General features: G+C 70.1%; 50 protein-coding genes (1 of these 50 only partly in view). 25 read left to right on the plus strand and 25 right to left on the minus strand.

Annotated elements, in window-relative coordinates; genetic code table 11:
• A partial coding sequence (locus ACFO0C_RS45085) for a MarR family transcriptional regulator (protein WP_378073032.1) occupies positions 1-411 on the minus strand: 411 nt, incomplete at its 3' end.
• Between the two features lie 306 nt (positions 412-717).
• Here ACFO0C_RS45085 and ACFO0C_RS45090 point away from each other — a divergent pair.
• From ACFO0C_RS45090 to ACFO0C_RS45100, 3 genes are read left to right on the plus strand one after another with little or no spacing between them, the layout of a single operon-like run.
• Positions 718-2391: a sugar ABC transporter substrate-binding protein gene (locus ACFO0C_RS45090; RefSeq protein ID WP_378073033.1), complete on the plus strand. Its 1674-nt coding sequence runs from the start codon at positions 718-720 to the stop codon at positions 2389-2391.
• Positions 2388-3392: an ABC transporter permease gene (locus ACFO0C_RS45095; protein WP_378073034.1), complete on the plus strand. Its 1005-nt coding sequence runs from the start codon at positions 2388-2390 to the stop codon at positions 3390-3392. The genes ACFO0C_RS45090 and ACFO0C_RS45095 overlap by 4 nt, the downstream gene beginning before the upstream one ends.
• Complete coding sequence (locus ACFO0C_RS45100; RefSeq protein ID WP_378073035.1) at positions 3389-4324, plus strand: carbohydrate ABC transporter permease; 936 nt, start codon at positions 3389-3391, stop codon at positions 4322-4324. The genes ACFO0C_RS45095 and ACFO0C_RS45100 overlap by 4 nt, the downstream gene beginning before the upstream one ends.
• On the opposite strand, the gene ACFO0C_RS45105 is transcribed toward ACFO0C_RS45100, so the two are convergent.
• The gene (locus ACFO0C_RS45105; protein WP_378073036.1) at positions 4321-6474 is read right to left on the minus strand and encodes a glycosyl hydrolase family 95 catalytic domain-containing protein; all 2154 of its coding nucleotides are present in this window, start codon (positions 6472-6474) and stop codon (positions 4321-4323) included. The two genes, ACFO0C_RS45100 and ACFO0C_RS45105, sit on opposite strands and share 4 nt — an antisense overlap.
• 48 nt (positions 6475-6522) lie before the next feature.
• On the opposite strand from ACFO0C_RS45105, the gene ACFO0C_RS45110 reads away from it, so the two are divergent.
• Complete coding sequence (locus ACFO0C_RS45110) at positions 6523-8499, plus strand: beta-galactosidase (RefSeq protein WP_378073037.1); 1977 nt, start codon at positions 6523-6525, stop codon at positions 8497-8499.
• On the opposite strand, the gene ftrA is transcribed toward ACFO0C_RS45110, so the two are convergent.
• Positions 8461-9411: a transcriptional regulator FtrA gene (ftrA, locus tag ACFO0C_RS45115; protein WP_378073038.1), complete on the minus strand. Its 951-nt coding sequence runs from the start codon at positions 9409-9411 to the stop codon at positions 8461-8463. The two genes, ACFO0C_RS45110 and ftrA, sit on opposite strands and share 39 nt — an antisense overlap.
• A gap of 71 nt (positions 9412-9482) precedes the next feature.
• On the opposite strand from ftrA, the gene ACFO0C_RS45120 reads away from it, so the two are divergent.
• Complete coding sequence (locus ACFO0C_RS45120; RefSeq protein ID WP_378073039.1) at positions 9483-9905, plus strand: rhodanese-like domain-containing protein; 423 nt, start codon at positions 9483-9485, stop codon at positions 9903-9905.
• Here the strand turns inward: ACFO0C_RS45120 and ACFO0C_RS45125 are convergent.
• A complete protein-coding gene (locus ACFO0C_RS45125; protein WP_378073040.1) occupies positions 9902-11140 on the minus strand; it encodes a D-arabinono-1,4-lactone oxidase in 1239 nt (412 codons plus the stop codon). The two genes, ACFO0C_RS45120 and ACFO0C_RS45125, sit on opposite strands and share 4 nt — an antisense overlap.
• Before the next feature lie 97 nt (positions 11141-11237).
• Between ACFO0C_RS45125 and ACFO0C_RS45130 the strand changes: the two genes are divergently transcribed.
• From ACFO0C_RS45130 to ACFO0C_RS45140, 3 genes are all read left to right on the plus strand, one after another.
• Positions 11238-12107 carry a response regulator gene (locus tag ACFO0C_RS45130; RefSeq protein ID WP_378073041.1) on the plus strand — a complete coding sequence of 290 codons (870 nt, stop codon included), beginning with the start codon at positions 11238-11240 and terminating at the stop codon, positions 12105-12107.
• A gap of 265 nt (positions 12108-12372) precedes the next feature.
• Complete coding sequence (locus ACFO0C_RS45135) at positions 12373-13287, plus strand: MHYT domain-containing protein (protein ID WP_378073042.1); 915 nt, start codon at positions 12373-12375, stop codon at positions 13285-13287.
• A gap of 153 nt (positions 13288-13440) precedes the next feature.
• The gene (locus ACFO0C_RS45140) at positions 13441-14430 is read left to right on the plus strand and encodes a 3-oxoacyl-ACP synthase III family protein (RefSeq protein ID WP_378073043.1); all 990 of its coding nucleotides are present in this window, start codon (positions 13441-13443) and stop codon (positions 14428-14430) included.
• Between the two features lie 54 nt (positions 14431-14484).
• Here the strand turns inward: ACFO0C_RS45140 and ACFO0C_RS45145 are convergent, their stop codons facing one another.
• Positions 14485-14790: a PRC-barrel domain-containing protein gene (locus ACFO0C_RS45145; protein WP_378073044.1), complete on the minus strand. Its 306-nt coding sequence runs from the start codon at positions 14788-14790 to the stop codon at positions 14485-14487.
• A gap of 250 nt (positions 14791-15040) precedes the next feature.
• Here ACFO0C_RS45145 and ACFO0C_RS45150 point away from each other — a divergent pair, with 250 nt between their 5' ends.
• Positions 15041-15979 (plus strand): hypothetical protein, encoded by a 939-nt coding sequence (locus ACFO0C_RS45150; protein ID WP_378073045.1) that lies wholly within the window; start codon positions 15041-15043, stop codon positions 15977-15979.
• Positions 15980-16086: 107 nt separating this feature from the next.
• On the opposite strand, the gene ACFO0C_RS45155 is transcribed toward ACFO0C_RS45150, so the two are convergent.
• Both ACFO0C_RS45155 and ACFO0C_RS45160 read right to left on the minus strand, forming a co-directional pair.
• The gene (locus ACFO0C_RS45155) at positions 16087-18663 is read right to left on the minus strand and encodes a lipopolysaccharide biosynthesis protein (RefSeq protein ID WP_378073047.1); all 2577 of its coding nucleotides are present in this window, start codon (positions 18661-18663) and stop codon (positions 16087-16089) included.
• Positions 18664-18807: 144 nt separating this feature from the next.
• Positions 18808-19899: a magnesium and cobalt transport protein CorA gene (locus tag ACFO0C_RS45160; protein WP_378073048.1), complete on the minus strand. Its 1092-nt coding sequence runs from the start codon at positions 19897-19899 to the stop codon at positions 18808-18810.
• 226 nt (positions 19900-20125) lie between these two features.
• Between ACFO0C_RS45160 and ACFO0C_RS45165 the strand changes: the two genes are divergently transcribed.
• Positions 20126-21079 carry a helix-turn-helix transcriptional regulator gene (locus tag ACFO0C_RS45165; RefSeq protein WP_378073049.1) on the plus strand — a complete coding sequence of 318 codons (954 nt, stop codon included), beginning with the start codon at positions 20126-20128 and terminating at the stop codon, positions 21077-21079.
• 79 nt (positions 21080-21158) lie between these two features.
• Here ACFO0C_RS45165 and ACFO0C_RS45170 read toward each other — a convergent pair whose 3' ends face one another.
• The 4 genes from ACFO0C_RS45170 to ACFO0C_RS45185 form a co-directional block, all read right to left on the minus strand.
• Complete coding sequence (locus tag ACFO0C_RS45170) at positions 21159-22175, minus strand: hypothetical protein (protein ID WP_378073050.1); 1017 nt, start codon at positions 22173-22175, stop codon at positions 21159-21161.
• The gene (locus tag ACFO0C_RS45175) at positions 22175-22741 is read right to left on the minus strand and encodes an RNA polymerase sigma factor (RefSeq protein ID WP_378073051.1); all 567 of its coding nucleotides are present in this window, start codon (positions 22739-22741) and stop codon (positions 22175-22177) included. The genes ACFO0C_RS45170 and ACFO0C_RS45175 overlap by 1 nt, the downstream gene beginning before the upstream one ends.
• A gap of 66 nt (positions 22742-22807) precedes the next feature.
• Positions 22808-23314, minus strand: coding sequence for a GNAT family N-acetyltransferase (locus ACFO0C_RS45180; protein WP_378073052.1), 507 nt, complete (start codon positions 23312-23314; stop codon positions 22808-22810).
• Complete coding sequence (locus tag ACFO0C_RS45185; protein ID WP_378073053.1) at positions 23289-23852, minus strand: GNAT family N-acetyltransferase; 564 nt, start codon at positions 23850-23852, stop codon at positions 23289-23291. Before ACFO0C_RS45185 ends, ACFO0C_RS45180 begins: the two co-directional genes overlap by 26 nt.
• A gap of 25 nt (positions 23853-23877) precedes the next feature.
• Between ACFO0C_RS45185 and ACFO0C_RS45190 the strand changes: the two genes are divergently transcribed.
• Positions 23878-25284: a beta-N-acetylhexosaminidase gene (locus ACFO0C_RS45190; RefSeq protein ID WP_378073054.1), complete on the plus strand. Its 1407-nt coding sequence runs from the start codon at positions 23878-23880 to the stop codon at positions 25282-25284.
• On the opposite strand, the gene ACFO0C_RS45195 is transcribed toward ACFO0C_RS45190, so the two are convergent.
• On the minus strand, positions 25247-26524 hold the full coding sequence (locus ACFO0C_RS45195; protein ID WP_378073056.1) for a cytochrome P450: 1278 nt from the start codon (positions 26522-26524) through the stop codon (positions 25247-25249). The two genes, ACFO0C_RS45190 and ACFO0C_RS45195, sit on opposite strands and share 38 nt — an antisense overlap.
• A 90-nt stretch (positions 26525-26614) precedes the next feature.
• Between ACFO0C_RS45195 and ACFO0C_RS45200 the strand changes: the two genes are divergently transcribed.
• Positions 26615-28741: a M48 family metalloprotease gene (locus ACFO0C_RS45200; protein ID WP_378073057.1), complete on the plus strand. Its 2127-nt coding sequence runs from the start codon at positions 26615-26617 to the stop codon at positions 28739-28741.
• Between the two features lie 303 nt (positions 28742-29044).
• On the opposite strand, the gene ACFO0C_RS45205 is transcribed toward ACFO0C_RS45200, so the two are convergent.
• The 3 genes from ACFO0C_RS45205 to ACFO0C_RS45215 all read right to left on the minus strand — a co-directional run bounded on the left by ACFO0C_RS45205 (position 29045) and on the right by ACFO0C_RS45215 (position 30903).
• Positions 29045-29341, minus strand: coding sequence for a hypothetical protein (locus ACFO0C_RS45205; protein WP_378073058.1), 297 nt, complete (start codon positions 29339-29341; stop codon positions 29045-29047).
• Positions 29342-29427: 86 nt separating this feature from the next.
• Positions 29428-30306 carry a hypothetical protein gene (locus tag ACFO0C_RS45210; RefSeq protein ID WP_378073059.1) on the minus strand — a complete coding sequence of 293 codons (879 nt, stop codon included), beginning with the start codon at positions 30304-30306 and terminating at the stop codon, positions 29428-29430.
• 12 nt (positions 30307-30318) lie between these two features.
• A complete protein-coding gene (locus ACFO0C_RS45215) occupies positions 30319-30903 on the minus strand; it encodes a hypothetical protein (RefSeq protein WP_378073060.1) in 585 nt (194 codons plus the stop codon).
• A gap of 340 nt (positions 30904-31243) precedes the next feature.
• Here ACFO0C_RS45215 and ACFO0C_RS45220 point away from each other — a divergent pair, with 340 nt between their 5' ends.
• The 4 genes from ACFO0C_RS45220 to ACFO0C_RS45235 all read left to right on the plus strand — a co-directional run bounded on the left by ACFO0C_RS45220 (position 31244) and on the right by ACFO0C_RS45235 (position 35361).
• Complete coding sequence (locus tag ACFO0C_RS45220; RefSeq protein WP_378073061.1) at positions 31244-33985, plus strand: nitrate- and nitrite sensing domain-containing protein; 2742 nt, start codon at positions 31244-31246, stop codon at positions 33983-33985.
• Positions 33986-34405: a roadblock/LC7 domain-containing protein gene (locus tag ACFO0C_RS45225; protein ID WP_378073062.1), complete on the plus strand. Its 420-nt coding sequence runs from the start codon at positions 33986-33988 to the stop codon at positions 34403-34405.
• A 64-nt stretch (positions 34406-34469) separates the two neighbouring features.
• Entirely contained in the window at positions 34470-34781 is a 312-nt protein-coding gene (locus ACFO0C_RS45230; protein ID WP_378073118.1) for a DUF742 domain-containing protein, read from the plus strand.
• Positions 34762-35361: a GTP-binding protein gene (locus ACFO0C_RS45235; protein WP_378073063.1), complete on the plus strand. Its 600-nt coding sequence runs from the start codon at positions 34762-34764 to the stop codon at positions 35359-35361. The genes ACFO0C_RS45230 and ACFO0C_RS45235 overlap by 20 nt, the downstream gene beginning before the upstream one ends.
• Positions 35362-36276: 915 nt before the next feature.
• Here the strand turns inward: ACFO0C_RS45235 and ACFO0C_RS45240 are convergent.
• Positions 36277-37851 (minus strand): BTAD domain-containing putative transcriptional regulator, encoded by a 1575-nt coding sequence (locus ACFO0C_RS45240; RefSeq protein WP_378073064.1) that lies wholly within the window; start codon positions 37849-37851, stop codon positions 36277-36279.
• A gap of 144 nt (positions 37852-37995) precedes the next feature.
• Between ACFO0C_RS45240 and ACFO0C_RS45245 the strand changes: the two genes are divergently transcribed.
• From ACFO0C_RS45245 to ACFO0C_RS45255, 3 genes are all read left to right on the plus strand, one after another.
• Positions 37996-38784 (plus strand): hypothetical protein, encoded by a 789-nt coding sequence (locus ACFO0C_RS45245; protein ID WP_378073065.1) that lies wholly within the window; start codon positions 37996-37998, stop codon positions 38782-38784.
• A 113-nt stretch (positions 38785-38897) separates the two neighbouring features.
• A complete protein-coding gene (locus ACFO0C_RS45250) occupies positions 38898-39956 on the plus strand; it encodes a lactonase family protein (protein ID WP_378073066.1) in 1059 nt (352 codons plus the stop codon).
• 324 nt (positions 39957-40280) lie between these two features.
• Positions 40281-41930, plus strand: a complete 1650-nt coding sequence (locus ACFO0C_RS45255; protein ID WP_378073067.1) for a substrate-binding domain-containing protein — start codon at positions 40281-40283, stop codon at positions 41928-41930.
• A 128-nt stretch (positions 41931-42058) separates the two neighbouring features.
• On the opposite strand, the gene ACFO0C_RS45260 is transcribed toward ACFO0C_RS45255, so the two are convergent.
• The gene (locus ACFO0C_RS45260) at positions 42059-43321 is read right to left on the minus strand and encodes an ROK family transcriptional regulator (RefSeq protein WP_378073068.1); all 1263 of its coding nucleotides are present in this window, start codon (positions 43319-43321) and stop codon (positions 42059-42061) included.
• A gap of 104 nt (positions 43322-43425) precedes the next feature.
• Here ACFO0C_RS45260 and xylA point away from each other — a divergent pair, with 104 nt between their 5' ends.
• The 4 genes from xylA to ACFO0C_RS45280 all read left to right on the plus strand — a co-directional run bounded on the left by xylA (position 43426) and on the right by ACFO0C_RS45280 (position 49068).
• Positions 43426-44613 carry a xylose isomerase gene (gene xylA, locus ACFO0C_RS45265; RefSeq protein WP_378073069.1) on the plus strand — a complete coding sequence of 396 codons (1188 nt, stop codon included), beginning with the start codon at positions 43426-43428 and terminating at the stop codon, positions 44611-44613.
• 2 nt (positions 44614-44615) lie between these two features.
• Positions 44616-45995, plus strand: a complete 1380-nt coding sequence (gene xylB / locus ACFO0C_RS45270; protein WP_378073070.1) for a xylulokinase — start codon at positions 44616-44618, stop codon at positions 45993-45995.
• Between the two features lie 206 nt (positions 45996-46201).
• Complete coding sequence (locus tag ACFO0C_RS45275; RefSeq protein ID WP_378073071.1) at positions 46202-47626, plus strand: pectinesterase family protein; 1425 nt, start codon at positions 46202-46204, stop codon at positions 47624-47626.
• A gap of 2 nt (positions 47627-47628) precedes the next feature.
• Entirely contained in the window at positions 47629-49068 is a 1440-nt protein-coding gene (locus ACFO0C_RS45280; RefSeq protein WP_378073072.1) for an RICIN domain-containing protein, read from the plus strand.
• On the opposite strand, the gene ACFO0C_RS45285 is transcribed toward ACFO0C_RS45280, so the two are convergent.
• Positions 49069-50193, minus strand: a complete 1125-nt coding sequence (locus tag ACFO0C_RS45285) for a glycosyltransferase (RefSeq protein ID WP_378073074.1) — start codon at positions 50191-50193, stop codon at positions 49069-49071. It lies immediately after the preceding gene.
• 122 nt (positions 50194-50315) lie between these two features.
• Between ACFO0C_RS45285 and ACFO0C_RS45290 the strand changes: the two genes are divergently transcribed.
• On the plus strand, positions 50316-51776 hold the full coding sequence (locus ACFO0C_RS45290) for an MFS transporter (RefSeq protein WP_378073119.1): 1461 nt from the start codon (positions 50316-50318) through the stop codon (positions 51774-51776).
• On the opposite strand, the gene ACFO0C_RS45295 is transcribed toward ACFO0C_RS45290, so the two are convergent.
• The 7 genes from ACFO0C_RS45295 to ACFO0C_RS45325 all read right to left on the minus strand — a co-directional run bounded on the left by ACFO0C_RS45295 (position 51684) and on the right by ACFO0C_RS45325 (position 56960).
• Positions 51684-53291, minus strand: a complete 1608-nt coding sequence (locus tag ACFO0C_RS45295) for a glycoside hydrolase family 13 protein (RefSeq protein WP_378073075.1) — start codon at positions 53289-53291, stop codon at positions 51684-51686. The genes ACFO0C_RS45290 and ACFO0C_RS45295 overlap by 93 nt on opposite strands.
• 27 nt (positions 53292-53318) lie before the next feature.
• Positions 53319-54023 carry an HD domain-containing protein gene (locus ACFO0C_RS45300; RefSeq protein ID WP_378073076.1) on the minus strand — a complete coding sequence of 235 codons (705 nt, stop codon included), beginning with the start codon at positions 54021-54023 and terminating at the stop codon, positions 53319-53321.
• Between the two features lie 66 nt (positions 54024-54089).
• Positions 54090-55046: an MHYT domain-containing protein gene (locus ACFO0C_RS45305; protein ID WP_378073077.1), complete on the minus strand. Its 957-nt coding sequence runs from the start codon at positions 55044-55046 to the stop codon at positions 54090-54092.
• Positions 55047-55208: 162 nt separating this feature from the next.
• On the minus strand, positions 55209-55352 hold the full coding sequence (locus ACFO0C_RS45310; RefSeq protein WP_170167261.1) for a GPGG-motif small membrane protein: 144 nt from the start codon (positions 55350-55352) through the stop codon (positions 55209-55211).
• A gap of 42 nt (positions 55353-55394) precedes the next feature.
• Complete coding sequence (locus ACFO0C_RS45315; RefSeq protein ID WP_378073078.1) at positions 55395-56138, minus strand: metallophosphoesterase family protein; 744 nt, start codon at positions 56136-56138, stop codon at positions 55395-55397.
• A complete protein-coding gene (locus ACFO0C_RS45320) occupies positions 56135-56383 on the minus strand; it encodes a hypothetical protein (protein WP_378073079.1) in 249 nt (82 codons plus the stop codon). The genes ACFO0C_RS45315 and ACFO0C_RS45320 overlap by 4 nt, the downstream gene beginning before the upstream one ends.
• Before the next feature lies 1 nt (position 56384).
• A complete protein-coding gene (locus tag ACFO0C_RS45325) occupies positions 56385-56960 on the minus strand; it encodes a nucleotidyltransferase (RefSeq protein ID WP_378073080.1) in 576 nt (191 codons plus the stop codon).
• Positions 56961-57157: 197 nt separating this feature from the next.
• Between ACFO0C_RS45325 and ACFO0C_RS45330 the strand changes: the two genes are divergently transcribed.
• On the plus strand, positions 57158-57298 hold the 5' end (the start) of the coding sequence (locus ACFO0C_RS45330; protein WP_378073120.1) for a dTMP kinase. 480 nt of this gene lie beyond the right edge of the window; only the first 141 of its 621 coding nucleotides appear in the window; the start codon lies at positions 57158-57160; the stop codon falls past the right edge of the window.

Raw genomic sequence — 57298 nt, forward strand, 5'->3', positions numbered from 1 at the left:
GAGGGCGGCGACCGCGCTGACCGCCCGGCCGGGGCCGGTCGCGGCCAGGCCGCCGTCGAACTGCCGGTGCCAGAGCAGCAGCTGGTCGCCGGCGAAGTCGACGGCGAGGGCGGTGAGGCGGTCGGCGGCGACCTGGAGACCGATCGCCGCATACGCCGAACCGTCGAGCGCCAGTGCGGTGCCGGGCCGGCCGATCCGGTTGCCGCTGAGGCCGGTCTCGCGGAGCAGCCGCTGCTCGATGAGGGTGCCGGTCAGGCTGGAGACGGTGGCCTTGTTGAGTCCGGTCGAGGCGGCGATGGCGGCGCGTGAGCTGGGCCCGTTGGCGCGCAGGTGCCGCAGGACCACGGCCAGGTTGGTGGCGCGCACGTCGGTGAAGTCGGCCGGTTGTGGGTCGGCCCGGGTGGTCTTCACATCAAGCCCCGCTCTCGGCGCAACATCAAGCCCCGCTCTCGGCGCAACATCAAGCCCCGCTCTCGGCGCAACATCAAGCCCGGCTCTCGGCGCAACATCAGGCCCCGCTCTCGGCGCACACGCGTGCTGTCCGCCTGGTCATCTTGCCGCATCACCGCGGTTCGTCGTCTCCCCTGATCGGCGTCTGACGGTGGGTGCGCTCCCATTCGATGCTTGTCGGGTCGGCACCACGTCAGTTAGCTTGTCTTCGATGTACTTAGTTTAGACGCTAACCAAACTAAACCCATAACGGAAGGGTGGTGCGCCGTGGCTAGAGCGATGGAAGGCGCGTCGACGAACAGGCGGAACTTCCTCGGACTGGTCGGCCTCGGCGCCGCCTCCCTGGCCAGTGGCGGAGTTCTCGCCGGTTGCAGCAAGGACCCGAGCACCGGGGGCACGGCCACCAACGCCCAGCAGGCCGCCGGTCTGGTTCCGCAGTTCAAGGACTCCACCCTGGTCCAGCCGGACGTCAAGGGCATCCGGCCGATGGCGGACGGCTACGTGAAGTACCCGACGTCGCTCGTCGACGCCGTCACCGACAAGGTGATCACCAGTGGCAAGCCGGTCACCGCGACCACCCCGTGGTGGGGCCCGGCACCGCCGGCCGGCAACAAGCTCAACGAGGCGGTCAACGCCGACCTGGGCGGGGCGATCACCTTCAACATCCAGGACGGCAACACGTACGGCGACAAGCTCAACACCATGCTGGGCGCCCGGGACGTACCCGATCTGACCTGCATCCCGGGCTGGGAGGTGGCCAAGCTGGCCCGGTTCTCCGAGGGTGTGCACGCGCTCTTCGAGGACCTCACCCCCCACCTGTCCGGAGACAAGGTCAACGCGTACCCGCTGCTCGCCGGGCTGGACACGGCGGCCTGGCAGGACTCGGTGTGGGGCGGCAAGCTGATGGGCGTCCCGTTCCCCACCGACTCGCCGTACCCCTCGGTGCTCTTCATCCGTAAGGACGTCACCCAGGAGCGCGGTATCGCCGACCCGACCACCCTGGACGAGCTCTACGAGTTCGGCAAGAAGATGACCAACGCCGACAAGGGCGAGTGGGCGTTCGGCGACATCTGGCTCGAGGTGCAGCAGATCTGCGGCGCCGGCGGCTCGGAGGACGGCTGGCTGAAGGGCGCCGACGGCAAGGTCGTGCACCGGATGGAGCTGCCGCAGTACAAGCGGGCCGTCGAGTTCATGGCCCGGCTCTACGCCGAGAAGCTGGTCCACCCGGACATCGCGTCGAGCAAGGGCGGCGACACCCAGGCCCTCTTCAAGGGCGGCAAGTTGTTCATGTACGGCACCGGCGGCGGCTCCTGGAAGGAGACGTGGCGACCGGCCGTACAGATCAACCCGAAGTTCAACATGCAGGCCGTCAAGGTGTTCGGTGCCGACAAGGGTCAGGCGCCGGTTCGCTGGCGTACCCGCCCGTCGATCCTCTGGACGTTCGTCAAGAAGGGGCTCGGCCAGGAGCGTACCCAGGAGCTGCTGCGTGTCCTGAACTACACCGCGGCGCCGTTCGGCACCAAGGAGTGGGAGCTGCAGAATTACGGGGTCGAGGGCACCCACTTCAAGCGGGACGCCAACGGCGCGCCGGTCACCAACGACCTGTGGGTCAAGGAGTTCGCCAACCAGTTCATCTTCCTCGGCGGCCGTCCGCCCGTCGTCGTCGGCGGCCCGGACATCCCGACCTACGCCGCGGACTTCGTGAACTGGGGTAACGACGCCTCGAAGTACCTCGAGGTCAACCCGTGGGACGGCATCAAGGTGGAGAAGCCGACCCAGATGGCGGCCCTCGCGCAGCCCACCGAGGACAAGATCACCGACATCCTCAAGGGCCGCACCCCGGTCAGCGAGTTCGACAAGGTGGTCTCCGATTGGCGTGCCGCCGGCGGGGACGCGGGCCGTGACTTCTACGCCAAGGTTCTGGCTGACAACGGGCGATGAGCGCGCCACCCGTCGTCGAGCCGCAGGTCGCGGTCAAGGCGAAGAAGAAGGTCACGGCGGTCTCGCGGCAGCAGCTGTCCTTCGGGCAGCGGCTGCGGCGGGACTGGCCGCTGCTGCTCATGTGCTTCCCGGCGATGGCGCTGCTGCTGGTGTTCCACTACGTCCCGGCGCTCGGCAACGTCATCGCCTTCCAGGACTACAACCCGTTCGTCGGCGACAACCCCCTGGAGGCGTTCCTCTACAGCGAGTGGATCGGGTTCGGGAACTTCGAGTACCTGTTCAAGACGAGCGCGTTCTGGGACTCGGTGATCACCACGTTGTCGATCACGGCGTTCCAGCTGGTCTTCTACTTCCCGATCCCGATCGCCCTGGCCGTCCTGCTGAACAGCGTCCTGTCGCCGCGGATCCGGTCGCTGGTGCAGAGCGTCGTCTACCTGCCGCACTTCTTCAGCTGGGTGCTGGTGGTGTCGCTGTTCCAGATGATGCTCGGTGGGGCCGGCCTGCTCGCGCAGACGCTGCGGCAGGCCGGGTTCACGCCACCGGAGATCATGACCAACCCGGATACGTTCATGTTCCTGATCACCTCGCAGGCGATCTGGAAGGACGCCGGCTGGGGCATGATCGTCTTCCTGGCGGCGCTCGCGGCCATCGACCCCGCGCTGTACGAGGCGGCCGCCGCGGACGGGGCCGGCCGGTGGCGCCGGATGTGGCACATCACCCTGCCCGGCCTCCGGTCGGTCATCGTGCTGCTGCTGATCCTGCGGCTCGGTGACGCGCTGAACGTCGGCTTCGAGCAGTTCGTCCTGCAACGCGAGATGGTCGGCCGGGAGGCGGCCGAGGTGGTCGACACCTACGTCTACTACCAGGGCATCGCGATCCAGCAGTGGGGTGTCGGCGCGGCCGCGGGCCTGTTCAAGGCGGCGGTCGGGATCCTGCTGATCGTCGGGGCCAACAAGCTGGCGCACCGTTTCGGCGAGCAAGGGATCTATTCGAAGAGATGAGCGCAGACACCGTGGTCCGGCCGCGCCGCAACACGCTGCGGCCGGTGTGGGAGGAGCAGCCGTCGCTGCTCGGCCAGTTCGGCAAGGGCACGATCCTCACCCTGGTGGTGGCGGTCGTGGTGGTGCCGCTCTGGGTGGTCGTGGTGACCAGCCTGTCGTCCGAGAAGACGATCAACAGCGCCGGTGGGTACGTGTTCATCCCGCGCGAGTTCAACCCGTCGGCATACGTGGTGATCTTCTCGGGTGGGCAGATCACCGACGCGATCCTGGTGAGCACGATCGTCACGCTCGCCGGAACGGCGCTCAGCCTGGTCGTCACGGTGCTCGCCGCCTACGGCCTGTCCCGGCCGGGCACGCTCGGGCACCGGCCGATCCTGTTCTACTTCCTGCTGACGTTCCTGATCTACCCCGGCATGATCCCGAGCTACCTGGTGGTCACCGGCCTGGGGCTGAAGGACAACCTGCTCTCGCTGATCCTGCCGACCGCGATCAGCGCGTTCAACCTGGTCGTGCTGCGGGCGTTCTTCATGAGCATCCCCGGCGAGCTGTACGACAGCGCGCGCATGGACGGTGCCGGTGAACTGCGCATCCTGACCCGGATCGTGCTGCCGCTCTCCAAGGCGGTGACCGCGGTGGTCGGCCTGTTCTACGCGGTCGGTTACTGGAACGCGTTCTTCAACGCGATCCTCTACATCGACCGGAACGACCTGCAGCCGGTCCAGCGGGTCCTGCAGCAGTTCATCCTGGCCGGCCAGTCGCCGGCGTCGTCGGGTGCGACGGTCGCCATCCCGGGCCTGGGCTCGACGGTCCCGCCGAGCCTGGCGATCAAGATGGCGGTCGTGGTCGTGACGGTCGTCCCGGCCCTGATCATCTACCCGTTCGTCCAGCGCCACTTCACCAAGGGCGTGATCATCGGCGCGGTGAAGGGTTAGGCCGAATTCCGAAACGCGGCCTGGATCCGGTGCGCGATGTTCGCCCGCAAGGTGACCGTCTCGACCGCGCCGGACGGCAGTCCGATCTGTACGGTGCGATCGGTGGGGGAGGTCAGGACCGCCCGCACCGTGCCCGGGGACCAGGTCAGGTCCACCGTCACGGGGCCGCGGGCGATCAGGCCGCGGACCGAGCCGGTGGGCCAGGCCGACGGTAGGGCCGGGAGCAGGTCGATGCGGGCGACACCGTCGGCGGTGACGTCGCGACTGCGGAGCAGCATCGCCACCACCAGGGCCGGGAGGCCACCGGCCAGGTCCACGTTGAACATGTGGTCACGGTTGTGGGTGGGTGCCAGGTTGGGCCGCCAGTACGCCTCGGAGATCCTGGTCAGGGCCGCATGGGCCTCCTCGGCCAGCCCGAGATGGGCCGCCGCGACACCGAGGAGCGCGAGGCCGTACCCCATCTCGTCGGAGGCCTCGCTGAGCCACCACCGCAACCGGGCCCGCACCGCCCGCACCGCCGCGGAGCGCAGCGCCGGATCCTCGTCGAACGCCGGATCACCGCCGTAGTAGAGCGGGTAGAGCTGGCTGCAGTGCCGGTGCTCGTGGTTGTCCGGGAACCGCGGATCGACCCATTCGGCCAGCTCACCGGCGTCGTTGACACGCATCGGCGGTAGCGCCGCGAGCAGCGACTTCCAGCGCAGCGTGTCGGGGCCGGTGATCCCCAGGACATCGCAGACGGTCAGGAGGCCGCGCAGCAGCGCCCCGACCGCCTGGACGTCGAGGGTGGCGTCGACCGTCGCCTGATCGCCGGAGCCACCCGGGTCGTTCTCGGGGGAGTAGGACGGGCTGAATTGCGCGTGACCGTTCCTGATCGTGGCGAACGACAGGTGGAACTCAGCCGCCTCGCGCAGGAACGGAAGTGCGCGCTCCCGGAGGAATGCCAGGTCACCGGTGTGCTGCCAGTGCTCCAGGTAGAGGCGGGCCAGCCAGGCGGCCCCGGCGGTCCAGAACGTCAGGCACCAGATCGGTCCGAAATGGTTCTGCCGGCCGTGCGTGCCGAGATGGGCCGGCACGAACAGGCCGCGCACGCCGTAGAGGCGCCGCGCGTTCTCCCGGAAGTCGTCGCGCAGGTCGTCGAGCAGGTCGAACAGCGGCGGCATCAGCTCCGGCGTCCCGGTCGGATGCACCGCGAGCAGCGCCGCCTGCAGGTTGCCGTCGATGGTCCACCCGCTGCGCCACGGCGGCGAATACGTGCCGCTCCACACACCCTGCAACGTCGGCGGGCGCCGGCCGGTGCTGCTGATGATCGCGTACCGGCCGGCGTCGAACAGCTGCTCCGCGCGACTCCCGCCGAGATCGAGCCGGACCCGGCCGAACAGGTCGCCGTGCTCGGCCACGTGCTCTTCCAGCAGGTCGTCGAAGTCACCGGAGGGCAGATCGGCGAGGGTGTCGGCCGGTGCGGGCGTTCCGGTCACGGTTCGGGCAAAGATCAAGACCCCTTCTTCGGTACGCCGTACGCGCACCGCCAAGGCCCACCCCGGCAGGGCTCCCGCCCAGAGCGGCTGCTCGAATCGTCCGGTAAGGACGAGATCGTCCCCGAATCCGTCGACGGTGTAGTGGATCGGCCGCTCCGGGGTGCCCTCGATGGGCTCGACCCCGACCGTCCCGTCCGTGCCGGCGACCCGGATGACCAGCATGTCGGCCGGCCGGGACACGAACGCGTCGACGGTCACGCCGGCCCACTCCTGCCGGACCACACCGGTGCTGAAATCGGTGCCGCGCTGATAGCCGTCCCCCGGGTTCGCCGGAGTGAAAGTCAATGTTCCGGCGCCGATCAACGGATCTATCCAGCGCGTCTGCCCGTACCCCGCATGCTCCTGAACGGCGAGGTCACACACCGCGCGAGCCGCGTCGCGGAACCGGTCGGCCGCGAGGAGCTCGCGCACGCGCGGCAGCGCCGGGGCGGTCAGCGGCGCCGGAAGCGGCTCGGTGACCGGCTGGAAGAGGTCCTCGTGGGCCAGGGTGAACCGCAGCCGGGCGGGCGAGCCGTAGCAGAGCGCGCCCTGCCGGCCGTTGCCGCTGATCAGCGCGTGCTCCCAGTCCTCGGTGGACTCGGCGTCCCGGAACGACGGATTGACGTTGCTCTGCACGGCTCATATTTTGTTTAGAGTTCAAACTAATAGCAAGAGGTGGTCTGATTGCTCTTCTTCGGTGGCGACTACAACCCGGAGCAGTGGCCGGCAGAGGTGTGGGCGGAGGACGTCGCACTGATGCGGCAGGCCGGGGTGAACATCGCCACGGTCGGCGTCTTCGCCTGGTCCGACCTCGAACCCGAGCCCGGCCGCTACGAGTTCGGCTGGCTCGACCGGGTGCTCGACCTGCTGCACGACGGAGGGATCCGGGTCGCGCTGGCCACCCCGACCGCGTCGCCGCCACCCTGGTTCACCCTCGCCCATCCGGAGGCGCTGCCGGTCACCGCCGACGGGGTGCGGCTCACCCACGGCAGCCGGGACACCTACTGCGTGTCGGCGCCCGCCTATCGTGCCGCCGCCCGCGACATCGCCGGCCGGCTCGCCGAGCGGTACGCCCACCACCCGGCGCTCGCCATGTGGCACGTGCACAACGAGTACGGCACGGACTGCCGCTGCGACGTCACCGCCGCCGCGTTCCGGCACTGGCTGCAGAAGAAGCACGGCGATCTGAGCGTCCTCAACGAGGCGTGGACCACGTCGTTCTGGAGCCAGCGGTACTCCGACTGGGAACAGATCACCCCGCCGCGCGCCACCCAGTACATGCCGAATCCGGCACACGTGCTCGACTTCCGCCGGTTCCTCTCCGACGAACTCCTCGACGGCTTCATCGAGCAGCGTGACCTGCTGCGCGCCGCCAACCCCGACGTGCCGGTCACCACCAACTTCGTGCAGGGCGGCTGGGTCAGCGTCGACCACGCGCGCTGGGCCGCCGAGGTCGACGTCGTCGCCGTCGACCACTACCCGGACGACGCCGGCCCCGCCGCTGAGGAACAGACCGCCTTCGCCGCCGACCTGGCCCGCGGATGGGGCGGCGGATCCTGGCTGCTCATGGAGACCGGACCCAACCTCATCTACACGCGCGGACGGATGCACGCCAAGGAGCCGGGACGGCTCACCCGGCACAGCCTCGGATACGTGGCCCGGGGTTCCGGCGGGGCGATGTACTTCCAGTGGCGGCAGCCGCGCGGCGGGGCCGAACTGTTCCACTCGGCGCTCGTGCCGCACGCGGGACCCGACACCCCGGTCTTCCGTGAGGCGGTCGCGCTGGGGCGTACCCTCCGCAATCTCTCGCCGGAGGCGTCGGAAGCCCCACCGCCCGCCGCGAGTGTCGCGGTGACCTGGGACGCGCCCTCCTGGTGGGCCCTGCAAGGGGCCGGTCTCCCGGCCGAGGACATCGACTACCAGGCGGCGGTGCGGCAGGCACATCGCGCGCTGTACCGGGCCAAGCTGCAGGCCGACTTCGTCTTCCCCGGCGTCTCCACCGACCTCGGTGACTACCGGATGATCGTCGTGCCGCAGCTCTACCTCGTCTCCGACGAGGCGGCCGCGGCCTTCCGTGACTACGTCGCCGCCGGCGGGACGCTGGTGGTCACCTACCTGAGCGGCATCGCCGAGCCCGACACCCGCATCCGGCTGGGCGGTTACCCCGGCGCGTTCCGCGAGATCCTGGGGGTACGGGTGGTCGAATGGCACCCGCAAGCACCCGGAACCGTGATCAACCTGTCCGACGGGCCCGGTCTCTCCGCTGCCCCTTCCTCGACGGCCGATCTCGTCGCCGGGCGCTGGGTCGAGCGTGTGGAGACCGCCGGAGCCGAGACGATCAGCCTCTACGGCGACGGCCCGCTGGCCGGATCGCCGGCGATCACCCGCAACCGGTACGGCGACGGCTCCGCCTGGTACCTCTCGACCGGACTCACCGACGACTCGCTGCAGACGCTGCTGCACCGGGTGGCCTCCCTCGCCGGGATCCAGCCCGTGCTACCCGATCTGCCGTCCGAAGTGGAGGCGGTCCGCCGTGGTGAACTGCTGTTCCTCTTCAACCACGGCACCGCACCGGCCACCGTGGGAGACGTCGTCCTGCCGCCCGGCGGGGTGCGGATCCGGTCAGCCGACGTGGAAGGCGCGCCGGTAAGCCGAGGGTGACGTGCGCATCGCCTGCGTGAAATGGTGCCGGAAGGTGACCGGGCTCTCGAACCCGACAGCGGCCGCCACCTCCTCGATCGGCGTCCCGGTCGTCTCCAGCAGCGCCAGACTGGCGTGCACCCGCTGGCCGATCAGCCAGCGGATCGGCGTCGTCCCGGTCGCCCGGGCGAAATGCCGCAGGTAGGTGCGCTCCGACATGTGCGCGCGCCGGGCCAGTGTCTCGACGCTGATCGGCGTGGACAGGTTGCCGAGCGCCCACGCCATGCTGCTGGACAACCGGTCGTCGGCCGGGTCCTCCGGCATCGGCGCCTCGATGAACTGGGCCTGCCCGCCGTCCCGGTGCGGCTGCACGACGAGGCGGCGGGCCACCAGGTTCGCCGCCTTCGGGCCATGGTCGCGACGGATGACATGCAGGCAGAGATCCAGGCCTGCCGCGCTGCCCGCGCTGGTCAGCACGTCGCCGAGGTCGATGTAGAGCACGTCCGCGTCGACCTCGACAGCCGGATGGCGGCGACGCAGGATCTCCGCATAACGCCAATGGGTGGTGGCTCGGCGGCCGTCCAGCAGCCCGGCGCCGGCCAGCGCGAACGCCCCCGAGCAGATGGACATGATCCGTGCGCCCCGGGTGTGCGCCTTCCTGATCGCGGCCACCAGCGCCGGGGACGGCTCGGCCCGCACGTCCGGCACCCCCGGGACGATCAGCGTGTCCGCGGCGGCGAAGACGTCCAGGCCGTGCTCGGTGTGCAGGGTGGCGCCACCGACCAGCCGGACCGGGCCGGGGACCTCGGCGCAGATGGTCAGCTCATACCAGGGGAAGTCGAACTCGGGGCGGGGCAGCCCGAACACCTCGGTGACGATGCCGGTCTCGAAGACGGACATGCCCTGATAGGCGAGAACGGCCACGGTGTGCATGGCGGGATCTTAGCGGCAGGTGTCGCTGCCGCCACTGGGCCGACGCCCGGCCGGACGGCACGATCAACGGCATGACCAGCGCGATCGAACACTTCAGCAACCGGCTCCGCTTCGAGACCGACGTCAGCGACGTCCACCACGACCTGCACGCCGCCACCCCCGGGCTGGTGGTCGTCGACTCCCGCAGCACCGAGGCCTGGGACCAGGGACACCTTCCCGGCGCGATCCACCTGCCGACCCGGGAGATCGCCACCCGGGCCGCGGCTCTCGTTCCGGCCGGGAGTTCGGTGGTCACCTACTGCTGGGGGCCCGGCTGCAACGGGGCCACCCGGGCCGCCCTGGAGTTCGCCACGCTCGGATACCAGGTCAAGGAGATGATCGGTGGCTACGAGTACTGGGTGCGCGAGGGTTTCGCGGTCCACGACCTGAAGGGCGAGTGGTCCCGTCCGGCCGACGACCTGACCGCCCCGGCCGGCGCCGCCTGCGGCTGCTAACCCAGCAGTGCGTCCAGCCACGGGTTGCGGAAGGCGCCGGTGGGGTCGAAACGGGTGGTCAGCGCGGCGAAATCGGCGAAGCGGGGGTAGCCGGCCCGCAGCTCGGACGGGGCGGTGGTGAAGATCTTGCCCCAGTGCGGGCGGGCACCGAACGGGGCCAGCGCCTCCTCCAGGTCGGCGACCACCGGGAGCACCGCCTCGGTGTCGGCGATCCAGGTGAAGTGCAGGGCCAGGCTGTCGCGCCCATGGTGGGGGCTCAGCCACAGGGTGTCGGCGGCGATCGTGCGGATCTCGCAGACCTGCAGGACAGCGGCGACCCGCTCGCGGAGACCGGACACCGCCTCGATCGCGGCGAGCGCCGCCGACCGGGGCAGATGCCACTCGGACTGGAGCTCCTCGCCACTGCTCGGGGTGAACTCCATCCGGAAGTGCGGCAGCCGGGCATGCCACGGACCGGGTGCACCGCCCTGCTCGGTGCAGTTCTCCGTCGGCATGCCGGGCACCGGGTGGCGCGGGCCGGCGGCCGGGCGGGCGCCGAAGAAGTCGCCCTCCATCGGCTCGGTGCGCTTGAGCCACACCTGGTCGACACCCGGCCCGGTCCAGCGGGTGAACAGGCTGACGCTGTAACCGGCCGACAGGATCTCGTCGAGGTGCCCGTGCAGGGATGCTTCGGGCAGGTCCTCATATACGTACTGCCGCAGGTCGAAGGCGGGCCGCACGTCGAGCGTCAGAGCGGTGACGACGCCGAGCGCGCCCAGCCCGACGACCGCGCCGGCGAAATCGGGATCCGACCGGTCCAGCACCGCCATCGAGCCGTCGGCACGGAGGATCTCCAGGCCGGAGACGGCGGTGGCCAGATTGCCGTTGCCGACCCCGGAACCGTGGGTGGCGGTGGCGACCGCACCGGCCACCGAGATGTGCGGCAGCGAGGCCATGTTGTGCACGGCCAGTCCCTCGTCGGCCAGCCGGGTGGCCAGCTCGCCGTACCGCACGCCGCCGTCGATCCGGACCGTGGCCCGGTCGGCCGCGACCTCGACGGTACGTGGCAGGCCCGCGAGGGAGACCAGGTCGCCGTCGGTGTCGGCGAGACGGTTGAACGAGTGGCCGCTGCCGAGGACCCGCAGCCGCTCCGAGCCGGTCACCACCTCGCGCAACTCGTCGAGAGTGCGTGGGCGGACCAGCCGCCGTGCGCCGAAGCCGATGTTCCCCGCCCAGTTGGTCAACCGCTCCGACATCGCTCCACCCTACGTGTATCGCCTGTTCACGGCCATGACGCGGGTTATCCGGGTTATCGTCGGGCGACTCGCGGAACGAGCGTTGGGGGAACACGGGATGGCGTCGATCGTGGTCGCCGAGGACGACACCGACATCGCGCAGCTGCTCGCCACGGTGCTGAGCAACGCGGGGCACACCGTCCGGACCGCGCCGACCGGCCCGGCCGCGCTCGACATGATCAGCGAGACCGGCCCGGATCTGATCATTCTCGACCATCACATGCCCGGGATGAGCGGCCTGGACGTGGCCGGCCGGCTCCGGGAAGACGCGTCCACCGCCACGATCCCGGTGATCATGCTGTCCGCCGCGGCGCCGGCCGCCGCCCGCGGGCTGTGCGACGTGACGATCTCCAAGCCGGTACGGCCCAAGCACGTCGTCGACGCCACCAACGAACTGCTGGCCGCGCGGACCGCCGGTGAGCCGGCCGAACACCACGACGCCGCGACCCAGCTGGTCGACGTGGGGCGCCTGCTCGCCGTCTCCGACTACCTGACCCGGCCGGGTCACGCCGACGCCCTCGACGCCTTCGCCGAGAAGCTGACCGAGCTGACCGGTGTGCCGGCCGCGGCGATCACGCTGGTGCTCAACGACAGCGTGGTGGTGGCCGGGTCGCACGGCATGCCCCGCTGGGTGCGCGAGGCCGGTGGCGTGCCGGTCGAGTGGTCGCCGGACACCATCGTGGTCGCCGAGGACGTGCCGGTGCTGATCGGCGACAGTGCCGCCGACGAGGAGTACGCCGACTCGCCGCTCTTCTCGGTCAGCGGAGTGCGCTCCTACGCCAGTGTGCCGCTGAACTCGGCCGAGGGGCACGTGGTCGGGACCCTCTGCGTGCTGGACGAGAAGCCGGGCACCTGCACCGAGGACACCGTGCAGATCCTGCATTCCCAGCGTGCGCAGGCGTTGGTCCTGCTGTCCCGCGCCGGGTGATCCGTACCTTTGTGAAGTTTTCTCCGGTGTTACCGAATGTTATTTTAGGTGACACAATTCCCGAGTGATCGCTGTGTGACGGTCTGTGGTGTTATGTCACCCTTCATGCCTCTGACCGGGTCGTCTCACGTTTTGGCGTGATCCAAATCGAGATGCTGTGCACGTTCTCTCTTGACGAAACCTGCGTCACAATCAGTCACGCCCATGGCGGTGGTACGGGCAGGATGCAGCCCAGCGGATTCGCGAACGAGAGGAACGGCGCGAGATGGCGCAGATCCATCACTTCGAGTACGGGGCGTTGACCCCCACGGTCAGCTACATCCTTTCCGTGCTCGGGTCACTACTCGGACTCACCAGCGCTGTTCGGCTCCGGTCAGCGAAGACCGGCGGCGAGCGCGCCTGGTGGCTGACCCTGGCCGCGCTCGCGATCGGTGCGACCGGCATCTGGAGCATGCACTTCGTCGCCATGATGGGCTTCGACGTGGACGGCACCCCCATCCGTTACGACATCGGCCTGACCGTGGCGAGCGCGATCATCGCGCTGGTCTCGGTGGGTGTCGGCCTGGCCATCGCGCTGCTCGGCCGGAGCGCCTCCAAGGTGCGGATCCTGATCGGTGGCATCCTGGCCGGCCTCGGCGTCGCGGCGATGCACTACACCGGCATGGCGGCGATGGAGCTGCGTGGCCAGATCCACTACGCGGGCCGTGAGGTGATCGCCTCGGTCGCGATCGCGGTCGTCGCGGCCACCGTCGCGCTCTGGCTCACGCTGGTCGTCACCAAGCCGATCGCGATCTTCGTGTCCGCGCTGGTCATGGGTGTCGCGGTGAACGGCATGCACTTCACCGGCATGCTCGCGATGTCGGTCGTCCCGGAGAGCAACTTCGGCTCGGTCGAGGGCGCCACCGCCGCCGGCCTGCTCGTGCCGGTCGGTGCCGCCGTCGTCTTCGCGATCATCGGCATGGGCTACGCGCTGGTCTCCGCCCCCACGGAGGAGGACCGGGCCGCGGCCGACTACCTCAAGGCCCGCATCGACCACCGGCAGAACCAGGGCCAGGCGCCGGCGCAGGTCCCGTTCGGCGGACAGCCCGCACCCCAGCGGCAGTCCCAGCCGCAGGGCCGGGCCGGCCGCACTACTCTCGGTGATGGATCGTGGACGTACCGGGATCGCGGTCGCCAGTAGACACCACCCCGGGCCGATGGTGGCCTGCCGTCCGTCCGCTCTTGTCCAGCCGAACCGCCAGCTGATCGATCCGCACGTCACCGCCCTGCGGAACTACCTTTGCAGGGCGGTTGCGTGAAACGTGAAAACGTGCGGAGAGCTGGGAGAACAGGCGTGGCGGTAGGCATTCTGGGTACCGGGTCGTACCTCCCCGAGCGAGTCGTGACCAATGTGGATCTGCTCGCTCTCGTGCCGGACGCGGACCCCGAATGGGTGTCCCGGAAGACCATGATCGAGGCCCGCCGGTTCGCCGCCCCGGACGAGGCCGCCTCCGACCTGGCGGCCCGGGCGGCGCGGGCGGCACTGCGGCGGGCCGGGGTGTCCGCGGCCGAGATCGACTACATCATCGTGTCGACCTCGACCGGCGACTCCCCGCAGCCGCCGACCTCGAACCTGGTGCAGCACACGATCGGGGCCACCGGGGCCGCCTGCTTCGACGTCAACGCGGTCTGTGCCGGGTTCGTCTTCGCGCTCGGCGTGGCGAACGGCCTGCTCCGGACCCAGCCCGACGCTCTCGTTCTGGTGATCGCGTCGGATGTCTACTCGCGGATCCTCGATTTCGGCGACCGGCGTACGGCGGTGCTCTTCGGTGACGGCGCCGGTGCCGCGGTGGTCGGCCGGGTACCGGACGGGTACGGCATCATCGACCTGGAACTGTCGTCCCGTGGCGACGCGAACGACCTGATCCATGTGAAGGCGGGCGGCAGCCGGCTCCCGGCATCGGCGCAGACCGTGGCCGACGGCGACCACTACTTCCGGATGAACGGCCGCGGTGTCCGTGAGTTCGTGGCGACCGGGGTGCCCCCGGCGCTGGACGCGCTGCTGCGGCGCAACGAGTTCAAGGCCGACGACGTCGACCACTTCGTGCCGCACCAGGCCAACGGCATCATGCTCCAGGAGCTGGTGGACGCGGCCGGCCTGCAGAACGCGCACACCCACCTCACCCTGCCCTGGTACGGCAACGTGGGCAGCGCCTCGCTCCCGGTCACCCTGGACGATGCCAACCACAACGGGTCACTGCGCGACGGTCAGCTGGTGCTGCTGGCCGGGTTCGGTGGCGGGATGTCGCTGGGCGCCTGCCTGATGCGCTGGGGTCGTGACTGACCCGAGCCGGATCTTCCAGCGAGGCCGGACCCGTCACGGGTCCGGCCTCGCTTGTCATTTCGGCTGGATCAGCCACTCCCAGGCGCGCCGGAGACCGGTGGCGCGGCTCTCGGCCAGCTCGGCGGGGGCGTCAGCGCTCGGCGTGGCCAGGCGGTCGGCCGGTTCGGCGACGATCACGCCGCGCTCGAACAGTCCGTCCACCTGGTCTCCGGCGGCGTAGCGGTGCCCGTCGGCGGTCTTGATCAGAAGGCCGTGGAAGAGGTTCGCCGGCTCGTCGGCCAGCACGTGGTCCACCGTCCCGACCTCGCCGCCGGAGCGGTCGTAGACGGGGGTGCCGTCCTTCAGGACGAGGTATGACACGGGGTCGCCGAGATCCTCTGGTGCGGTGTGCTGCGTCATGTCGTCGCATTACCCCGTCTCCGGGGTGAATCAGCCGAGCTTGCCAACATCATCTTTTCGGCCGACCTGATCTAAACATTTTGTCCGGATTATCTTTTTCACGCCGAAACGCCGCCGAAAATAATGGCTAATGCCTGAAATCCGCATAGTGTCCGCTTTGTCAGGCCGGTCGAAGGTGACCGGCGGACTCGTAGGCACTGGAGGAATCTCGATGCAGAAGACACGGCGAATCGGCGCGATCATCGCTCTGGCGACAGCCGCTTTCGGCACGGCGGCGACGGTCACGGCCGCCCCCGCGACTGCGGCCCCCCTCGGTCCGCAGCCGGTGTCGAACTGGCTCCAGTCGGTCCGCTCCGGCACCGGCAGCTGGGTGTCCATCCAGTGGCGCACCGACCAGCGGATCTGCGATGCCGAGGTCCGGGTCCGCGGCGAACGGGTGCGGGTCGACTACCCCGGATTCGGCGGATCGGCGTCGTTCTCCCGCGGCGACTCGCTCCGGCCCGGTCGTGTCGACACCACCCGGATCCGGGTGACGCCCTATCTCTCCCGGCCCGGCGTGACCAGGCTCTGGGCGACCATCTCCTACGACGACTGCGGGTTCAAGGCCCGTACCCAGACGCGTACGGCGCTGCTCTCGCTGCCCGTGCTGCGCAAGACCGGCCCGGGTGGCCTGGACGGTCCGGGCGGTCCCGGACACGGCCAGCCGGGCGGACCGAACCATGACGGCCCCGGCGGTCCGGGGCACGGTGGTCCGGGAAAGGGCCCTGACGGTCCGCGTGGGCCCCAGGGTCCGGGGCAGGGCGGCCCTGGTCAGCACACCACCGGTGGTGGCCAGGGTGCGCCCGGCGGCCAGCAGTCCGCCGCCCAGCCGCCCGCCGACACCCAACAGCCGGCCACTCAGCCGCCCGCCGACACCCGGCCGCCCGCCGACACCCAGCAGCAGCCTGCCGGTCAGCAGCCTGCCGGTCAGCAGCCTGCCGGTCAGCAGCCGGGTGGCCAGCAGCCCAGCGCTCAGCAGGGCACTGGGCACCAGGGCGGTCACCAGAGCGGCGGCGGCCAGAACGGCGCTGGTCAGAACGGCGGCGGCCAGAATGGTGGCGGTCGGAATGGCGGCGGCCCGCGGGGTGGCGCGAACGGCCCGCGCAATTGATCACCATGGGCTGAATGCCGAATAAAGTGACGCCCGATCAGGAATTCCTGATCGGGCGTCACTTCGTGTGGCCGTACGATTGCTGATCGATCTTTAATGGTTTTGATTCATCGGCGGGCCATGATCAGTCCGGCCGGGTCGGTGCAGACCAGCTCCAGGGCCCGGGCGACGACCGCCGGGTTGTACGTGGTGGCGTGGAACGTCGCCTCCAGGTGCAGGACGCCGTTCATCTCGCTGGTGGTCAGCGTGATCCCCTCCGGGCCGTTGAGCGTCGGCACGCTCTGGTTGACCCGCCCGGCAGGCTCGACCGCCCACGGCAGGTCACCGAGCATGTCGTGCCGGCCCTGGTTGCTGAAGGTCAGCCGCGGCCGCGCGTCGGCGGCGATCTCGGACGGGAACGGGTCGGGCATGCCGGGCGCCCCGGTCAGCAGAATCTTGCCCTCGCGCAGCAGCATCATGGTCAGGATCCGGCCGGTGGCCAGTTCCGCCTTCAGTGTCCGGTGGATGGCGAGCGGGTCGGTCAGGCTCGGCGGCGTCAGGTAGGGGCCCATGCAGAAGTTGCTGTCGATGCTGACGCCCTTGCCCAGGTAACGACGGGCGTCGGCGAGGAACGTGCCGCCCCGCAGATCCGGGTCGAGACCGAGATCGATCAGCGCCGAGGTGAACGCGGCGAAGGTGATCGCCGAGGTGGTGACGCCCGGGGCGTACTGGTCGCGCCAGGTCCGCATCTCCCCGAGCACCTGGCCGGAACGGGCCGTCACCACGGTCAGGCCGGCCTCCCACGGGCGGGACGGGCCCTGCTCGGTGTGCGGCGGCCGCGCGAAGCTCAGCCCCTCCTTCCAGCGGGAGGGCTTGAGCCCGAACTGCTTCCACCAGGCCACCGGCAGGGCGCTCCGGTGCCGCTCGGACGGCGCGATCCGGGCCGCGCGCCCCTCCGCCGCCGCCTGGACCAGCTCGTGGACCAGCGTGTTCACCGGGCCGGCGTCACCGTAGGCGTGCGACACCTTGAGGGCGAAGTAGCCGCCGCCGACCAGGATCCGTACCGGGTGGTGGGCCCGCGGCTCGGACTGCAGCCGCCGGGTCATGGCGTCGAAGTCCACCGGGCCGTGTCCGAGATCGGTGACCGCGTCCTGGACGAAGGCGGCGAACGACACCGCGTCCATGTGCTGCCAGCGGGCGCCGGACCGGTCCAGGCGGGACACCGCCCGGTGGGTGGGGTCGGCGGCGTGCAGGCCGATCAGCGCGGTGCGGACCCGTTCCGCGTCGACGCCGGTGAGCGGGCCGACGGTGCGGATGTACTCCAGGGGCAGCCAGGCGCGTTCGTGCAGGGTCAGGCTGGTGGTGGACATGACGTTGACTCCCTCTGTTACCGCGGACATGTCGGCGACCGGTGCGAAGACGACCTTCAGCACGGTCGGGGCGACCAGTACCGTTTCGATCGCCATCACCACGGCCACCGCGGTGACCAGGTCGTTCAGATCGCCGTGAGTGCCGGCCCACCAGGCGGCCAGCAACTCGGCGACGCCCGCGAAGACCGAGAAGATCCCCGCGCCGCGCAGCCTGTTCTGCACCCGGGAGATGGCCAGGAAGAAGTGGTGGAAGACGAACGGGACGTAGGTCAGCGACAGGATGGCGAGCGCCGCACCGGCGGACTCGGCGTAACCGGCACCGAACAGGCCCATGATCTGCTCGGACAGCAGGTAGACCACGAGCGAGGCGGGAAGGCCACCGCCGAGGCAGATGAGCAGGCCCACCCGGACCTTGCTCCGCAGCGCGCTCCGGTCGCCGGCGGTCACCGCGAACAGCGTGAGGGCGACGTTGCCCGGCACCATGGCCATGAAAGACAGCACCATGAACGCGGTGTAGAAAGCGGCGTTGGCCTCGGCCGACAGGGTCGCGGTGACGATCAGCGGCAGCGCGGCCCGGGGCAGGTAGGTGGCCAGGTTGAGCAGGTTGTGGTCGAACGTGGCCCGGCCGCGGCCCCGCATCAGCGCCGGCCGGGGGCGCAGCGAGTCGATCATGCCGCGGCGGCGCAGCACCCGGAACAGGATCGCGGTCGACGCGACGATGCCGGCCACCCAGGTGAGCAGCAGCACCGGGCCGGTCAGCGCGAGACCCGGGATGACCGCCACCGCGCCGAGCAGCACCAGCTTGATGAGCGAGAACCAGGCGTTGCGCATCAACTGGAGCGGGCCCTGGAGCAGGCCGACCATCGCCTCGTCGAGGACCAGCGTCATGGCGTTCAGCGCGATGCCGACGACCAGCAGGACGGTGCCGGCGTTGCCACCGAGCGCGTCCTGGAGGCTCGGCGCCCACAGGTGGGCGGCCAGGACGTACGCCAGCCCGCCGGCGGTGGCCGCGGAGCCCGCGGTCAGCAGGCAGGTGGAGATCAGGTCCCACTTGCCGCGGGCGACCGTCGGCAGCTCGGAGATGAGCATGGTGCCCATGCCGAACATGCCGATCGTGCCGATCAGGGTCATCGCCGACACCGCGGCGGACGCCTGCCCGACGGCCGCCTGCGGGGCGAGGTGGGCCGCGACCCACCAGTAGGCGAACCCGAACGCGGACGTCACGAGGGTGGTCGCCATCAGTGAGCCGGCGTTGAGGAACAGGTCGACGTGGCCCTTGAGAGCGGTGAAGATGCCGTGCCTGGCGTGCTGTGGCAAAGCGTCGGTTGCCGTCACGCTGATTCCCCCCAATGATCGACTCAGTTACGAAACTTAGTAACTCGCCGTGTTCATCGGTAGGGCAGGACGCTCGGGTTCGGCCGTCCGTCTGGCCTGCAAAACGACCGAATCGGGGGACTTTGAGATAGTGACTCTCAGTAACTAGAGCCAGCCGGACTTCTTCAAGCGGTGATACAGGCCGCCTCCGATGAGTGACATCGCGGCGATCGAGGCATAGAAGCCGTACGGCGAATCCAGCCCCGGCATCTCCTCGAAGTTCATCCCGAAGATCCCGGCGATGACGGTCGGCACCGCGGCGATGGCCGCCCATGCCGCGATCTTGCGCATGTCGTGGTTCTGATCGACCGACACCTGCGCGAGCCGGGCCTGGAGGACCGAGTTGAGCAGGTCGTCGAAGCTGCCGACCCGGTCCACGGCCCGGGCCAGCCGCCCGCGGACGTCCTCCAGATAGGGCCGCAGCCCGGCCGGGAGACCCGGCGACTCGATCAGCCGGGCCAGCGGATCGGACAGCGGCAGCACCGCCCGCTTGAACTCCACCAGCTCCCGTTTGAGCTGGTAGATGTGGGCGAACTCGGAGCTCCGGACGGACGCGAAGGTCTCCTCCTCGATGCGTTCCAGGTCCCGCTCGACGTGGTCGGCAACATCCAGGTAGCTGTCCACCATCCGGCTGCCGACCGCGTACGCCACCGCCCACGGGCCCTGGCGCAGCACCTCGGGACGGTTCTGCAGCTCGTTGCGCACCGCCCAGAGCGGGCCGACCGGACCGTGCCGCACGCTGATCGCGAACCACGGGCCGATCAGCAGGGTGACGTCACCGGTCTCCACCACCTCGGAGGTGGCGGTCAGCCGATCGTGCTCGACGTAGCGGGCGGTCCGCAGCACCAGCCGGGTCACGTCGCCGAGCGTCTGCACGCCGGGCCGGTGCCCGCCCGCGACGGCCTGCTCGACGAGGAGCTCGTGCAGGCCGAACACCTCGGCGACGGGGGCCATCGTGGCCAGGTCGGGCTCGTGCAGGCCGAGCCAGACGAACGCGCCCCGCCGGCGCCGGGCCAGGCGGGCCGCCTCGGCGAACGGGACCTGCGCCGCGCCGCCGTGCCGCTGCCCGCCGGCGTAGACCGCGCAGTCGACGATCGCGTCCGGGTTGCCGGTGCGTGCCGCCGCCCCGCCGCCGGCCGGCCGGGTGAGAGAGCCCAGGAACTCCTGGAACGCCCCGCGAATCAGTCGGCGTCGCATCGGCCCGCCACCCTCCACCTCGCCATGAGTTGCGAAGGACAAGGTAGCGGGCCCGGCAAGGGATCAGTCGGAGCGCCGCATCACACGGACCCCGACCGTCAGATCGATGCCGTCGACGGCCCGGAGGTCTTTGGGCCGCTTCGACAGCTCCCGCGTCTCGATCATGCCTCGACGATAGGATTCGCTGCGGCCACTTTCTGACCGCAATAACGGAGAGTCTGGAGCCATGGCGAACACGAGTGCACGGATGCTGCGGTTGCTGTCGCTGCTCCAGACCCATCGCTACTGGCCCGGCTCCGAGCTCGCCGACCGGCTCGAGGTCAGCCCCCGGACACTGCGCCGCGATGTGGACCGGCTGCGCGAGCTGGGCTATCCGGTGGACGCGGCACGCGGCGTCGCGGGTGGCTACCAGCTCCAGGCCGGTGCGGCGATGCCGCCCCTGCTGCTCGACGACGAGGAGGCGGTGGCCATCGCGGTCGGTCTGCGCAGCGCCGCGGCGGGCGCGGTCGCCGGCTTCGAGGAGACCTCGGTACGGGCACTCGCGAAGGTGATCCAGCTGCTCCCGCCCCGGTTGCGCCGCCGCATCGACGCGCTCCAGGCGGTTACCACCCCGGGGGTGTTCGGCGGCGGCCCGGTCCTCGACGCGCTCACCCTGACCACCCTGGCCATGGCCTGCCGGGGTGAGGAGCGGCTGCGTTTCGATTACGCCCCGCGGGACGGTGACCCCGCCCGCCGGCACGTGGAGCCGCACCGGCTGGTCTCGCTGGGCCGCCGGTGGTATCTGGTGGCCTGGGACCTGGAGCGGGGTGACTGGCGCAGTTTCCGGGTGGACCGGCTCTCCGCCCCACAGCCGACCGGTGCTCGTTTCCGCCCGCGCGAGCTGCCCGGCGGCGACCCGGTCGAGTGGCTGCGCTCCCGGATGCGGACCATCCCCAACCGTTACGCCGTATCGGTGATGATCCAGGCCGACACCGCGACGGTCCGCGGTTTCGTCGGCGACTGGGGTCAGGTCGAGGAGCTGCCGGAGGGCGGCTGCCGCCTGCGGATGAACGTCGACGACCTGGGCTGGCCGGTCATGGCACTCGGGGTGATGGGCGCACCCTTCACTGTGGAGTCGCCCGATGAGCTGCGTGAACTCGCACGCCGCACCGGGGAGGCCCTGATGCGGCACGCGAGCTGACAGCGGGTTGCGGACCGGCGCCCCCGTGGTGCCGGTCCGCATCGAAGAACCTAGCGACGGGGTACGACAAAAAACCGGTCTAGCCGCGGCGCACCGACTCCGCGAGTTGCCGGACCTGCTCGGAGGTGAACGTCCGGGGCGTCGAGACCCGGACGGCCGAACCGTCCGCGAGCCTGGTCTGCACCATCCAGAAGTCGCGGCACTGGAACAGGTCGGCCTTCCGGCCGCCCACGGTCACCTTGGACGCCTTCTCGATGCCGTCCATCTCCGCGGCCCGGAAGAGCGGCTCCGACTTCGGTGCCCACTGCACCTGGAAGTCGACGGCCGGGTCGGCGGGATCGCGGTACATCAGGATGCTCTCGTCCTTGAAGGCCGCCAGCTCCCAGCCGTCCGGGATCAGGCCGACCGTCACCTCGAAATGCAGCCGCTGCGGTTCGTCCTCGACCCGCCCGGCCAGCTCGGTCAGGGCCTCCGTGGTGCCGTACCGCCCGTGGCCGGTCAGGCGCAGCCACACCCCGTCGTCGTGCTCCCACACCAGCGTGAGCGGTCGCGGGCCGTCGGACGCCCCGTTGAACTCCATTACACGGCCGGGGCGACCGTTGATCTCGACGTCGGCCGACTCGCCGCCGAAGCCCGGCGTGCGCTCGTCCGCGGTGGCGGCGGCCAGGTAGACGTCGCTGCGGTCGTCGGCCAGGTAGATCGCGATGACCGGGCCGTCCGGGTCGGCGGTGAAGGCCGCGTCACCCAGCCCGGGAAGCGTCCAGGGAAACGCGGGAGCGGTGGCCGCCACCAGACGGATCCCGCCGGCCGGCGAGGATGCCGAGGTGGGGGGAACGGCGATGGAGGGAACGGTGGTGGGCGTGGCATCCGGGCGCTGATCGGGCCGGGGTGCCGTCACCACGGCGGCGACGGCCACCGCGGCGGCCAGGCCGAGCCCGGCCAGCACCAGGCGGCGACGGATCGGGAGGAGACCCCGGCGCGGGGTGGCGGAGGTGTCCATGGCGGCGAGCAGCCGGGCCCGGGCCGCGGTCAGTGTCGCGTCCGAGGGGGGCGGGGCGTCCGGGCCGTACCGGTCGAGTAGTTCCAGGTCGTTCATCACTCCACCTCCGAGAGGCCGGACGCGGCCGAGGGCCCGAGGACGGCACGGGTCACCTTGCGGGCCCGGTTGATGCGGGAGCGGACGGTCCCCACCGGGATGTCCAGGGTCGCGGCGATCTCGGCGTACGACAGCTGGGCATAGGCCAGCAGCAACAGTGCGTCGCGGTCGCCCGGCTTGAGTCTCGCCAGCGCCGTGGCCAGATCGGCCCGCAGGGCCGCGGCGTCCACCCGGTCGTCGGCCCGGTCGTCGTCGTGCGCCGGAGTCTGTTCCCCGGCGGCCCGGGCCAGCGCCCGGTAGTGCCGTTCCTCCTGCCGGACGTGCCGGTGCAGGACGTTGGTGGCGATCCCGAACAGCCAGGGCCGCACCTCCAGCCCGAGTGGCTGATAGGAGGCGCGTCTGCGGAAGGCGATCAGGAACGTCTCGGCGAGCAGGTCGTCCGCGGGCGCTCCGATCCGGCGGGCCAGATAGCGGTGGATCGCCACCGCGTGCCGGTCGAAGAGCGGCGCGAACTGTTCCGGCTGCCGCACCGATTCCCGGATCAGCACGTCGTCGGCGAGGTGCATCGGTTGCGAGCGTAGGTCGTTCACACCCGTTGATGCCCGCAGCGGGCGATCCGGTTCACGCGAGCGTCAGATGGGCCGCGAGAACCGCCACGACCAGGCGTTGTCGGCCTCGGTGGAGCCGTAGGTGCGCCGCCGCTCCCGTTTGCGGAACCCGCGCGCCTCGTAGAACGGGATGCCCAGCTCGTTGCCGTCGAGCGCGGCCACCCACATCTCGGTGGCCGCCAGCTCCCGCAGCTGACCGGTGATCCGGTCCAGCAGCAGGGTGCCGAGTCCGCGGCCGCGCTCGTCCGGGTCGAGGTAGAGCACGAACAGCTCGCCGACACCGGGTGCGGTCAGACCGCCGCCGGCCGCGCCCAGGACGCGCCCGTCCTCCTCGACGACCTGGTAGCCGAGCCAGCCCGGCGGGGCCGCCGCGACCTCTTTGGACACCCGCTCCAGGTGGTAGAACTCGGCGATCATCCGCTCGATGAACTCGCTGCTCAGCAGGGCCGGATAGGTCCGCCGGTAGCCCCGTGTGCAGATGTCGGCGATCGCCGCCGCGTCCTCGTCACGAGCCGCTCGTACCACTGCCATTCGCCGAGGATAGGCCGCGTTGCCGGATGTGGTCGTCGTGCCACTCGGAGCCGACCAGGAACCGTTTCACCCCGACGATCGCGAAACCGTGCTTGGCGTAGAACCTCGCGGCCCGCTCATTGCGCTGGTTGACACCGAGCCAGCAGGTCTCGGCCCCGGTCCCGGAGGCGGCGGTGAGCGTCGCGGTCATCAGCGCGGCCGCGGCGCCGGTCCCGTGCCGCTCCGGCGCCAGATAGAACTTGCTCAGCTCGATGCTGGTGGCCTGATCGACCACTGCGGCCACGTCGGGGTCGGCGATCGGGCCGCCGACCAGCATCGAATAGCCGGTCGGCTCGCCGTCGACCGCGACGATCGCCAGGATGCGTGCCGGGTCGGCGAGATAGCCGCGGAAACTCGCGACCGACAGGTGCGCCGCGATGAACGCGTCGATGTCGGCCTGGGCGGTCCCCGGCGGGCAGGCCAGGCCGAATGTCCGGGCGGCCAGGTCGTGCAGGACCGCTTCGTCACCCGTGCGGGCGAGACGTGTGATGGTCGTCATAGCCTAACTGTTTACAATCTTCAGAGTGAGCGATCGGACGCAGCGACTCGGCGATGTTATCCCTCGACCGGCCTCGGTGCGGCCGGTCACGGCCGCATCGTTCACGATCATTCCCGGGGGTACGGCGGTGAGCGCCCCGCCCCCACTCGAAGGCGTCGCCGCGCACCTGGGCCTCCCGTCGGCCGCCGACGGCGCGATCGTCCTGGCGCTGGACGAGTCGCTCGGCGCCGAGGGGTACCGCCTGGAGATCACCGCCACCGGTGTGACCCTGACCGGCGGCTCCCCGCAGGGCGTCTTCTGGGGTGTCCAGACGCTGCGCCAGCTCGGCACGGAACTGCCCGGCGGCGTCATCGAGGACCATCCGCGGTACGCCTACCGCGGCGCGATGCTCGACCTGGCCCGGCACTTCTTCACCGCCGCCGAGATCAAGGCGCACGTCGACCTGCTGGTCCAATTCAAGATCAACTACCTGCATCTGCACCTCACCGACGACCAGGGCTGGCGTCTGGAGATCCCCGGCTGGCCCCGGCTCACGGAGGTCAGCGGCGGCCCGGGCACCGGCGTCGACGGGGCCGGGCCCGGCTTTCTCACCCTCGCCGAGTACAGCGACGTCGTCGACTACGCGGCCGAGCGGTTCGTCACGATCGTCCCCGAGATCGACATGCCCGGCCACGTCAACGCGGTGCACGTCGCCTACCCGGAGCTGACCGCCGACGGGCAGCCGGTCGCACCGCGGACCGACGCCGAGGTCGGCTACTCCTCGCTGGTCGCGGGCCGTGAGGAGACCTACGCCTTCGTCGAGACCGTCCTCAAGACGGTCGCCGGCCTGACCCCCGGCCCCTACCTGCACATCGGCGGCGACGAGTGCCTGTCCACGCCACCGGAGGACTACCGCACGTTCCTGGACCGGGTGCTGCCGATCCCCGGCCGGTTCGGCAAGAGCGTGATCGGCTGGCACGAGATCGCCGGAGTCGGCCTGCCCGAGGACGCGATCGTCCAGTACTGGCGGATCGAGGCCACCGACGACGCCGTGGCCCGGGCCGCCGCCGACGGCCGCCGGGTGATCGTCTCCCCGGCCGACCGCACCTACCTCGACATGAAGTACGACGCCGACACCCCGCTCGGGCTGGACTGGGCCGGGCACCTGAGCGTGGAGCGCGCCTACGACTGGGACCCGGCGCAGCGGCTGCCCGGCGTCGGCGAGGAGAACATCCTCGGCGTCGAGGCGCCGCTCTGGTCGGAGACCCTGCGCAGCGTCGACGACCTGCGCTACCTCACCTTTCCGCGGCTGCCGGCCGTCGCCGAGGTGGCCTGGTCACCGTGCGAGGGCCGGGACTGGCAGTCGTTCCGCGAGCGGCTGGCCGCCTTCGGTCCCCGGTGGGACGCCGCCGGGATCAGGTTCCACCGCTCACCGGAGATCGACTGGCACTGATCGCCGGCTCGACGGCCGGAACCGTCCGCCGGTGCTCCGGCACGACCAGGCGGATCCGATCACGGGGCAGCGCCGGGATCCGGGACAGGCCGATGCCGGTGCGCTGCGGCGGCAGATAGTGGTCCAGTTCGGCGAGCCGGCGCGACAGCGTGCCCAGCAGCGCGACAGTGATCCGCTCGCCCGGGCAGCGGTGGCCGGTCCGGGGATCGCCGCCACCCTGCGGGATCAGGGTGAACTCGCCGATCTCCCGGTGCAGGAAGCGGTCCGGGTCGAAGCGGTACGGGTCCGTCCACAGCTCCGGATCGTGGTTCTGGCCGTAGACGTCCAGCAGCACCAGTGTCCCGGCCGGGATCGGCTCACCCTGGAAGAACAGGTCACGGGTCGCCCGGCCACCCAGGAACGGGGCGAACGGGTAGAACCGCCGCACCTCGTGCGTGAACGCCAGCGTGAAGTCATCGTCGCCGGCCCGCATCCGGGACTGATGACGCGGCCACATGTCCATGGCGTGCGCGGCGAACGCGACGAACCACGCCACCGCGATCGTCGGGCGCAGGATGTTCAGCAACTCGACGGCCGCCACCCGCGGATCCAGGACCTGTCCGTCGTCGCTGTGGTGTGCCACGATCGACAACGGGCTCCGGGTGGGCGGCTTCGCCCGTACCCCCGCAATGATCTTGGAAAGGCGGCGCTCCTGCGCCAGACGTGCCGCGAGCGCCCGCACCGTCCGCGGCCCCACCGTCGCGAAACCGTCGACCATCGCGACGCAGTCCCGGGCGAGAGCCACCACCTCACGATCTTCCAGGGGTACGCCCACCCAGCGCGACACCGCCCGGGCGATGATCCGCGCCGACTCGTCGAACAACCGAACCGGCGGCCCGCCGCACCACTGGTCGGCCGCCGCGTCGAACTCCTCACCGGCCATCTTCGCCAGCCGGTCGATCCCGTCGTCCATCAGCAGCGAGGTGAACAGCGACTTCCGGCGCCGGTGCGCGGCACCGTCCAGGGTGTGCACCGCACCCTCGCCGAACAACGTGCGCACCACCAGACCCGGCAGCGCCGTATGCCTCTCCAGGTGCCCGTTCGTGTAGAAGAACCGTGCCGCGGCGTCTCCGCAGATCCCCACCGCGGGCTGGCCCAGCACCCGGGTCCGCACCGGCCCGCCGCCCGCCCGGCGACGGAGATCCGGCAGCCATGCGTACCCCTTCAGGGCGACGGCCAGTGTCTGATCGAGGTCAGCCATAGCGGTCCTATTACCCACAGCACGGGCACGAAACGGTTACGCACGGTTTTGGCCCTAGTCTGGGTGGCCCACCGGCAGAGGGAGCGCGGGTTGAGCAAGGGTGCACCAGGGGCGGGGCGGTCGGCCGCCGCACTGGCCGGGTTCCTCGTCGTCGCCGGAGCGCAGCTCGCGGCCGTGCTCCTCGCGCTCTGGGCGGTGCTGTCGCTGCTGCCCGGTTCGCTCGCGCTCCGGGTCGGCGTGCCGCTCAGCCTCGCCACGTTCGGCACCCTGTCGTACGCCACGTGGCACGCCCTGCACACCCGCCACCGCACCCCCGGTGGTGTGGCGGTCGGCCGTGAGCAGGCGCCACGCCTCTGGGCGATGATCGACGGCGCCGCGCAGGCCGCCGGAGTCGGCGCGCCGGCCGGCGTGACCGTCGTCGCCGACGCCACCGTGGCCCTCGGCGAACGTACCCGGCTGCTCGGCCTGATCGGCGGGCGCCGCGACCTCTACCTCGGCCTGCCGCTGCTCCAGGCACTCGAGCCGGACCGGCTCACCGCCGTCGTCACCCACGAACTGGCCCACGGGTCGGCGGCCCTCGGCCGGTGGGCGCCGCTCGCCCACCGCGGGCGGGTCGTGATCGGCCGGACCATGCCGCGGATCTCCCGGCGTGGGCCGGCCGGAATCGTGCTGCGGGCCTACGCCGGGTTCTACCGGCGGGTGGACGCGCCGTTCAGCCGCGCCCAGGAACTAGCCGCCGACCGTCTCGCCGCGCGGCACGCCGGGGTCGAGGCGACCATCGCCGCGCTGCGGGACCTGCCGGCGCTGGCCGGGATGCAGCGGCTGTTCCACGCCGAGTACGTCGGGCCCGGCTGGCAGGCCGGATTCGTGCCGGACGACGTGTTCGGCGGGCTGCTGCGGGTGCTGGCGGCCCGGAGCACCGAGATGGCCATGCTGCGGGCCCGGGATCCGGAGCTGTCTGGACCGTGGGACACGCATCCGCCGCTGGGTGAGCGGATCGCTGCCCTGCAGGCGCTCCTTCCCGCCGCGCCCGCCTCCGATCCCGCCGCCGGCGCTGCCGCTGATCCATCCGCGGCTTCTTCCCCTGCCGGCTCTTCCCTCTCCGACTCTCCTGCCGCCGCCTCTTCCGCCGCCGTTTCTTCCCCTGCCGCCGCCGCCCCTGCCGCCGCCCCTGCCGCCGCCGCTCCTTCCCCCGGCGCCGGCGCCGTTTCTTCCGCCAGCGCCGCTGGGTCCGGCTCTGATTCGGGCGAGCCGGTCGACGAACTCGTGCCCGATCTGCCGGCTCTCGGGCGGGCGCTCCAGGACGTCGCCTTCCCTCCTCGCGGACGATCCGTGGTGAGCTGGGACGAATGCCTCAGCGTGGCCCGTACCTCCGAGATGGAGCGGGAGGCCGAGGCCGCCCTCGCGTCGATCTCCCGGGCTGTCGGCAGCCCGGTCCACGACGCCGGCCAGCTGCTCTCGCTCGCCGCCGACGGGAGGTTGCGGACGGCCGCCGAGACACTCTTCCCGGAGGCGTCACCGGAGGAGACCATGTCCCGGATCGTCGAGCTGCTCGGCCTGATGCTGGCTCTCGCCGCACTGCGCAGCGGCGTGGCCCGCTGGCGGCACAGCTGGACCGGCGCGGCCGAGGTGGCCGCCGCCGACGGGACCAACCTCGACCTGGCCGAACTGGCGTCGGCGGCCGCCGACCCGGAGACCACCGAGGCGGTCCGGGTCTACCTGACCGAGGCGGGCGTGGATCTCGCCGCGGCGGCATCCCGGCCGGGTGCGGCGCGCGCCCAGGTCCTCGGTGGACTGATCAACCTCTCCGCGGACGGCGCCCGCACCGACGTGCTGATCACCGATCTCGGGTTGCTGCTGGTGCCGGGCCTGCCGCGCGGCCGTGGCCCGGAGTCGAAACGGCGGCTGACCAGAATAGCCGCGGACGGGGTGCCGGCCGGGGGAGCAGCGGCGTCGATCGGCGCCGCAGCGGCACCGGCGGGTGAACCGGCCATGATTCCCGCGAGTGATGCTCTTGTAATGCCCGATGGGGGACGGTTCGTCCCGTTCGCCGATGTTGCCGGAGTGGCCACATTGCCCGGTCGGCGCAAGGGCTGGACGCTCGGTATGCGGGCGGGCGGCGAGTTGAGTCTGCGACCGGCGCTCGACACCGACGAACTGCCGGGTGGATGGGCGGCCTGGGAGGAGGCGGTGGCGTTCCTCGCCGGCACCCGATGAGGTGATCGACTGAACCCGTCGGAGCCCACTCCCGTACCCGAAAGTGAACGCAGTCGCGTGTGCGACGGATGAGCAACCGCCTTGTCACTTTGGGTCACAATAGCTCCAGCGATTGTTCGCTTCGCCTCCGTCCGAAATGGGTAGCAGGTCCCCGGGGTGAGGCGAGACGATCGTCGGGCGAAGCGGGGGAGGGGCCGTCATGGAACGAGGGCCGTTGGCGCTCTTCGGAGCCATACTCGCGGTCGGTCTCGGGCCGGCCCTGTGGCTCGGCGCCCAGCTCGGCGCGGTCAATCTCGCCCCCGGTCAGCGTCCCGGGCCGGTGGACGAGCAGTTTCCCGGCGCCGGTATGGACCTCGGTGGTGCCGGAGCGGGCGAGTTCCCGGACGACGAGCCACTCAGCACGTACACGTACACGCCGCTCACCTCGACCGCCACGCCGACCTCGGTGAAGCCGTCCCCGGTGGCGACCAGCATCTCCAGCCCGACGCCCAGCGCCTCGCCGTCGCCCGTGCCACCTTCGCCGCCGCCACCCCCGCCGTCGTCGCCTTCGGTCTCGGCGTCGGTCTCGGCCTCCGTGTCGGCTTCGGTGACACCGTCCACAAGTGAGTCCCCGGCGCCGTCGGTCTCACCGTCGGCATGACAGAGGGGGAGCCACCGGCTCCCCCTCTGTCATGCCCCGGTCGCTGCTACAGACCGAGCAGGCGGTCCAGGATGTCGCGGTAACTGCGCAGCTCGACCCGCAGCGCCTCGGTGTCGTCGGTGCCCTTGGAGAAGGAGCCCCGGTGCTCGCGCAGAGCCGTCGACAGCTTGTCCACAGCCTCGTCCACCAGGCTCGATGCCTCGCCGGTGGCGCCCTTCGGGTCGTCGACGAAACGGAGCTGCACCTCGCGCCAGCGGTCGCGCAGCGGCTGGGTGTCGGCGGCCGGGAAGAACGGCAGCGGGCCGGACGCGGTCGTCGCCGCCACCGGCTCGACCACGGGTTCGGTCACCGGTTCGGTGTCCACCACCGGGTCCTCGTCCGGTTCCACGGTCACCGGCGTGGTGTCGGTGGGCAGCTCGTGGTGGGGCTTGGTGTCCTCCGGAAGCGAGTGCTTCGGCGCCGCGAACTCGTCGCGGTCCCCATCCCCGTCCTTGAACCCCTCCTTGACCTCGGCGGTGTCGTCGACCCCGTCGTTGTCGTTGTCCTTGTCCTTGTCCTTGTACTGGTCCTTGTGCTGGTCCTTGTCGCTGGGCAGGAAGCCGTCCTGGGCCTTGTCGCCACTCGTGACGCCGTCCTTGTCGCCGGTCGCGACGCCGTCCTTGTCACGGGTCACGCCGTCGCTGAACGCCACCGTCCGGTCCGCGCTGTCCGGCAGCCGGTCGGTGCGGTCCGGGTCGTCGTCCGGGCGGACGGTGTCCGCGTCACCCGCGGTGGACGTGCCCACGGCGGACGTTCCCACGGCCGTGGGTTCCGGGTCGGTGTCGTTCTGCCACGGCGATCCGGCCCGCTGCTGCGGAACGGTGTCGGTGGGGCGGTCGGTCTTCTCGTCGACGTTGTCCTGGGCCTCGTTGGAGAAGAAGCGCATCGTCGGTGCTCCTCAGCGGCTGTGTTCGGTGGGGGTGTCGGCGGTGGGGGTGGTGGTGTGCGCGACCGGGTTCTCGCCGAGCAGGTCGGCGAAGAGGGCGCGGTAGTGGACGAGCGCCTGGCGCAGGTCCTCGGTCTCGGCCTGTCCGTCACGGCTGCGCGTGCTGATGTCGTGCGCGGAGCGGTAGTGCTCCAGGGTGGCGGCGTGCTCCACGGAGAGGTCGGCGAGTCGCTCGTCGTAGTCGCCGGTCGGGTAGCCCCGCTCGGCGATCAGGCGCGTGACCAGTTCGTCGGCGGTCGTGACCGCCTCCTGCGGGTCGTCGACGAAGCGGATCTGAACCTCTTCCCAGGCGGCGGAGTAGCGGGCTCGGGATTCGGGGGAGAGGGGCTTGAGCTCGAGCTGCGCGTGCCGCTTGGTGCGTTCGAGCAGTTCCTTCTCCGCCTCGGTGCGGTTGCCGGTGTCGGCGACCACACGGTCGTACTCGGGGCCGAAGGTCTGCCGGAGCCGGCGACGACGCGCCGCCTGGACACCGACCACGATCGCGGCCAGCACCAGTAGGACGACGACGATCAGGACGATGGTGGCGGTGGTGGACATCAGGTTCCTCCTTCTTCCACCCCTGTATTCCCACCACGTACCTCGCGCCAATCCCGTCCGCGCGAATAACGCGCACCAGGGTCGTAATCGGGCAGTGTGCGGGCGCACAGTGTCGTAACACCGACGATCGATGAGAAAAAGATCGTGTGCCGTTCTGGCTGGACAAACAGGAGAGACAGCGGGGATCCGGCGGGTCCGGGAGCTAGCTGAGACGGACGTCATTACGTATTCTTTGCCAGCGCTCGCCACGGGCGTACCGGACGTTCCCCCCGTTCTCCAACGGCCGGTGCCACGGGCGGTCCGCTGATCGTTCCCTGCCGAACCCCTCTGGCGGAGCTTGATGAGAAGCCGCAACTGGTCGATCCGTTCGAAGATCATCGCGATGGTCGCGGTGCCGCTGTCCGCGTTGCTCGCGATCTGGATCTTCGCGACCGTGGTGACCGCCGGCCCGGCATTCACGCTGCTCAATGCACGTGACGCGGTGCAGAAGCTCGGTGACCCCGGCATGCGACTGATCGCCCAGTTGCAGCGGGAACGCCATTTCTCGGCCATCTACCAGGCCACCACCCGCCCGGCGAAGACCGAGCTGGGCCGTGAGCGTGACACCACCGACCAGATCGTCGCCGAGTTCCGCAGTGCCGCGGCCGACGCCGAGATGACCGAGGACCTGCGTGTCGAGGTCGACGAGTTCCTCATCAAGATCGATGAACTGGTCCCGCTGCGCCAGGAGGTCGACGAGCGGCGCACCAGCTTCCTCTACCTGGCGCAGAAGTACGACTCGATCATCGAGTTGGCGTTCGACGTCTCCCGTACCGCTGCGGTCTTCTTCCATGAGCGAGTGGACCGTGAGGTCCGTGGCGTCATCGCCACCTTCCGTGGCCTGGAGTATCTGAGCCGTATCGACGCGCTGCTGGCCGGCGCGAACGCGGGCGGCCGGATCGACAACAAGACGCGCGAGACCCTCATCGAGTACATCGGCGTCGAGCGTTACCTGCTCCGTGCCGGTGTGGCCGACCTGCCGGAGAGCTCGCAGGACGACTACGCCCGGCTGGTCATCCACCCGACCTTCATCGACCTCGACATCCTGCAGAACAAGCTGCTGGCGCAGAACTACGCGGGCGGCGCGCCGCCGGTCTCCGGCACCGAGTGGCAGCACGCGTACGACTACGCCGCCCAGGAGCTGCGGCTCTTCGGCGAGCGCACGATCTCGCAGGTGTCCAAGGACGCCACCCCGTTCGCCGTCGACATCCTCGGCAAGCTCGGTTTGGCCGCCCTGCTCGGCCTGATCGCGCTGGGCGCCTCGGTCTACGTCTCGGTGCGCCTCGGCCGCTCGCTGGTGGGCCGCCTGATCCGCCTGCGGCGCGACGCGATCGAGCTGGCCTCCGAGCGGCTGCCCTCGGTGGTGCGGCGACTCCAGCGCGGCGAGATGGTCGACGTCGACGCGGAGACGCCGCCGCTGGAGTACGGCCAGGACGAGATCGGCCAGCTCGGCGGTGCGTTCACCGAGGTGCAGCGTACGGCCGTGCAGTCAGCGGTCGATGAGGCGAACGTCCGGCGCGGCATCAACGAGGTCTTCCTCAACATCGCCCGCCGCAGCCAGACGCTGCTGCACCGCCAGCTGTCCCTGCTGGACAAGATGGAGCGCCGCGAGACCGACCCGCGGGAGCTGGAGGACCTGTACCGCGTCGACCACCTCGCCACCCGGATGCGGCGCCACGCCGAGGACCTGGTCATCCTGGCCGGTGCGGCCCCCGGTCGTGGCTGGCGCAACCCGGTCCCGGTGATCGACGTCGTCCGCGGTGCGATCAGTGAGGTCGAGGACTACAAGCGGGTCGACATCCGTACGATCGCCGCCTCCTCCCTGGTCGGCCGGTCCGTCGGTGACGTGATCCACCTGCTGGCCGAGCTGATCGAGAACGCGGCGTCCTATTCGCCGCCGCACACCCGGGTCCAGGTCACCGGCCAGGCCCTGCCGAACGGCTACGCCGTCGAGATCGAGGACCGCGGGCTGGGCATGGCCCCGGACGCGATCGTGGAGGCGAACCGCCGCCTGGTGGAGCCGCCCGACTTCGACCCGGCCGACAGTGCCCGGCTCGGTCTGTTCGTGGTGGCTCAGCTCGCTCAGCGGCACAACATCAAGGTCTCGTTGCGTGCTTCGGCGTACGGCGGCATCACCGCTGTCGTGCTCGTTCCCGGTGAGCTGGTCGCCGGCTTCGGCGGCCGGGCAGAGACCCCCAGCGAACCGTCGGGTGACCCGCTGGGTGCCCTCCAGTGGCCGAGCAGCGGCGAGCTCCAGCAGATCTCGCCGCCCGGCCGCCGGACCGCCCCGGACGACGTCCTGCCGCCGGCCGCACCGGTCGAGGCGCCCGCACTGAACGGTCAGCACCGCACCGCCCCGGAGATCACCGGCCCGGCGCCGAGCACTGTCGCGACCGAGTTGAGCGCCGAGGGCCTGGTGCAGCGGCGGCGGACCCGCAAGCCGACGCTGCCGACAGTCAACGGTTCCGCCGAGGTGGACAAGACGATCGACCTGTCCGTGCTGGACGAGCTGGCCGCGGGCCTGCCGGTGGCGCCCCGCGCGGTGCCGCGCAACTCGGTGCCGGCCGCTGAGCCCGAGGCCGCTGAGGTCACCCAGGTGATCCCGCTGCGGGAGGTCTCGCCTCAGGAGATTTCGCCTCAGGAGGTCTCGCCTCAGGAGATCGAGGCCAAGCCGGCTGACGAGCGTGTCGTCGGCGAGACAACGGGTGAGATCATCGGTGAGGACGGCCTGCCCCGGCGGGTCCGGCAGGCGAACCTGGCCCCGCAACTGCGCAAGCCGGTCGTGGACCCCGAACCCACGACCCCGGCTCGCAGCCCCGACCAGGCGCGTTCGCTGATGAGCGCCCTGCAGCTCGGCACCAACCGCGGTCGCGCGGACGCGGCCCGTACGGACCCGGCCGCCGATGCGGCCACTGTCAGTCTCCCGGCCTCCGCGGCTCCCGCGGTGGACGGGGAGAAAGCACCATCCGGGCCGGAGGCCGGCGTGAACGGCGATCACGCCGATGGTCCCGGGGAGAACCTCATGCTGGAGAAGGACTCTTAAGTGGCACAGACGAAGCAGAGCGCGAATCTCACCTGGCTCCTCGACGACCTGGTCGAACGTGTGCCAACCGCGCAGCAGGCGGTGGTCCTCTCGGCCGACGGCCTGATGCTCGGCGCCTCGGCGGCGATGAACCGGGAGGACGCGGAGCATCTGTCGGCGATGGCAGCGGGTTTCCAGAGCCTGGCCAAGGGCGCGAGCCGGCACTTCGACGCCGGGCAGGTCCGCCAGACGGTGGTGGAGATGGAGGATGCCTTCCTCTTCGTCACCGCCGCCGGGCAGGGTGCCTGCCTGGCCGTGCTGGCCTCCGCCGACGCCGACCTGGGCCTCATCGCCTACGAGATGGCGATGCTGGTCACCCGGGTCGGCCAGACCATGGCCGCCCCCGAACGGACGGTGCTGACACCGTCCGACGTCTACTGAGCAGCCGCGTGTGACTCACGACTGGCTGGACAACGACGCGGGCCCGGTGGTGCGTCCCTATGCGATGACCGGCGGACGTGTCGCCCCGGTGGACTGCGACTTCGACCTGGTCGCGTTCGTCGTGGCGACGGTGCCCGATCTCACCTCCGGACAGCAGTTGCAGCCGGAGCACCATGCCATCGTGGCGGCGGCCTGGGAGCCGATCTCCGTGGTCGAGCTGGCTTCTCAGCTCGACCTGGCGGTCGGCGTGGTGCGTGTCTTCCTCGGTGATCTACGCTCAGCGGGTTTGATCTCGCTGTACGAACCCCCGGCTGCCACGCAGCCGCATGACGTCGACGTACTCAAGGCGGTTGTCAATGGACTCCGTGCGCTCTGACCGCACCGGCGGATCGTCGCGCATTCCGGTCGCCCTCAAGATCCTCATCGCGGGTGGCTTCGGGGCGGGCAAGACCACGATGGTCGGGTCGGTGAGTGAGATCCGGCCGCTCCAGACCGAGGAGATCCTCACCGGCGCCGAGGGGGCGGACGACGTCTCCGGCGTGGAGACGAAGACCACCACCACGGTGACGATGGACTTCGGCCGGATCACCATCACCGAGGACCTCCAGCTCTACCTGTTCGGCACGCCCGGCCAGGACCGGTTCTGGTTCCTGTGGGACGAGCTGTCGCAGGGCGCGCTCGGTGCCGTCGTGCTCGCCGACACCCGCCGGCTCGCCGACTGCTTCCCGTCGATCGACTACTTCGAGCAGCGCGGCACCCCGTTCGTGGTGGCGGTGAACTGCTTCGACAGCCAGCACCAGTACGCGCCGGAGGCGGTGGCCCGCGCGCTCGACCTGGACCCGGGCGTCCCGGTCGTCCTCTTCGACGCCCGTGACCAGGGCGCCGCCCGCAACGTGCTGATCGAGCTGGTGGAGTACGTGGCCCGGCGCCAGCTGGCTGCCGCGGCCGCCCGCTGACCTCTTGTCCCGCCGGATTCTGCGGCCACGATCTCCCGCGTGCTGGGTGGACGGATTGACAAGCGGCTCCATGGCTCGCTGAGGGACAAGAGCGGGCGTACGCCGCCGAGGTGGAGCCGTGGGCGGATCCGAGCCGTCGCCGGCGGTATGGCGGGCGTGCTCGCCGCCGGTCTGCTGGCCTGGGCGCTGTGGCCGTCGCCGGAGGTGGAGCCGCGGTCTGGTGACCGACGCGCAAGGCGTGGCGGGTGAGAGGGCCGACCTGACGGTCGACGACATCCACACGTGCTACGTACTGGCCGGCGCTGAGCCGGTCCTGGTCCACAACAACTCCAAACGCTGCGATCCCTTAGCGGGGGATACTCGTCCGCTCCATTCCATCCGAGAGACCCGTACAGCCCGGAAGATGTGACAAATCGAGTGGCGGATAACGCGAAGGTCTATCCTGATGCCGTTCGGAGTGCGCCATCTTGCGGGTGTCAAAAAGGGTCTGGACTGGCTGGGGGAGGGAAGAGTTGATCGAGATCAACGATCTGATGCGGGAAATGGCTGCCGGATTCACCGCTGGCCCTCGCGCGATGGAGCGCGCTGCCCGAGGGGGTTCAGAGGGTCGTCGATGAGGGTTGGTTCGTGGATGAAACCGGCTCGTGGGATCGAGGGCTCGCGGAGCCTGGTGACAGTTCTCTCCTTTTCTGAATCGTTGTCGGGTCGGACTGACATGACGGCGAAGGTCACCTTCGTTTGTGCACGTTCAGATGAGCCGCCGTTCCTTCGTGAGGTGAATTCTTATCAGAATGAATCTCTGATGACTTTCAACGAAGGTGACTTGCTCGATGTTCTGGGGTAATAGCCTGGTGTTTATGGATTGATGTCACTGCCGGATTGCCGCCGGTGCCGATCCGCGTTGGCTGCGGGAACTCATTGGTGTGGGGCCTGCCGGGTGGTCAGTTCGGTGGGGAGGCAGATCAGCCATGGGCGGAGGCCTCGCAAGGTTCTCGCCGGGAGCAGGCCGCGCTGTGACAGGTCTTCGTAGTCCTGGTAGGGGCCGTTGGTGAACCTGTCCATGCTGATCTGGTGTGCCTGGTAGGGCGTGATGCCCCGCAACCGGGCGATCTCCTGCGGTGGCGCGTGGTTGAGGTCGACCAGGCCGCCGTCGTCGAAGGGGCGTAGCAGGTCGGGACGGCCGATACCGGCCATGCGGGCGCCTGCCGGGTCGACCAGGGCGAACTGGCGGGCCAGGTCGCGGCGGGCCCGGTCCTGGCGGTTGTCGCCGGGATGAGAGGCCAGGATCGCGCCGTGCACCGTGGCCGCCACGACGATGAACAGGCCCAGCAGGATGCCGGCCTCCTCCTGGCCGCTGAAGTTCTCACTGTCCAGGCCGCTCGGGTTGATCGCCATGAGCGTGATCATCGTGAGAACGGCGGCGAAGTAGCCGATGGCGGTGATCGTCTCCCGCCTGGCGCGGCGCTGGGCCGCGGCGTAGACGAAGTAGATCCAGCTGCCCACCGAGCACGTCATGATCGGCAGCAGGGTGGCGGCGACCACCTCGGCCCAGGGGAATCCTCGGCGGCGCGGCCCGAACAGACGTTCCGGCACGGCGGTCGCCTGCCATGGCTGCGGAGGCGAAGGAACCTGCCGCGGGACGAAGGCGGGAACGTCGGGCGGAACGAACGCGGGGGAAGACGGCGACAGCGCCGAGACGGCGGAAGGCTCCCCGCCGACCGGCTCGTTACGCAGGATCCGCTGGTGCGTCTCCTGTAGACGCTCGCCCGGCTCGGCGCCGAGTTCGTCCAGGAAGTACTCCCGTGCATCACGGAACGCCGCGAGCGCCTCGGCCTGCCGTCCACTGCGATACAGCGCGATCATCAACTGCGCCCGCAGCCCTTCCCGCAGCGGGAACTCCTGGACCAGACGCGACAGCTCCGAGACGAGCCCGGCGAAAGCGCCGCGGGACAGCTCGATGGCCGCCCAGGCCTCCCAGGCGGTGGCCCGTTCCTCGGTGAGCCGGGTCCGGGCCGACTCGAACACCGCCCCGCCGAGCCCGGCGAGTGCCTCGCCGTACCAGATGTCGAGGGCTGCCCGGGCGATCCGCGCGGCCTCCTCGACATGTCCGGCCCGGTGTTCGGCGGCGGCGCGGGCGACGCCGTTGCGGAAGTCCTCGGTGTCGAGGGAGGTGACGCGGAGCACATATCCGCCGTCGGTGAGGGCCAGCAACTCGCCGGGGGTGCGCGGGGAGCGGTCGGGATCGAGCACCCGCCGCAGCCCGGCCACGTACTTCTGGACGACGTTCGTCCCGTTCTCCGGGGGATCGTCGCCCCAGACCGCGTCGACGATGCGGTGGGTGGGGACCGGTTTTCCGGGGTGCAGCAGCAGCACGGCGAGGACGGCCCGCTGTTTGGCGGGGCCGAGGTCGAGCTGCCGGCCGTCCCGGAAGGCCCGGATCGGGCCCAGGATCTCGAACCGCAGCGGGTCGGTGGCCACCATCTCGCTCATTGGCCCACCCCTTCTGACCTGCCGGTTCTCCTTTTCGGCAGCGGAACGGCAGCCGGCAGCAGCATAGCCGCAGCGCATCGGCAGTCGTCTCCAGGAGCCTGTGTCCATCAACGCACTGCGGACCCCGTGAGGAAAGACAAGACGATGAACGTTCTCACCAAGCGCCTGGCCCTGACCGGCGTCCTGCTGATCGCCGGCGCCGGGTTGGGCGCGTGTGGCGTGACCGACACCGTGGAGGAGACCGTGGAACAGGTCTCCGCCGCCACCACCCTGGCGAAGGGGGTACCGGGGAGGACCACCCCGGCGTTCCACTACTCCGTCAAGGGCGGGCAGCAGTCGTTCAGCGGCGTGCTGGACGCCCCCAACAAGTCGGTCACCAGTGACTTCTTCGAGAAGATCCCGGACTCCGACATGACCCTGACGATGAAGTTCCTGGTCATCGAGAAGCAGGCCTGGGCGAAGATCGCATTCGACGACGCGCCGGCCGACGCCGGCCTGCCGAAGTTCCCGAAGAAGTGGATGAAGCTCGACCAGGGCAAACTCTCCAAGGACTCGGCCGAGGACCTCACCTATGCCGGTGAGACCGACCCGGGTTATGTGAGCACGCTGCTCACCGCCGCCACCGACCTCAAGGAGACCGGCAGCGGCACGTACGCCGGCACCACCGACCTGACCAGGTCGACCGAGGCCGAGATCGTCGACGCGGACACCCTCAAGGCGCTCGGCGAGAAGGCGAAGGCCGTACCGCTGGAGGTGACCCTCGACGGTGAGGGACGGATCACCAGGGCGGTCGTGAAGATCCCGGCGGCCGGCAAAGCGAAGGCGGCGACCTATGAGGTCGTCTACGACCGGTACGGCAAGGCGTCCCCGATCCAGGCGCCGTCCGACGCGGTCGCCGCCACGGCGGACGCCTACGAGTTCCTGAACGGCTGACGGGGAGCACCGGCGGCACCGCCGTCGGCAGCGCGGGCGATCAACGGGGGCCCGCGCCGCCGGCGGTGGTGTCCTGCCGTGCGTTTCCCGGGTTCTGTGGTGGGATTCGACGTATGGGTTCGAGCCATGAGTACGTCTTCGTCGGCTGCTACACCGGTGACAAGGGAGGTGAGGGGGACGGCATCACGCTGGTGCGGCGTGATCCGGTGACCGGGGACCTGACCCGGCTCGGGCTGGCGGCCCGCACCCCGTCGCCGTCCTTCCTGGCGCAGCACCCGTCGCTTCCGGTCCTGTACGCGGTGAACGAGCTGGACCAGGGCACGGTCTCCGCCTTCTCGGTGGCGTCGGACTGCTCGCTGATCCCGCTGACGGTCCGGTCGGCCGGCGGCTCGGATCCGTGCCACCTGGCGGTCAGCTCCGACGGCCGGCACCTGGTGGTGGCGAACTACGCGAGCGGCTCGGTCTCGGTGCACCCGCTCGACGCCGAGGGCGTGCCCGGCGAGCGCAGTGACCTGCTGACCCTGACCGGCTCCGGCCCCGACACCGAACGTCAGGCCGGCCCGCACGCGCACCAGGTGGTCCCGGACGGCAACAGCGCCGACGTGCTGATCTCCGATCTCGGTTCGGATCGGGTGTGGCGGTCCCGGCTGGACCCGAACTCGGGGCGCCTGAGCCTTCCGGAGGTCGCCGTCGAGGCGAAGCCGGGCACCGGCCCGCGGCACCTGCTGCGGTCGGCGGACGGCGCGCTCCTGGTCGTCGGCGAGCTGACCGGCACTCTCGGGTGGTACCGCCCGGCCGGCGCGCCCACGCTCGAGCAGCGTGGTGAGATCGCCACCAGCACGTCCTCGGGGCCGGTCTACCCGTCGGAGATCACGATGGGCCGTGATGGCCGGTTCGTCTACGTGGCGAACCGCGGACCGGACACCGTGTCGACCTTCTCCTGGGACGGCCACGACGCGACGCTGGTGGCCGAGGTGCCGGTGGACGGGGTCTGGCCGAGGCACATGGTGCTGCTCGGGGATCACCTCTACGTAACCAATCAACGTTCACACAACGTGACCGTTTTCCGCATCGACCCGGAGACCGGAATTCCCGGTCTCCAAGGTGAACCGACCGGTGAACCGACCCCGACCTGCCTGCTCCGGTGGAATCCGCCGATGATCAGATCATAGGGAAGTTCGGACATTGCGGCGTGTCGGTAGCGAAAAGGGTTCAAAACCGGCATGTCGCAGGTCAACTTTGATACGGATCGAGATGGCGTACTCACGCTGGGTGTTTTCTAGATCGGGAAGCGCCAATCTGAGTAATTTTCGTCCGAACGTATATGGCATTCAGCTTCGGACATGCGCACTATGGAGCGCGTGTCTGGCCGCCATCGTAGAAACTTCAACTCAAAGGGAGCGGGCGTCGTCGGAGGTGCGATGGCGATAGTCGTCGTAATTGCGGGGACGTACCTCGGCTATCAGCAGTTCGCCGACTCCGGGTGTTCCGGGTCCGTGAGACTGACCGTAGCCGCCGCTCCGGAGATCGTGCCCGCCGTGCAGTCGGTCGCCGATCAGTGGACCAAGGCAGGCGCCGCCGTCGACGGCACCTGCGTCGCGATCGACGTCTCCGACGAGCTCCCGGCGACGATCGCGAGCGCGGTCACCCGCGACCACTCGGTCGCCCTCATCGGCCTGAACCCGGCGCCCGACGCCATTCAGGTCCCCGACGTCTGGATCCCGGACTCGTCCACCTGGCTGCTGCGCATCCAGACCGAGGCCGCCGGCTTCCTGCCGGGCGAGGTCACCTCGGTCGCGCAGAGCCCGCTCGTGCTGGCGATGCCCGAGCCGATCGCGAAGACCTTCGGCTGGCCGAACAAGTCGATCGGCTGGGGCGACCTGCTGACGAACTTCACGGCCGACGAGCCGCTCCAGGTCGGCATCATGGACCCGACGCAGGACGCGTCCGGTCTGACCAGCCTCCTGGCCCTCAGCCAGGCGTCCAGCGCGGGCGGCGGCGACCCGATCGAGGCCCTCAAGGCCAAGTCGCGTGCCCTCACCGCGCTCGACACCAACAAGGCGCTCCTGCGTGAGGAGCTGCTGGCGAAGTTCCCGAAGTCGGAGGCCGACATCGGGAGCAGCAACACGGTGAGTGCGGCCCCGCTGTCCGAGGAGGACGTGGTCGCCTACAACGCCGACCGCCCCGCCATCGCGCTCAGCGCCATCTACATGGAGCCGAGCCCGGCGCCGCTGGACTACCCCTACACGGTCATGCCGCAGGTGGTGGACAAGCAGAAGACGGACGCCGCCGACGGCCTGCTCCGCGAGCTGCAGAGCGCCGCCGCCAAGAACGCGCTGGCCGCAGCCGGTCTCCGGTCCCCGGACGGCACCTATGGCGCCAACTTCCCGGCCCCCATGGGCGCCCCCAAGGCGTCCCCGGCGGTCACCCCGGCGTCCACGAAGTCGGCCGAGGGCAAAGCGGCCTCGGCGGCTCTCAGCGGCGGTGACCTGAGCGCCGTGGTCGGCGGCTGGATCGCCACCACGAAGCCCGGTCAGGCGCTGACCGTGTTCGACACCTCCGGCTCGATGAACGAGGCGGTGCCGACCGCGGGCGGCAAGACCCGGGCGCAGGTGACCCAGGCGGCCGCGAGCGTGGGACTCTCGCTCTTCAGTAACAAGTGGTCCGTCGGCGTCTGGCGGTTCTCCACCAACGAGAACGGGACGAAGCCCTGGAAGTCGCTGGTCGGCATCACATCGCTGACCACCGGCCGGGAGAAGCTGCAGAACTCGATCGCGCAGCTCGACCCGAACAAGAACGGTGGCACCGGTCTCTACGACACGGTTCTCGACGCGTACAACCACGTGAAGAGGAACTACTCGCCGCAGAAGATCAACTCCGTCATCCTCTTCACCGACGGCGCCAACGAGAACCAGGCCGGCCTCACCAAGGAGCAGGTCGTCGCCGGGCTCAAGAAGGCCCAGGACCCGAAGAAGCCGATCCGTCTGGTGCTCATCGGCATCGGCGACAAGGTGAGCGTCGACGAGCTGAAGATGCTGCGGGACGCGCTCCCCGGCAGCAACAGCGGCGTCTTCCTCGCCCCCGACCCCACGCTGATCACCAGCATCTTCGCGCAGGCCATCGGCTCGCGGACCGGCGTCATCTAACAACAAGAAGCGACACAGGCACCGAAGCGGCCGCCGAACCTCACCCGAGGTCCGGCGGCCGCCGCCGTTTCTCATCCGGTACGGCTACGCGCCCCACCAAGCGAAAGAGGCGGACACAACTCCTCGGATCAGGAGATGCGGCGCAGCCAGGATGCCGGGTCCTCGTGGACCGACCTGATGACGGTGTCGGCAGCGCCCCGCATCGCCGCGTCCGGGCCGAGAGCCGCCGGTCGCAAGATCACCGGAGCGAGGCCCGCGGTCAGGACGCGCCGTCGCAACTCGGTCTCGATGCCCTCACGCAGGGTTTCGAAGATCGGTGCGTAGGCGCCGCCGAGAACGATGACCGGTACATCGAGCAGGTTGACCACAGCCGACAGTGCGATGCCGAGTGCCGCCGCGGCGAGTTGCTCGTCGCGGGCCAGCGCCTCCTGTCCGGCGTACTGCTCGAGGCAGCCGCGGGCGCCGCACCTGCAGGGCCGACCATCCGGATAAACCGTGACATGCCCGATCTCTCCGCTCCAGCCGCGCACCCCCCGGTAGAGCTCACCTTCGAGAACGAGCCCCGCGCCGATGCCGATCTCCCCGGAGACGTAGAGAAACGAGTTCCCCGCCGTTCCGTAGGAGAGCCCAGCGGAGGGGGAGGAGGTCGCGGAGGGGGAGGAGGTCGCGGAAGGGGAGGTGGCCGCGGAAGGGGAGGTGGTCGCGGAAGGGGAGGTGGCCGCGGAGGATGGCGTCGCGGCGGACGAGGACGTTGCGGAGAGGGTGGAGGCGGCGCTGTTCGGTGGGTGGCGGGTGGCGGTGACCCTCAGTTCGCCGAGGGCGGCCAGATTGGCCTCGTTGTCGACGGTGATCGGGAGGTCGGCCAGTTCGGGGACGGCCTGTAGTGCGGCCGCGGCGTCGACGTCCTGCCAGCCGAGGTTGGGGGCGACGCGGACCAGGCCGCCGGCGACCAGGCCGGGGACGGCGAGGGCAGCTCCGGCGACGGTCAGGCCGTCGGCTTCGGCGGCGAGCCGGGCGGTGGCGGCGAGCCGGCCGAGTGCGGCCAGGGCCTGGGCCGGATCGGCGGGCCGTTGGTCGGCGTGTTCCACGTGGCGGTGGCGGACGGTGCCGGTGAGGTCGACGACGCAGGCCGCCAGGTAGTCGACGTTGATCTCGAGGCCGAGGCCGGCCGGCCCGGTGGAGGTGAGGGTGAGGCCGACCGCGGGGCGTCCGGCGCCGGTGCGCGGCGGCGGATCGACCTCGACCAGTAGGCCTCCGTCAACTAGGTCGTCGACAAGGGCGGAAACGGTCGCGCGGGTCAATCCGGTGGCCGTCGCGACCGCTGCCCGAGATGGCGGATCTGTGCTGTTTGCCACGGTGTGCAGCACCAGCGCGAGATTATGGGCGCGCACGCTGGCCTGGCGTACCGGAGTTGTGGAGGCGGCCAACACGCCCTTGACAGTGCCATACCCCGGTCAAATAATTCAACCACTAAACAATTTCCGGGAGGTTACCCGTGTCCGTCCAGCCCACACGCGACGACAAGTTCTCCTTCGGCCTCTGGACCGTCGGCTGGCAGGCCCGCGACCCGTTCGGTGACGCCACCCGTCCGGCTCTCGACCCGGTCGAGGCCGTCCACAAGCTCGCCGAGGTCGGCGCCTACGGCATCACGTTCCACGACGACGACCTGGTCCCGTTCGGCGCCGACGCGCAGACCCGGGACGGCATCGTCGCCGGCTTCAAGAAGGCGCTCGACGAGACCGGCCTGATCGTGCCGATGATCACCACCAACCTGTTCACCCACCCGGTGTTCAAGGACGGCGGCTTCACCAGCAACGACCGCAACGTCCGCCGTTACGCGCTGCGCAAGGTGCTGCGCCAGATGGACCTCGGCGCCGAGCTGGGCGCCAAGACCCTGGTGCTCTGGGGTGGCCGGGAGGGCGCTGAGTACGACTCGGCCAAGGACGTGCAGGCCGCCCTCGACCGCTACCGTGAGGCGCTCAACCTCCTCGCGCAGTACTCCGAGGACCGTGGTTACGGCTTCCGCTTCGCCATCGAGCCGAAGCCGAACGAGCCCCGCGGCGACATCCTGCTCCCGACCGCCGGTCATGCCATCGCGTTCACCCAGGAGCTGGACCGCCCCGAGCTGTTCGGCATCAACCCCGAGGTCGGCCACGAGCAGATGGCCGGGCTCAACTTCACCCAGGGCATCGCCCAGGCGCTGTGGCACGGCAAGCTGTTCCACATCGACCTGAACGGTCAGCACGGCCCGAAGTACGACCAGGACCTGGTGTTCGGCCACGGTGACCTGCTCAGCGCGTTCTCCCTGGTCGACCTGCTGGAGAACGGCGGCGTCGACGGCGCACCGGCCTACGAGGGCCCGCGGCACTTCGACTACAAGCCGTCACGCACCGAGGACTTCGACGGTGTCTGGGAGTCGGCCCGCGCCAACATCAAGATGTACCTGCTGCTCAAGGAGCGTGCCAAGGCGTTCCGCGCCGACCCCGAGGTGCAGGCCGCGCTGGCCGCCGCGAAGGTCGCCGAGCTGGGCGTGCCGACGCTGAACGCGGGGGAGAGCTACACCGAGCTGCTCGCCGACCGCAGCGCGTTCGAGGACTTCGACGCCGACGCCGCGGGCGCGCAGGGATACCACTTCGTCAAGCTCAACCAGCTGGCGATCGAGCACCTGCTCGGGGCCCGCTAATCATGGCGCTCGTTGCCGGGATCGACAGCTCGACGCAGTCGTGCAAGGTCGTGATCCGCGATGCCGAGACCGGCAAGCTGGTCCGGCAGGGCCGGGCCGTGCATCCGGACGGCACCGAGGTGCACCCGGACGCCTGGTGGACCGCGCTCCAGCAGGCGATCGAGGAGGCCGGCGGCCTGGACGACGTGGCCGCCGCCTCGGTTGCCGGGCAGCAGCACGGGATGGTCGCGCTCGACGAGAACGGTGAGGTGGTCCGCCCGGCGCTGCTGTGGAACGACACCCGCAGCGCCGGTGCGGCCGCCGACCTGATCGCCGAGCTGGGCGGCGGCGCGGCCTGGGCGGACGCGGTCGGCATCGTGCCGGTCGCCAGCTTCACCCTGACCAAGCTGCGCTGGCTGGCCCGCAACGAGCCGGAGAACGCGGCACGGGTGGCCGCGGTCTGCCTGCCGCACGACTGGCTGACCTGGAAACTGTCCGGTTCCACGTCGATCGGCGATCTGAGGACCGACCGCAGCGACGCCAGCGGGACGCTCTACTGGTCGGCCAAGACCAATGAGTACCGTCACGATCTGCTGGAACTCGGGTTCGGCCGATCACTGATCGTGCCCGAGGTGCTCGGCCCGACCGGGGCCGCCGGTCACCTGCCCAACGGGGCTCCGCTGGGCCCGGGTGCCGGGGACAACGCGGCGGCGGCCCTCGGCACGGGTGCCGCTCCGGGCGACGTGATCGTCTCGATCGGCACGTCCGGCACGGTCTTCGCCTCGTCGGAGGTCTCGCCGAACGACCCGACCGGCACGGTCGCCGGATTCGCCGACACCACCGGCCGGTTCCTGCCGATCGTGGTGACGCTCAACGCGGCCCGGGTCCTGGACGCGGCGGCCAAGCTTCTCGGCGTCGGCCATGAGGAGCTGTCGAAACTGGCGTTGAGCGAGAAGGCCGGCGCCGGCGGTCTGGTGCTGGTGCCCTATCTGGAGGGGGAGCGGACCCCGAACCGGCCGGACGCCACCGGCTCGATCCACGGGCTCACCCTCCGCACGTCGACACCGGCCCACCTGGCCCGGGCCGCCGTCGAGGGCATGCTCTGCGCTCTCGCCGACGGCCTCGACGCGCTCACCGCCTCCGGGGCGGTCGCCGACCGGATCGTCCTGGTCGGGGGCGGGGCGCGCAGTGAGGCGGTCCGCCGGATCGCGCCGGCGCTCTTCGGCAGGCCGGTGGTCGTCCCGCCGGCCGGTGAATACGTCGCCGACGGCGCCGCACGGCAGGCCGCGTGGGTCACCGTGGGCGGCGATCTTCCGCCGGTCTGGTCGGCGGACACCCCTGAGGTGTACGAGGCGGACAGCGTCCCGTCGATCCGGGAGCAGTACGCCGCGGCCCGAGGCTGAACGACCGGCCGGCCACACCTCAGGGTCTGGCCGGCCGGAACCTCCGCAACGGGTCGAGGCCTCTTGCGTCCCGTGGGGGCGCGTGGCCGTATCCCCGCGAAAAGTTTTTGATTTTCTTGTTGTCCCCGCTCTGTTGCGGCATCTACGTGCACAGGAACACCGGCCGTCCCCCGCGGCCGTCATCCCCGCACGTGAGGAAGATCGCAGTGGCAGAGAGAAAATCCCGGAACCGGGTGGTACTCGGCGTCGCCGCCGCAATGGTCGTGCCGGCCGGGCTCATCGGCTGGTCGATCATGCCGTCGAACGCGGCGACCGCTCCCACCGCCGGCACGACGTATCAGTTGATCGTGAAGAAGAGCGGTAAGTGCATCGACGTGCCGTCGGCGTCGACGGCGAACAGTGCCCTGCTGCAGCAGTGGGGTTGTACCGCGAACTCGACGTGGCAGCAGTTCAAGCTGGTCGCGTCGGGTAGCAACTTCCTGATCCAGAACGTCAACAGCGGTAAGTGCATCGATGTGCCGTCGGCGTCCACCACGTCGGGTCAGCAGTTGCAGCAGTACACCTGCGTCGGCTCGCAGACCAACCAGCAGTGGCGTCTGGCGGCGTCGGGTACCGACACGTTCCAGATCATCAACGTCGGTAACGGCCTGTGCATCTCCGACCAGGGCGCCTCGACGGCCAACGGTGCGGCGATCATCCAGGAGACGTGCACCGCCAACTCGAACAAGCAGTGGGCGTTCACCGCCGTCTCGTCGTCGGTGTCGTACACGGTCGCGGCCGACGGCACCGGCACCTACAAGACGGTGCAGGCCGCCGTCGACGCGGTCGGCACCGGCAACACCAGTCGTAAGACGATCACCATCAAGCCGGGCACCTACCGGGAGATCGTGACGATTCCGTCGAACAAGCCGTTCATCACGCTCCAGGGCGGCGGCGACTCCAACGACGACGTGGTGATCGTCAACAACCGCAGCAACGCCGGCGGTTACGGCACCTCGGGCAGCGCCACGCTCTTCGCCAACGGCAAGGAGTTCAACGCCGTCAACCTGACGATCTCGAACGACTACGGCGAAGGGTCGCAGGCGGTCGCCGCGAACCTGAACGCCGACCGGCTCGTCTTCGACAACGTCCGGTTCCTCGGCGCGCAGGACACCCTGCTGGTCAACAGCGGCCGGGCGTATGTCAAGGGCGGTTACGTCGAGGGGACCGTCGACTTCATCTTCGGCTCCGGCACCGCGGTCTTCAACGGCACGAAGATCTACCAGAAGCGCAGCACCGGTGGCCCGATCACGGCGGCCCGGACCGACGCGGCGAACGCCTACGGCTTCCTCATCTACAAGAGCACCATCACCGGCGCGACGAACAACACCACCCAGCTCGGCCGGCCGTGGGGCCCGAACGCGCAGGTGCTGTTCCGCGAGTCGAGCCTGAGCGCGACGATCAAGACCGCACAGCCCTGGATCGACATGTCCGGAAATGTCTGGCAGAACGCGCGTTTCCTGGAGTACAAGAACACCGGGTCCGGCGCTACCACCAACAGCAACCGGCCGCAGCTGAGTGACTCGCAGGCCGCGAACTACACCCCGCAGAAGTATCTCGCGGGCACCGACTCCTGGAACCCGGTGGGATGATCATGAAGAAGCGCGTCATTCTCTCGGCGATCGTCCTCGCCGTCCCGGCCGCCTTCGTGGGCTGGTCGATCATGCCGTCGAACGCGGCGACCGCTCCCACCGCCGGCACGACGTATCAGTTGATCGTGAAGAAGAGCGGTAAGTGCATCGACGTGCCGTCGGCGTCGACGGCGAACAGTGCCCTGCTGCAGCAGTGGGGTTGTACCGCGAACTCGACGTGGCAGCAGTTCAAGCTGGTCGCGTCGGGTAGCAACTTCCTGATCCAGAACGTCAACAGCGGCAAGTGCATCGACGTGCCGTCGGCGTCGACGACCTCAGGCGCCCGGTTGCAGCAGTACACGTGTGTCGGCTCGCAGACCAACCAGCAGTGGAAGGTGGCCGCGTCCGGCACCGACACGTTCCAGATCATCAACGTCGGTAACGGGTTGTGCATCTCCGACGAGGGTGCCTCGACGGCGAACGGCGCGTCGATCATCCAGGAGACGTGCACCGCCAACTCGAACAAGCAGTGGGCGTTCACGCCGGTGACCGCCGGCACGGGTCGCTCCTGGCCGTCCACCCCGGACGGTTTCGCCTCGACCGGCGGCGGCACCACGGGCGGTGCGGCCGGGACGACGGTCACCGTCTCCACCCTGGCCGACCTCACGAAGTACGTCACCGCGGCCGAGCCCTACGTGATCAAGGTGGCGAAGGCCATCACGATCACGCCGAAGGGCACCGAACTCAAGGTGCAGTCGAACAAGACCATCGTCGGTGTCGGCACGTCCGGCGAGATCGTCGGCGGCGGCTTCTTCCTCGGCGCCGGCGTCAAGAACGTCATCATCCGCAACCTCACCATTCGCGACACGCAGATGACCGAGGACGACCCGGACGACAAGACGTACGACTACGACGGTATCCAGATGGACACCGCCGACCACATCTGGATCGATCACAACAAGATCACCCGGATGAACGACGGCATGATCGACAGCCGTAAGGACACCACGTATCTCACCGTGTCCTGGAACGTGCTGGACACCGGGAACAAGGCGTTCGGCATCGGCTGGACCGAGAACGTCACCTCGCGCATGACGATCCACCACAACTGGATCAAGAACACCGTGCAGCGGAACCCGAGCACCGACAACGTGGCGCTCGCCCACCTCTACAACAACTACCTGCAGAACATCACGTCGTACGGCAACCTGTCCCGCGGCGGCACGAAGATGGTCCTGGAGAACAGCTACTTCGACAACGTCGTGAACCCGTTCTACAACGACACGTCGGCCGCCCAGCTCAAGCAGAGCGGCAGCATCGTCAAGAACTCCTCGGGCAAGCAGCAGACGAACGGCTCGGCCTTCGACCCGAAGGCCTACTACTCGTACACGCTGGACGCGGCCGCCGACGTCCCGGCGCTGCTGGCCACCTACGCCGGCCCGCAGGCGAACATCGGTAACTGATCACCGGGCGGCGCTGCCTCCGGGTAGCGCCGCCACCCCGGCGTGCACGGCCAGGAAGCCGTTCACCGCGTTCGACCAGGGAAAACATTCAGCCTGGGTACGGGCGGCCGCGCGCCGTTGCGCAGCCGGGCGGGCCAGCAGGTCCCGTACCGCCGCGGCGAAGCCGTCCGGTGTGGCGGCCACCCCGGCCGGGCCGACGACCTCGGGCAGGGCACTGCCGGCCCGGACCACCGCCGGGGTCCCGCTGGCCAGCGCCTCCAGGGCGGACAGGCCGAAGGTCTCGATCGGGCCGGGCGCCAGCACCACGTCGGCGGTGGCCAGCAGCCCGCGCGGGTCGCTCACGTGACCGAGGAACCGCACGGGCAGCCGCCGCCGTTCCGCCTCGGCCGACAGTTCGGCGCGCAGCGGCCCGTCACCGGCCACCACGAGGACCGCGTCCAGGCCATCGGCCCGCAGTGCGGCCAGGGTCTCCAGCGACACTCCGGGTTCCTTCTCGGCCGACAGCCGGCCGCAGTGCAACAGCATCACCGAGGCGGTCCCGGCCAGGCCGGTCCGCAATCCGGCATCCCGTCCCGCCGGGGAGAAACGGCCAAGATCAACGCCGAGGGGTACGCGAACCGGGGCGGCCCCGACACGCAGGAACTCCCGCTGCGCCCACTCGGTCGTGCAGACCACCGTGCCGAACGCCGCGGCGGTCCGCGCGTTGAGCCGGTCGGCGGCCCACGGGGCGACCGGGCCACCCGGGCCGAAGAGCCGCAGCAGCCCGTCCAGGCTCTCGTGCGAGACCATCATCGATGGCACGCCGCTCTCCCGAGCCCAGCTCCCGAGCCAGCGCAGCGTGCTCCGGTCGTGCACCTCGATCCGGTCCGGCCCCAGCCGCCGCAGGACCGTCTTCACCGCCCCGCGGTTCAGCAGCACCCGGTAGCCGCCCAGCCCCGGCACGGCCGGCCCGGGAACGGTGATCACCCGGCCCTGCGGGGTCTGCTCCTCGCCGGCCTCGGCGCCCGGCAGTATCAGCACCGCCTCGTGCCCGGCCGCCTGATAGCCCCGGCCGAGCTCGCGCAGCGCGGTGCGCAGGCCGCCGGACGTGGCGTGGACGAAGTTGGCGACCCGGACGATCAGCATGCCCCACGGTGACGAAGATCGTGGTCGCCGGGGCAACGCGGCCCTGACCGGCCGCCGAACGATCGACGACAGTCCCGTGCGGACGCCCACCGGCGGCCCTCTGGCGCTAACCTTCACCGGTGATGGGCAGGGGTGGCACGGCGCACCGCGTGTACAGCGTGGTGGTCTTCGTCGTCCTCGCCGCCCTGGACAACATCGCCATCGGCATCGTCCCGCCGCTCTACGGCAGCATCGGCGCCGAGCTCGGCGTGACCGAGGCGCACATCGCGCTGTCCACCACGATCATGTTCCTGATCAGCGCGGTCGCCGCGATCGGGTTCGCCTACCTCGGCGACCGCACCGACCGTAAACCGGTGCTGGTCGCCGGCACGATCATCTGGGTGCTCGGCACCGCCTGGTCCGGTCTGGCCGGCGGCTACGGCACGTTCCTGGCCGGGCAGGTGCTCGCCGCCTTCGGGCTGGGCGGGGTGGCGTCGGTCAGTTTCTCGGTGGTCAGCGACCTGATCTCGCCGCGCCGCCGGGGCCTGGTGATGAGCTTCTGGGGCCTGTCGCAGGGTGTCGGCACACTGGCCGGGACCCTGGTCGGCGGCATCCTGGGCCACGAGGACTGGCGGCGGCCGTTCCTCGTGACGGCGGTGGCCGGGCTGGTCGCCACCGGCGCCTACCTGTTCACCTTCAACGTGCCGCGCGGTGACAGCCAGCCCGAGCTGGTCGGCATCGACTACGAGGAGCGCATCCAGCACGAGGATCTGCCGGTCATCCTGAAACGGCGGACCAACATCTGGCTCATCCTCCAGGGGGGTACGGCGCAGATCGCCTTCGGCTCGATGGTGTGGCTGCCGGTGCTGTTCCGGGCCCGCGCCGAGGACCAGGGCTACACCAGCGGCACGGCGGTGCTGATCGGCAGCGTGTTCGCCACGATCTTCCAGCTGGGCGCGGCGCTGTCGATCCTCGGCGGCCTGGTCGGTGACCGGCTGCAACGGCGTACGCCGCGTGGGCGTGCCCTCGTCGCGTCGATCGGGGTGCTGTCGGCCGTACCCCTCTATGTGGTGTTGTTCTTCGTCCCGATGAAGATCACCGTGCCGGACGGTGAGGGGACCGGGACGGTGATCCGGGGTGTGCTGGCCAATGTGGTGACCGAGCCGACCGTCGGGTTCTGCCTGGTCGTGGCCGTGTTCGCGCTGATGCTGACGTCGGCGAACTCGCCGAACTGGTTCGCCATGATCGCCGACGTGAACCCGCCGCAGCACCGCGGCACCGTCTACAGCCTCGGCAACCTGGTCAACGGCGCCGGGCGGGCCGGCGGGAACGTGCTGGTCGCGGTGGCCTTCCGGAGCCTGGCCGGATCGTTCCCGCCGCCGCTGAACTACGCGGTCGGGCTGGCCGCCTTCCAGATCTTCTTCATCCCGACCGGCATCATGTACTGGCTGGCCAGCAGAACGGTGGCGAAGGACATGGCCGACACGCACACCGCCCTGCTGGCCGCCGCCTCAGAACACCGCCCAGACCGTGACGTCGCCGGGGACCCGCCCGTCGCCGTCCAGGGGCTCGCTGGTCAGCAGGACCCGGGCGCCGGGCGGTAAGGTCACCGGCTCGTCGCCGAAGTTGGTCACCACCGTCACGTCGCCGTTGCGGAACGCCAGCGCGCCCTCGTCGCCGGCCAGCCAGACCAGCTCGCCCGACCCCAGCTCGTGCTCCCGCCGGACGGCCAGCGCCGACCGGTACAGCTCCCAGGTGGAGCCGGGCACGTCCACCTGACGGTCCAGCGCGTACTCCGCCCAGATCGCCGGCTGCGGCAGCCAGCTCGCGTCGGCCGGCCCGAAACCGTAGGACGGGGCGTCGGCCTCCCACGGGATCGGCACCCGGCAACCGTCGCGGCCCCGCTCGGTGTGCCCGGACCGCTCCCAGGCCGGGTCCTGCCGGACGTCGTCGGGCAGCGTGGTGTGCTCCGGCAGCCCCAGCTCCTCGCCCTGGTAGAGGTAGGCCGAACCGGGCAGGGCCAGCATCAGCAGGGTCGCCGCCCGGGCCCGGCGCAGCCCGAGGGCGCTGTCCGGCTGCGGGTCGCCGACGCCGATGCCGGGCTTGCGGCCCTCGCCGGGCGGGAAACCGAGCCGGGAGGCGTGCCGCACCACGTCGTGGTTGGAGAGCACCCATGTGGTCGTCGCGCCGACCGCGTCGTTCGCCGCCAGCGACGAGTCGATGATCTCCCGCAGCGGGGCCGGCGACCAGGGCGCCTCCAGGTAGGGGAAGTTGAACGCCTGGTGCATCTCGTCCGGCCGCACGTAGCGGGCCAGCCGTTCCTCCGGCTGCACCCAGGCCTCGGCGACCAGGATGCGGCCGCCCGGGTACCCGTCGAGGACGGCACGCCACTGCCGGTAGATCTCGTGCACGCCCTCCTGGTCCCACATCGGCGGCGGCGGGCCGACCGGGTCCAGGCCGCCCAGGATCACCGACGGTGCCGTCCAGTCGGTCAGGTCGGCGTCCTTGATCAGGCCGTGCGCCACGTCCACCCGGAAGCCGTCGACCCCCCGGTCCAGCCAGAACCGCAGGATGTCGAGGAACTCGGCGCGGACCTCCGGGTGGTCCCAGTTGAGGTCCGGCTGGGAGACGTCGAACAGATGCAGGTACCACTGGCCGTCGGGCAGCCGCTCCCAGGCCGAGCCGCCGAAGACGCTCTGCCACGAGTTCGGCGGCTCGTCACCGTCCCGGAAGATGTAACGCTCCCGCTCCGGGCTGCCCGGACCGGCCTCGACGGCGGCCCGGAACCACTCGTGCTCGTTCGACGTGTGATTGGGCACCAGGTCCACGATGATCTTCAGGCCGAGGTCGTGGGCCGTGGCGATCAGCTTGTCGGCATCGCCGAGCGAGCCGAAACGTGAGTCGACGCCACGGTAGTCGGCGACGTCGTACCCCGCGTCGTGCTGCGGGCTGGGGTAGAACGGCGACAGCCAGACCGCGTCGACGCCGAGCCGCCTCAGCAGCGGCAGCCGCGCGGTGATGCCGGGCAGGTCGCCCATGCCGTCGCCGTCCCCGTCGGCGAACGACCGGGGATAGATCTGGTAGATGACCGCGTCCCGCCACCAGGCGTCAGTAGGCATGGCCCCACGGTAGTTCGGGCCGGACCGTCACTCGTCGAGGATCGCGGCGAAACGCTCCTCGGCCAGGTCCAGCTGGTCCAGGATGTGCTCCTTGGCCTGCGTGGACAGCGGCGTGTCGGGCCGGCCGACGAGTTCCCGCAGTTTGGGCACGAGCGGCCGGTACTTGCGGGCCGAGCTGGTCGCCTTCTCCAGCGTCGTGTGGATGACACCGACCCCGTTGTCGGTGAAGTCGGAGATCTTGATCACTCGCGCCCACGGATCGCGCTCCAGGTTCTCCGCGACGTGGATCCGGTACTGCTCGTGCTTGTCACGGGCCGGGTCGTACTCCGGGTTGGTCACCGACCGGACCAGGTCGGCGACCCGCTGATTGAAGCGGCGGGCCAGCTCGGCCAGTGCGGCCTCGGTCAACTCGGCGTGCGAGGCGTCCCCGGCCAGCCCGGCCAGCCCGGCCAGCTCGGCCGGGTGGTCCTCGACCGCGTCGTGCAGCAGCGCGGCCACCAGCACGTCCACGTCCCGCACCTGGTAGTACCGGAGGATCCGGATCGCGACCCGGAGCAGGTGGTTGAGATAGGGCTCGCGGACCCGGCGGTCGGCCGCGTGCAACTCGGAGGCGAGATCGAGGGCCTCGACGAGCAGTTTGCGCTCGTCGTCGGGGAAGGACTCCAGTTCCAGGGCGAATCGGTCACGTAGGCCGGCTTCGCCGTACACCTCGGTGATGGCGTGCAGTGGCATCGAGAGCAGCATCCTTGGCGCCATGTCGATCAGGTATACCGGATGTCGGGCGGGGATGGGTTTCGATCAGCTGCCGGAAGGGGCCGGTGGCGCCGCCTGTGCCGGTGAGGGTGACGGCCGGGGTGACGGACGTGGCCCGGGAGAGGGACGGCTCCCGGTGGCGGCCCGGCCCGCGGCGACCGCCCGGGCGGCCGGGGTGAGCCGCATCGCGCCCATCGACGCGTGCTTCACCGTCCACGGCTGCGGGGTCTCGGCGTGCACACCCCGTTTCGGGCTGCCGGCCCCGTCGGTGAACTCCTCCTCGGTCATCGCCTGCAGCGCGCTCAGCGCCACCCCGACGATGGTGGCCGTGATGATCAGGATGATCGGGACCAGCATGGTGAGCGGCCGGATGCCGCCCGCGTTCGGGGCGCCGGGGGCCAGCTCGACCGACATGGCCGCCATGCCGGTGTAGTGCATGCCGCAGACCGCGACGGCCATCACCGCGGCGGCGCCGGTGACCCGCGCCCAGCCCCGCACCGAGACGGCGAACCAGAGGGCGATCGTGCTGGCCGCGATGGCGATCAGGCCGGACGCGACGACGAGCACGGGGGAGTAGTGGATCGTCCCCGGAAGGCGGATGCCCTCCATGCCGGTGTAGTGCATGGCGATCACGCCGGTGCCGGTGAGCAGACCGGCCGCCACCACCCGGGTGACGCTGCGCTCGCCATGGCCGACGATCATCAGGCCGATGCCCACCGTCGCCACCGCGAACGCCAGGCTGAGCAGGGTCAGGGGGAGGTCGTACCGGACCGGGCTGACCGGCACGTCGAAGCCGAGCATCGCCGAGAAGTGCATCAGCCAGATCCCGCCGCCGCCGATCGCGAACGCGGCGATCGCCAGCCACCGGTTACGCCGGCTGCGGTTGTGCGCGTCGCGGGCCCGTCCGGCGCAGAGGAGCCCCAGGAACGAGCCGAGAAAAGCCAGCAGGTACGCGGCTATCGGGTTGTAAGCACCATAGGTGAAGTGATGGACGTCAGCCACGCCGGGATTGAGTCAGATATCAGCGGGTGTACATCGCACCTTGTGTGCGGCGGTGCACGAAAGAGAGAACCGGAGTCACCGAGGTCTTGTCCGTTAAGGACCAAACCGCGGCGACCCCGGTTCAGGATCGATGATGCAGGTAGGCGGGGGGAATTGGGTCGATCAGGTGAAGATGCTGACGCCGCCGGGCCCCACCAAGAGGCCGACAATGATCAGCACGACACCCCACAGGATCTGCCGCCGGAACAGGGCGAGAACACCGGCGACCACGAGGATTACGGCGAGAATCCAGAGCAGTAGGTCCATGTCTCATCGATTACCCGGACCCTCGAAATCGGAAACCTGGGTTCAGGCCGGTACGAGATCGGAATCCACGGATTCGGAGAGCAACTGGTACACGTTGTACGCCTGCTTGATCACCGGGTGCGCGACGTTGCGGACGGGGACCCCGCCGGGCGTACGGCCACGCTCCGATCCATGGTGCGCGTGCCCGTGCAGGGCCAGCGCGGTCGGCGCCGAGTCGACGGCGTTGCCGAGCTGGTAGCACCCGAGGAACGGGTAGATCTCCAGCGGCTCACCGACCAGGGTGTCCGGCACCGGGGCGTAGTGGGTGAGCGCGACCAGGGCGTCACAGTGCAGCGCCCGCAGCGCCTCGCCGAGCCGGGCCGAGATGTCCTCGGTGACACCGACGAACGTCTTCATCTCGCGTTCGCCGAAATTGCTGGCGCACGCCCCGGCGAACCCGCCGCCGAACCCCTTGGCGCCGGCGATGCCGAGCCGGTGCCCGCGGATCTCCAGCACCGTCGACGAGCACTCCAGCACGGTGATCCCGGCGTCCGTGAGGACCTGCGTGACCTGCTGCTCCTGGTCGCTCTGGTGGTCGTGGTTGCCCAGCACCACCACGACCGGGACGCCCAGCCCGCCGAACTCGGTCGCGAAGCACTTCGCCTCCTCGACCGTCCCGTGCCGGGTCAGATCGCCGGCGACCAGGAGGGCGTCGGCGCGGTCCGGCAGCTGTTCGAGGGCGGGCCGGTAACGGCCCACCACGTCCTTGTCCACGTGGACGTCGCCCACGGCGGCGATCCGGATCATGAAATCTCCTCAACCTCGCTCGGGGCCTGCGCCCGGGTGATGCCGATGTCGCAGGTGATCTCGATCTCGGGGAAGTGACTGCTGATCTGCCGGCAGATCTCGTCGCGTCGCTGAACGCTCTCCACCTCCCCGCCGAGCACCACCACGTTGTCCCGGCGGTGCACGGTGATGCCCTGCTCGGCGACACGGTCGTGTTCGGTGAGCAGACGCTGGATCTCGGCCTCGAGATCGATCTGGTTGGTCATCTCATCCCCCTACCCGCTCCTTTGAGAAGGGCACCACGTCCAGACGGTCGAGCAGGACCAGGAACGCCTCGGCGTACGGGGAACCGGTGGTCTCCCGGCGGACCCGTTCCCAGTCGATCTGCTCCCGCAGCGAGCGGGCGACCGGCAGCCCGGTGGCGAAGTCGCAGTAGTGCTGGCTGTAGCTGAGCAGCTTGTGGACCATCAGCCGGGAAGCGGAGATCACCGGCATGTAGATCGCCTCGACCGAGATCTGCTCGGTGTCCCGCAGCGTCTCCTCGTCGACCGGCGACTCGACCGGGCGGTAGATCAGGTCCGCCATCCGGCCCTCGTCGTAGACCTTGACCAGCCAGTCCTCCGGCGGCTGCTCGGTCTCGAACCCGACACCGGCCAACTCCTGCAACGCCCGATCCTTGTCCTGTTCCCGGATCAGGAAGTCGACGTCGTGATCACTGGAGTAGCCGCCGCGGGCGTACACCGCGAAGCTCCCGCCGAGGGCGAAGGGAATCTCCGCGCTCTTCAGCGTCGAGGCGACCCGCTTCAAGGTGATGGCCAGACCTTCGTCCACACGGTGTGGCATGCCGTCCTCCTGTCCGGTGTCCGGTTCGTGAACGACTACCCGGAGTCGTGACTCCTTGAACCCACACGATCATTCTGGAGGACCGTCAGTGCCGGCCGGTGCGGAACGGAATGTGCCATCGGGCGCTACCGTCGGTTGGTATGGCTCTCGTCGCGCAGTCCCGTCCGGGTCCCGTCCCCTCCGGCGTGCCCCGCCGGATGCCGCGCACCATCGCCCTGGTCGGTATCGACGGCTCCGGCAAGACCACCCAGGCGCGCGTCGTCGCGGCCGAGCTGGCCGCCGCCGGGCACCCGGCCGCGTACCGGCAGAACGCCGGCGGCCGGCACTGGTTCGGCCGG

Origin of the sequence: Actinoplanes subglobosus, assembly GCF_042650585.1 — a bacterium.
Classification (GTDB): Bacteria; Actinomycetota; Actinomycetes; order Mycobacteriales; family Micromonosporaceae; genus Actinoplanes; species Actinoplanes subglobosus.

What these genes read in the sequence shown, in the direction of transcription:
- ACFO0C_RS45095 (WP_378073034.1), top strand. Translation starts at nt 2,388, where the DNA reads ATGAGCGCGCCACCCGTCGTCGAGCCGCAGGTCGCGGTCAAGGCGAAG.
- ACFO0C_RS45100 (WP_378073035.1), top strand. Translation starts at nt 3,389, where the DNA reads ATGAGCGCAGACACCGTGGTCCGGCCGCGCCGCAACACGCTGCGGCCG.
- ftrA (WP_378073038.1), bottom strand. Translation starts at nt 9,411, where the DNA reads ATGCACACCGTGGCCGTTCTCGCCTATCAGGGCATGTCCGTCTTCGAG.
- ACFO0C_RS45120 (WP_378073039.1), top strand. Translation starts at nt 9,483, where the DNA reads ATGACCAGCGCGATCGAACACTTCAGCAACCGGCTCCGCTTCGAGACC.
- ACFO0C_RS45125 (WP_378073040.1), bottom strand. Translation starts at nt 11,140, where the DNA reads ATGTCGGAGCGGTTGACCAACTGGGCGGGGAACATCGGCTTCGGCGCA.
- ACFO0C_RS45130 (WP_378073041.1), top strand. Translation starts at nt 11,238, where the DNA reads ATGGCGTCGATCGTGGTCGCCGAGGACGACACCGACATCGCGCAGCTG.
- ACFO0C_RS45135 (WP_378073042.1), top strand. Translation starts at nt 12,373, where the DNA reads ATGGCGCAGATCCATCACTTCGAGTACGGGGCGTTGACCCCCACGGTC.
- ACFO0C_RS45150 (WP_378073045.1), top strand. Translation starts at nt 15,041, where the DNA reads ATGCAGAAGACACGGCGAATCGGCGCGATCATCGCTCTGGCGACAGCC.
- ACFO0C_RS45160 (WP_378073048.1), bottom strand. Translation starts at nt 19,899, where the DNA reads ATGCGACGCCGACTGATTCGCGGGGCGTTCCAGGAGTTCCTGGGCTCT.
- ACFO0C_RS45165 (WP_378073049.1), top strand. Translation starts at nt 20,126, where the DNA reads ATGGCGAACACGAGTGCACGGATGCTGCGGTTGCTGTCGCTGCTCCAG.
- ACFO0C_RS45170 (WP_378073050.1), bottom strand. Translation starts at nt 22,175, where the DNA reads ATGAACGACCTGGAACTACTCGACCGGTACGGCCCGGACGCCCCGCCC.
- ACFO0C_RS45175 (WP_378073051.1), bottom strand. Translation starts at nt 22,741, where the DNA reads ATGCACCTCGCCGACGACGTGCTGATCCGGGAATCGGTGCGGCAGCCG.
- ACFO0C_RS45180 (WP_378073052.1), bottom strand. Translation starts at nt 23,314, where the DNA reads ATGGCAGTGGTACGAGCGGCTCGTGACGAGGACGCGGCGGCGATCGCC.
- ACFO0C_RS45185 (WP_378073053.1), bottom strand. Translation starts at nt 23,852, where the DNA reads ATGACGACCATCACACGTCTCGCCCGCACGGGTGACGAAGCGGTCCTG.
- ACFO0C_RS45195 (WP_378073056.1), bottom strand. Translation starts at nt 26,524, where the DNA reads ATGGCTGACCTCGATCAGACACTGGCCGTCGCCCTGAAGGGGTACGCA.
- ACFO0C_RS45210 (WP_378073059.1), bottom strand. Translation starts at nt 30,306, where the DNA reads ATGCGCTTCTTCTCCAACGAGGCCCAGGACAACGTCGACGAGAAGACC.
- ACFO0C_RS45215 (WP_378073060.1), bottom strand. Translation starts at nt 30,903, where the DNA reads ATGTCCACCACCGCCACCATCGTCCTGATCGTCGTCGTCCTACTGGTG.
- ACFO0C_RS45220 (WP_378073061.1), top strand. Translation starts at nt 31,244, where the DNA reads ATGAGAAGCCGCAACTGGTCGATCCGTTCGAAGATCATCGCGATGGTC.
- ACFO0C_RS45230 (WP_378073118.1), top strand. Translation starts at nt 34,470, where the DNA reads ATGACCGGCGGACGTGTCGCCCCGGTGGACTGCGACTTCGACCTGGTC.
- ACFO0C_RS45235 (WP_378073063.1), top strand. Translation starts at nt 34,762, where the DNA reads ATGGACTCCGTGCGCTCTGACCGCACCGGCGGATCGTCGCGCATTCCG.
- ACFO0C_RS45240 (WP_378073064.1), bottom strand. Translation starts at nt 37,851, where the DNA reads ATGAGCGAGATGGTGGCCACCGACCCGCTGCGGTTCGAGATCCTGGGC.
- ACFO0C_RS45245 (WP_378073065.1), top strand. Translation starts at nt 37,996, where the DNA reads ATGAACGTTCTCACCAAGCGCCTGGCCCTGACCGGCGTCCTGCTGATC.
- ACFO0C_RS45250 (WP_378073066.1), top strand. Translation starts at nt 38,898, where the DNA reads ATGGGTTCGAGCCATGAGTACGTCTTCGTCGGCTGCTACACCGGTGAC.
- xylB (WP_378073070.1), top strand. Translation starts at nt 44,616, where the DNA reads ATGGCGCTCGTTGCCGGGATCGACAGCTCGACGCAGTCGTGCAAGGTC.
- ACFO0C_RS45280 (WP_378073072.1), top strand. Translation starts at nt 47,629, where the DNA reads ATGAAGAAGCGCGTCATTCTCTCGGCGATCGTCCTCGCCGTCCCGGCC.
- ACFO0C_RS45285 (WP_378073074.1), bottom strand. Translation starts at nt 50,193, where the DNA reads ATGCTGATCGTCCGGGTCGCCAACTTCGTCCACGCCACGTCCGGCGGC.
- ACFO0C_RS45290 (WP_378073119.1), top strand. Translation starts at nt 50,316, where the DNA reads ATGGGCAGGGGTGGCACGGCGCACCGCGTGTACAGCGTGGTGGTCTTC.
- ACFO0C_RS45295 (WP_378073075.1), bottom strand. Translation starts at nt 53,291, where the DNA reads ATGCCTACTGACGCCTGGTGGCGGGACGCGGTCATCTACCAGATCTAT.
- ACFO0C_RS45300 (WP_378073076.1), bottom strand. Translation starts at nt 54,023, where the DNA reads ATGCCACTGCACGCCATCACCGAGGTGTACGGCGAAGCCGGCCTACGT.
- ACFO0C_RS45310 (WP_170167261.1), bottom strand. Translation starts at nt 55,352, where the DNA reads ATGGACCTACTGCTCTGGATTCTCGCCGTAATCCTCGTGGTCGCCGGT.
- ACFO0C_RS45315 (WP_378073078.1), bottom strand. Translation starts at nt 56,138, where the DNA reads ATGATCCGGATCGCCGCCGTGGGCGACGTCCACGTGGACAAGGACGTG.
- ACFO0C_RS45320 (WP_378073079.1), bottom strand. Translation starts at nt 56,383, where the DNA reads ATGACCAACCAGATCGATCTCGAGGCCGAGATCCAGCGTCTGCTCACC.
- ACFO0C_RS45325 (WP_378073080.1), bottom strand. Translation starts at nt 56,960, where the DNA reads ATGCCACACCGTGTGGACGAAGGTCTGGCCATCACCTTGAAGCGGGTC.